Raw genomic sequence first — 56,677 nt, forward strand, 5'->3', positions numbered from 1 at the left:
AGTGATCGTCAAACATCTGATTTCACAGCTGACCGTTATTTAACTCAACCGATGGACCGTTTTTCTGCGGGCTTATTATTTGACGTTGATGTCAGCGACAGTGCCATTGCCTATGGCCGCGCAATGTATTCTAAAGTGACCGTAAATGGTGCGGGTGCCAGTGGTCAAACACCGATTTTTGTAAACGAGCAAGTGACCCTTACGCAAGACAACGCGTATATTCCTGATGAACTACGTGACCAACTCACATTTGATAGCGAAGGTAATGCCCTTGTTAATGTTGAACGTAACCTAGGTTTAGGTGTGCAGCACACCGAAGCGGTGCGTGATTCAATGCAATTTCAATTGGGTTTAAAAGGTGATTTAACTGACTACTTACGTTATGACGTATATGGCCAGTATGGCAAAACGGACGAAGTAGCCACCATATACAACAACGCATACCGTAATGATAACAGCGGTAATAGTCGCTTTGCTGCCCTTGCAAATTCAGTGGATATTTTTGATCCAAACCTTGATTTCAGCGACTTTAGCGATCCGCTGCTTTATACCACTCGCGACCGTACTCAAAGTGTGATCTCAGCAACACTATCGGGCGATTCTGGGTTCTTATTTGAATTACCAGCCGGTGCTATCGATTTTGCAATCGGTTATGAATATCGTAAAGAAACCGGTAAACAAACTCCAGGCGATGCATTTAGAAACGGCACCAGCTTTGCGTCTATCAGCGCATTTGATATGGATGCAAGCTTTAGCTCTGAAGAGTTCTACGCCGAAATTTTAGTGCCTATCTTAGTTGATCAACCTTTTGCTGAAGAGCTTAGCTTTGAAGGTGCCTACCGTATTTCTGATTACTCAAATACCGAAGCAGAAGACACTTACAAACTAGGTATCAACTGGGCAATAAACAGCGACATTCGTATTCGCGCCAACCGCTTAACCGCATTTAGAGCACCTAACTTAGGTGAATTTGCCAGCCCAATCACAGCGCTATCGTTATCGTTATTTGACCAAAATAGTGACCAGTTTGTGCCACGACTAGCAGGGCGTTATAACGGCGATCCATGTTTACTTGGTACCGGTGATGCGACCCAATGTGCTGCATTTGGTGCGCCGCCAGTTGGTACTGAATTTGATTCAAGTACCGCAGAGTACACCTATGGTGGTAACCCGAATATTAAACCTGAGCAAGCTGAATCAGATACACTAGGCATTGTTTATACACCTAGCTATTTAGAAGGCTTTGATTTATCACTTGATTACTACAGTATTCGTGTAACAGATGCGGTAAGCCAAATTCAACCTGGTGCTGCACTGCAAAGCTGTTATGTTGATGACCCGAATCCAAATAATCCATTGTGTGGTGCGGTACTTCGCGATCCAAACACTGGTTTTATTAGCACAGCCATCGTTAATGACTTTAACTTAGCTGCAATTGAGCAAGAAGGTATCGACGTTGCAGCAAATTATGTGATTGATGCACCTGAGCAAATGGGTGGTCGTTTTAGATTCTCGTACCAAGGTAACTTTGTTACTAAACAAACCCGTCAAAACAACAGCACTGTACCTGAAGTAGACTGTAAGGGAACATACGGCAGCGCCTGTTCGGGTGACTTTGCGAGTATCTTGCAAGCTGATTACAAACACCGCGCAAGCATTGATTGGCAGTTAGATAACATGAACTTCCAACTTGGCTGGCGCAGAATCGGTGAAGTAGAGTATGCTGTCGACCGTTCAGAAACAATCTCAGCACAAAATTACTTAGATTTTGCCGCTGCATGGCAAGTTAATGAGGAACTTGCTGTTAACTTTGGTGTCGATAACTTATTAGACCGTGAACCACCAACACCTGAAGTAGGCGCAAACCACTTTAACACAGTAAGTGATTATAGTGTGATTGGCCGCTCAGTCGGTGTTTCACTGAGATATGCCCCAAGCTTCTAATTAATCCTACTGTTTTAGCTACACAGGATTGATCCCCTCAAGCGCACCCTGCCCGGTGCGCTTTTTTATTTTAAACTGGCAGTAATTATATCAACAATAAAAAAGGGACAGTGAATAGATTATTGTTTAAGATATAGGCAATAGAGGTGCAAGGAAGATGCTATGCTCAAATCAATAAAGTCAAAAATTCCATTTGTTTTTCTAATTAGTATTAGCCTTTTTTGGGGTATTTATTATCAGGGAAAGCATCCTCTAAATGACTTTGGAAATGCTAACTTTGAATGGTTATACCTACTTGATGCACTTATAGTATTACCTGTACTTTGCTTAATATTAATTAAAAATAAGAAAGAAGCGGCTTTTAAAGCATTGATGTTGTGCTCAATCGCTATTTTAGTGGGAAGTTACATCATTCCTGAGCAAAACAAGTTTTTAATGAATTACTTAGAACAAGGTCGTTACGGGCTTTTAGCTTTGATTGTAATTTTAGAACTAAGCGCTCTTATTACTGTGTATTTGGCAATAAAATCTGCTCTAAGCCAGCAGACAGATCCTGATATAGCTATTGAGCGGCCAATAAAAAAGCTTTTTAAACAAAGTGCTATTGCAAACTTTTTATGCTTCGAAACACGGATGTGGGCTTTCTTATTTTACGCTAAACACCTTAAACCTAGTTATTTCACTGGTGAACAACATTTTAGCTATCATAATAAAGATGGCGCACAAGCAAACTTACTTGGCTTTATTTTTATTATCTTATTAGAACTGCCCATGATGCACTTATTTTTACACTTTGTGTGGTCATCATTAGCAGCAAACATTATCACTGGTTTAACTATTTTTAGCCTTTTATTCTTCGTTGCAGAGTACCGAGCGGTCGCAAAGCGTCCTGTTTCAATTAGTAAATCGCAACTCATTATCCGCTACGGGCTATATCCTGCTTACAATATTGCTTTAGTAAATATCAAAACTATTGATTTTAATACCGACTTCATTGCACGCGCACGCACAATCAAACGTTACAACTACTCTGGCTATCCGAATATTAAAATCACGCTCATTGAGCCTATTGGTGATATCAACACTGTTTTTCTAGGAGTAGATAATCCTCATCATTTTATAAACGCAATTAACAAGGAACGAACTTATGCCATTCAACGAGCAAGAGCGCAGCGCGCTTTTAGCACTCAAAGGTGTGGGGCCAACGGTAGTAAAACGGTTTGAAGAAATTGGTATTGAATCGTTTGAGGAGTTAGCCGGGTTTGATGCCAACACCATTGCTGAGCGAGTCGCGTCGATGTTGCATTCAAGTTGCTGGCAAAATAGTCCGCAAGCAAAAGCGGCTATCACCGCCGCGATTGCACGAGCTAAGCAAGGCTAAAGCTCAATCACTTCTATTGCACCGCGCTTTTGCATTGTGACATACACTTTGTTTTGCGTCTCGTTGAAAGCCAAATTCGTTGGATGCTGGCCTTTTAATTGATAGCTATTTAAGAGCTTGCCGTTTGGCGAGACTTCAAGCACTTTCCCTGCGCCGTAACGAGTAATAAACACATGCCCTTGATTATTAACGCGCATGCCATCTAAGCCATGATCAGTAAATTTAATAAAAGCTTTCTTATTACTAATATTTAAGTTCTCATCTAAGTCATATTGCCAAACAACTCGCTGCACACTCTCGTTCACATAGAGCTTGGTGTTGTCGTTATTAACCGCCACTCCATTGGTAGTCCCCATGTTTTTTTCGAGTAAATGAGTGCTGCCATCTGCATTGATACGCCATAGCTGACCCGTTTCGTTCGCCCAGTTAGGGTCACTTGCAAACAGCGCCCCACTTTTGGTGATAGCAATGTCATTGGGCTGATTCATTTTACTATTATGGGCGAACACTTCTGCTTTATTGCTGCCAGCAGGTACTTTTAAAATATTGTGGTTAACATAATCGGCAATAAACAAATTACCTTGTGAGTCAAACTGTAAGCCATTACCAACGCTGTCATTTGGTAGCCTTACAAATAACGATGTTTTGCCCATGTTATCAACGCGGCCAATGGTTCCTTGCTGGGCATAGTTCACCGCGTACAAGGCACCGTTATACATGGTTGGCCCTTCAACGCCTTGCGTAAAAACGTTATCTTTAACAAAGTCTTGGCTATCAACTGCAAAGGTTAACGGTGAGTTTAAAAGTAATGTAATTGCCAGTGGCTTAAGTAGTTTCATAGGTCTTCCTTTTACTCATCTAAACTCGTGTATACCGCTAAAATTGGGTATTCGTTTTCACCAAAAGATAAGGTCAAAGAACGCTTTTCGCCATCATCTAACTTAATACCTTCGTCAAAGCTCTGAGGATGAACACGACGCCCATCGGCAAACAGCGCCATAATATGGTCAGCCTGAAGAATTCGCGATCCCGATGCTTTATTTTCAATCGTCACAACCGCTAAACGGCGACCACTTTCACTGCTCATTAATACACTATGGACAATGCTAAATTGGCTTTGCTTAGGGTAACGCTTGGCATCATTCTCAAATGAAAAAGCACTGCCAGAGAGCATGACCGGATCCACTGATAGTACATCGGTATTTGCTTGACCAGAGGTTGCAAAAACCGCTGCACATAATAGTAAAATGCGCTTCATATCAATCCTTTTCAATTAACTCAGCCTAAAAACAGCATACACCGTTCCTATAACCAGTTCAAAACCGTGAATAACCCTATAATGAGCGTGTTACTCAGCAATTACAATTTTAATATTGATTTTTAATGTTATGCCCGCAAAACGTTAAAGGCGTATCTTAGTTTACTGCTGACAAAAGGAGCTTAGTATGTCTGATATTCAGAATCGTCAATATATTCTTGAGACACGTCCAAAAGGCGTAGCGAATGATAAAAATGTTGTATTAAAAACAAACTCAGTACCTGCGCCAAAAGATGGTGAGGTATTACTTAGAACAATTTATCTATCACTTGATCCCTATATGCGAGGACGAATGAGCGATGCTGAATCATACGCTGATCCTGTAAAGATTGGTGATGTGATGGTAGGCGCAACCGTATGCCAAGTTGAGCAGTCGAACCACCCTGATTATCAAAAGGGCGAATGGGTATTGGCATACACAGGCTGGCAAGAATACGCAATAAGCGACACTGAAGGCTTAATGAAACTGGGGAAAAACCCTGAAAATCCTTCGTATGCACTTGGTATTATGGGTATGCCTGGTTTTACCGCTTACATGGGGCTTTTAGATATTGGTGAGCCAAAACAGGGCGAAACAGTAGTGGTTGCTGCAGCTACAGGGCCTGTCGGTGCAACTGTAGGGCAAATAGCTAAATTAAAAGGCTGTAAGGTCGTTGGCGTAGCTGGCGGTAAAGAAAAATGCCAACATGCCGTTGAAAACCTAGGCTTCGATGCCTGTATTGATCACAAAGCAAATGATTTTGCAGAGCAGTTAAGCGCAGCGTGTAATAATGGTATTGATGTTTATTACGAAAATGTCGGTGGCCATGTATTTGATGCTGTGTTACCCCTGCTGAATACAAAAGCACGTATTCCATTATGTGGTTTAGTATCACAGTACAACGCTACCGAGCTGCCGCCAGGTCCAGATCGCTTATCTATGCTTATGGGTCACATTTTAAAGAAACGCATTAAAGTGCAAGGGTTTATTATTTTTGATGACTACGCCCATCGTTATGAGGAATTCGCAAAAGACATGCAAACATGGTTAAGCGAAGGAAAAATCAAATATAAAGAGCATCTTGAAGCTAATTTCGAAAATACGCTGAACGCCTTTAATGCTATGTTAAATGGTGAGAACTTCGGTAAAACTGTCGTGCAAGTTCAGCAGCCAATTTAAATTTCGAGGCGTAGTCAGCAAGGCTACGCCATTATTAAGGATAACAAATGATTAAATTACACCATTTAAATAAATCACGCTCTAAACGTATTATTTGGTTACTGGAAGAGCTAGACGTAGATTACGACATTGTTGCTTATCAACGCAATAAAGAAACCTTCTTAGCACCTGATGAGTTAAAACAAATTCACCCGCTGGGCAAAGCTCCCGTTATTGAAGATAACGGCAAAGTAATTACTGAGTCTGGGGCAATTACCGACTACTTAATTAGTAAGTACGGCAAAGGTAAGTTTATGCCAAGCCTGCAAAGCGACAACTATGTTGATTATCAGCAATGGCTTCATTTTGCCGAAAGCTCAGCAATGGTCCCTTTTTTATTAAAATTATTTATTACAAAAGATGGCTGTAAAACCAACTTTATTGGTGATTATGCTGATCATGAAATTGGCAAGATACTGAGTTATGTTAATCAACAATTAAAAGGTAAGCAGTACTTAGTGGATGACACATTGACCGGTGCTGATTTTATGATGTCTTTTGTTGTAGAGAAAGCTGATGAGGCAGGCCTGCTAGTACATTTCCCTGAGATTAAACGTTATTTAGAGCAACTGAAAACTCACGAAAGTTATCACACAGCCAATGAGCTAGAAGCAAAATACGGTTAACTCAATAAACAAAGGTACTGCCTGTACCTTTTTTTTCCGCAAAGCGTTGAAGGTGGACTACAGCCATACTTTTACTTCACCAATATTATCAATTAAGGCAGCGCAGCTACCATTTAAGCCGCACACACTCGATTACGGCCTGACTTTTTAGCCTGATACATGGCTTCGTCAGCCCTTTCGATTGCCGCCTCGATATCGTCATCGGCATTTATTAACGAAACACCAAATGAGCCTGTCACATTAATGTGTTTACCTTTGCCAATTTCAATTTTTAAAACTTCAACGCCAGCTCTTAATCGCTCAGAAAGTGATTTGGCACCTTCTAGCTCTGTTTGGGGTAAGCAGACTAAAAACTCTTCGCCGCCATAGCGATACAATTGATCGTACTCTCTTAGATGAGATTTAATGCATTTAACAAGTGCGATTAACACCTTATCGCCCACTGCATGACCAAACTCATCGTTCACTTGCTTAAAGTGATCAAGGTCGATCATTATCAGTGCGCAGCTCAGCGATTTACGTTTGCAAAGCTCATGCTCTTTTTGTAGGTTTTCAACTAAGTTTGTTCGGTTTGATGCACCCGTTAAAGGGTCTCGGGTGTGCAGCAGTTCAGAGAATTCATCAATAAGGGTGTCAAATAACACTCGTAACCTATCTAAATCGGCATGAAACTGGTCCAATAAATTAGCCGGAATAACAGACTTAGACTCTTTTAACGATAACAGGACTTTGGCACCTTGGTGCATCTTTTGATGTGCACAAGCAATGTCTGAAAAGTAAGGGTGAAGACTTATGGTCTGTTCGGGTAGCTTATTAAACCATTGCCCAAAACGACAAAGGTTATGAGCATTATCTGCTAAGTCTTGTTCATCTGCAGGTATGTCTGCAATTAAGCACCTTAATAAGTTTCTATACCATGACTGGTGCCACTCAATGGCCTGCTCGATTTCTGCAATCACGTCTTCAAGCTGGGTACTCGACAGTGAACTAATGCCTTGCCCAGTGTTTTGATGCATAGCCAATGAAAAGACTTCCGCTTTATTATTTTATTTCCTAAAACAGTACCTAAGGTCTGTTACAAACACAACTTAAAGCGTTGTTAAGCGATAGTTTATTCAACTAAGCGGTAACCTACGGCGGGCTCGGTTAAGATATGTTTAGGACTCGCCGCATTTTGTTCAAGCTTTTGTCTTAACTGACCAATATGTACACGCACATATTCGGGGCGATTAATATACTGCACTCCCCACACCTCAGATAAAATAGCGTTATGCGTTAATACCTTGTCTTTTTGCTGAAATAACAACAGCAAAATAGCGTACTCTTTTTTAGTTAGTTTAACTTCTTCAGCGCCTTTACGGACCACATGCTTATGTGGGTCGATGTGAATATCGCCACATTGCAACGTTAGGCTTGGTGTTGTTTGTGTGCGCAGAAGCACCCGAATACGCGCTAATAATTCGTTTGCGCTGAATGGTTTGGTTAGGTAATCGTTGGCGCCGTTATCAAGGGCGGTGACTTTTTCTGTTTCGCCATCGCGTGCAGAAAGTACTAACACAGGGAGCAGACTCCACTGCCTAAACTCCACCAGCCAATCTTGCCCATCCATATCGAGCAAGCCTAAATCAAGCAACACTAAATCAAACTGCTGCTGGCTCAAAAGTGCAAACGCATCAAGCCCTTTAGCGCACACACTGACTTTATGATCACTGGCTTTTAATAGTGCTTTTAAAAAACTTTGCAGAGGCGGTGAATCCTCTAAAACCAAAATATTAGCCACGGCTGTTACTCCAAATTAATTTAGCTGTTGCCTGCTTTGTCTGCTCATTGAGGGTTAATTCAAAACGCCCTTGATGACATTTAGCAACCACATCGCAAATAACACTCCCTAGGCCAACGCCTTCATCTTGACTGGTCTCATGCTTATTAGCAAAAGGATTGGTTAACACAATTTGGTATTCATTGTGTGTATCAATAAATTGCATGTTCGCCGAACCATCTCCGTAACGGGCGGCGTTCTCGAGCATATTGGCAAAGGCAATTTCTAGTAAGGTTTCATCGCCAAAGCAACTGCTTTGTTGCTGAGCCTCAACGTGAAGTTTAAAGTTCTGTAATTGCTGCTGGCGACGAGATTTTGCCTCGCTAATTAAGGTCAAAATGGGTAGTTTTTGCCATTTAATGTTCTCAGCTAACTTATTAACTTTACTGAGCTCCATGACTTTATCAAAGTGCTGGTTAAGTATTTTACTTTGCTCATAAATGTTAGCAGCTTGCTCTTTGATAACCTCAGAGCTTAGTTGGATATCATCATCAGCCAACATGCTTGATGCGCCCATAATGGTCGCTAATGGCGTGCGTAAGTCATGGGATAAACTCCGTAATAAGGTGTTTTTTGACCTCTCTAGCTCCGCCTGTACTTTTATCGCCGCTGATTGCTCTCGCAGTAAGGTTTTTTCTTGAACCTGATACAACAAAGAGCACGCAGTATTCGCCAAAGCCTGTTGCTCTGCATTAAGTGCTTTGGCAAACGCGATGCCGCCAAATTCAGCTTGTTGTTCATTTAAATAAATAAACTGCTTAGAGGCTGTTAGCTGCCAATCACACGCAACCTTTAAATGCGCGGCCATGGTTGTTAAGAACAGCTGCTTTTGCTCCTCAAGGCTATCGAGATCATTAAGCTTTTTTGCTAACTCATACAATAAGCGACTATTACTAGCATGGGCTTGCACATCGCGAACCTTGGTATTGAGCTCCCCAGCAAGGTGGCTTATCACTAAACCTACAATCAACATCACCAAAAAGGTGACCACATATTCAATATTTTCGATGTGAAAAGTAAAATACGGTACCACATAAAACCAGTCCGTGCAGGCAACACTCACTAAGGTGGTAAGCGCTGCAACACGACGATTACTGCGCACCGCAACCCATGTCACCCACAGTAGCTGTAGCATCACAATATCGGTGGTTGTAAACAATTCTCGAAACGGAAATATCGCGAGCACCACCACAAGTGGCATCAACACACTTAAAAATGCGGCTTTTAAATACTGTATTTTGAATACTGACTGCATCATCTTTTCACTTATTGTTTGTCCCTATTAGATTAAAGGGTTTTCAATTTTGTCACTATAAAGTTTTTATAAAGTTTTTTTATCTCGGCATAAAATCTTTATAAAGCTTTCAAGCTCTCTAAAGACTTCTGTTTTTTTGCCATTAGCATTTAGCGCGTACCCACAACAGCGAGAAAGACAATGGCTCAGTTTGCAGTAATCGGATTAGGACGTTTTGGCGTAACCGCCTGTTTAGAACTTTCAAAACAAGGTCATACAGTGTGTGCTGCCGATATTAGCGAAAGCACCGTTAATCACTATGCCGACCAACTCAGTTTTACCGTGGTGGTTGATGCCAGTGATGAAATACAATTAGCACGGCTCGATTTACCTAGTTGCCAAGCCGTATTGGTGGCCATTGGCGAGAATATTGAAGCCAGTATTTTATGTGTATTGCATTTAAAAAACTTAGGCGTAAAGCAAATTTGGGTAAAGGCCTGTACCAAAAGCCATCATCAGATACTAAGTAAACTCGGCGTTGACCGCATCATTCACCCTGAAGAAGAAATGGGCGTGAGGGTTGCACAAGCGCTTAACTACCCAATGGTTAATCAATATTTCCCGCTTAACCAATCCACGTTTATTGTTGAACTAGGCATTGATCTGCAGCTTTCAGGTCGCAAAATTGGCTGGCTCCTCAAAGAGCGTAATAGCGATATTAAACCACTCACTCTGCGACGTGATGATTACTTCAATACAGAACTGACTAACGACACCGAACTGCGTCACGGCGATAGTCTGGTGCTACTGGGCTCTAAAACTTACTTAACTAAATTAGCAAAACGGTTTCGTGCATTATGATTAACTGGCAAGCCAACGTTTACCCAAAACATTTTAGCGGTGTAAAGTGCCGTAAGCGGCAAAAAATAAACCCACCTTTAGTGCTCACTATCGGCTTTATTGTGTTGATTATGCTCGGCACGGGCTTGCTTATGCTACCAATGGCAAGCACCCAACCGATCAGCTGGCTCGATGCATTATTTACGGCAACCTCTGCGGTTACAGTAACAGGGCTAGTGGTCATAGACACGGGTACTGATCTGACTGTATTTGGTCAAAGCGTGGTTATGTTGCTGATTCAAATAGGTGGCATTGGCTTTATGACCGTGGCGGTGATTTCAATTTTAAGTTTAGGAAAAACCCTAGGCTTACAGCAACGCTTACTCGCTAGCCGCGCTTTCGACACTAACGATTTAACCTCGGTGATCAAGGTTGCTAAGTATGTTTTAGTGTATTCATTAGTGATTGAGTCGGTGGCATTTTGCTTACTCTTTATTAGTTGGTTCGATGACTACGGCGCACTAAAAAGCGCCTATCACAGTCTGTTTTATACGATTTCGGCGTTCAATAATGCAGGCTTTGCGTTAAGCGGCGATAGCATATCGGCATTCAAAGGCGATATAACCGTAAACGTGGTGATCACCACTTTGTTTATCATCGGTGGCTTAGGGTTTACGGTGCTGATTGATATCTACAAACAAAAGCGCTGGTCATTACTATCAACCAATACCCGCTTAGTGTTAATTGCTACCTTAGTGCTCAACTGCATCGCATTTATATTGATTTTTTTCTTTGAACACGCCAATCCCGCGACATTAGCGCCGCTATCAACGTCTGAGCAAATATTAACGGCTTGGTTTCAAGCGGTGACACCTCGTACCGCAGGGTTTAATACCCTACCGATTGATGGTTTGAGTCAAGATTCAACGCTTTTGACTATGCTGCTGATGGTGATTGGCGGTGGTTCAGTCAGCACCGCGAGCGGCATAAAGCTCGGCACCTTTGTGATCCTAATTTTAGCGATGCGCAGCTATTTAAAACAGCAAACCACGGTCACCGTGTTTAACCGTCAACTGAGCGACAAGCTGGTGATCAAGGCATTAAGCGTCATGATACTGTACTTATTTATCGCTTTTACCAGCATTATGATCATCACTAAGCTTGAACAAGGGTCGTTACTAGATATCACCTTTGAGGCAATTTCGGCACTCAGTACCGTAGGCCTATCGCGAGGTATAACTGGGGATTTAAGTACACCTAGTCAGCTCATCATCATACTATTGATGCTGATAGGTCGGGTTGGGCCATTAACGTTTGCTTATTGTTTTGCTCGCCAGCACAGCCAACCTTTGACCTACCCTACTACCAGCATTCAAATTGGCTAAGTGTACAGTGTTGACTCTTTTCAGTGTTAAAACTGTACACATAAAGCCTTACTGCAACTGCTGTAGCAAGGCTTTAATGTCACTGTATCGTTGTTGCTCGCAAAGGCCAAAACCTGATAGCTGTCTGACTTTGTTGCGGGTAAATAAAGGCACGCTCATGCCCGCTAAAAAGCGGCACTGAGTATCGATGCTGACATCACTAATCCCTTTAGCGGCTAAGTGCTGTTTAAGCTCAGCAACTTTACTGGCAATCACATTTTGCGCAGGCATTTGATGCACTAATGAGTAACTAAGTTTTACCTGCTGGCCTCTACACACTGAACAATGGCCACATTGCTGGGGTGCATTCTGGTCATCAAAATAGCGAGCTAAGTTATAACTTAAGCAGCTATCTAGCTCAAAAAAGCGTACTAAAGTGGCAATACGTTTAATTTCGGCCTGTTCTTTTTCGATAAAATATTGGTGAAGTTGCTGTGCTAAATCAGCGTGGTTTATTACCGAGTTATTCACCTCATACACTTGCGTAATACGTTTAGTTTCAAGGGCAATATGACCTTTTTCGGCCAAATAATCGAGCGCTGCAACCACGCGCTTTCTATCAACTTGAGTGGCACGGGTTAACGCATCAAAATTAAGTGTGCCCCAAATTTTCTTAAACTCAGTATGTTTGAATACCTGTTGTAAAAATGCTTGTCGGTCAGCATCAAACTGGCTAAGTAGCTCGTTTTGCTCCGTTAAAAACTTATATTTAAAATCGGCGTAATAGGCATATAAAGGTGTAATAACCCCTTGCATTTCTAACTGCACCAGTAAGGTTTTTAACGCTAAAGCACGAATATTACTTTCGCTCGATAAGCTGTACTCTTGCATTTCCCACTGGTTGTTCGTTTGCTCGTTACGAATGTTATTGATAACATAGTCAATCCCACTTTGCTCGGGAGTGTCGGCATAAACGAAGTTCTCAACGGTATTTAAGCCATCAAGGTTTGCTAAGGTAAAACAGTTTGATGGCGCACCATCTCGCCCTGCGCGGCCAATCTCTTGGCTATAGTTTTCAATCGATTTTGGCAAATCATAGTGGATCACAAAACGAATATCAGACTTATCAACACCCATCCCAAAAGCAATAGTTGCTACGACGATATTGATTTTACCCGCCATAAAATCGTCTTGGATTTGCCAGCGTTTATCATCCTCAAGGCCTGCATGATAAGCCACCGCATTAAAGCCCGCTCTTGCCAAGCCTTCGGCCACTTGCTCAGCGGTATGTTGTAAGGTGACATAGACAATCCCAGCTCCTTGTTGGCTGGCTATGATACTGGCTAATTGCTGAGGTTTTTCTTGGCTTGCAACACTGAGCACTGATAAGTCGAGGTTGCTTCGGTAAAAGCCAGTTTGCACCACACATTCTGGGGCAATAGCAAAACGCTCACACATATCGCGCTTTACTTTTTTAGTCGCTGTAGCAGTGAGAAGTAATACCAGTGGAATATTAAGCTCTTCACGATAGCGCGGCAGTTTTAAATAATCAGGCCTAAAGTTGTGACCCCATTCAGATATACAGTGCGCTTCATCAACCACCAGCATCGAAATAGGCACTTGTTTAATAAATTCACGAAAGCGCTCATTCTTAAAACGCTCAACTGAGACCATTAAAATTTTCACCTTTCCTGCTCGCACATCACTCATTACCGTATGACTTTGCTCACTGGTTTGGCTTGAATCAAGGCTTGCCGCGTAAATACCTTTGCTATTTAAAAAGCTGATTTGATCTTTCATCAGTGCCAATAATGGCGAAACTACTAAGGTCAAATTAGGTAGGTGCATTGCAGTTAATTGATAGCACAAAGATTTACCCGAGCCAGTTGGAAAAATTGCCAACGACGATTGCTGATTTAATAACTGCTCAATGGTTTGTTGCTGACCTTGGCGAAACTCATTAAAGCCAAAGTATTGATTCAACGAAGTGTGTAGTGGTGTAGTCATCCTGATCCCTCACTGTCATTTCCCTTTTCAGGTAATGATAGGTCTCTTACTGCGAATTAGCCATGTTAACCTGTTTAACTCAATCTCCCAAGGCCATTGATATAACTAAGCGCACTATATTGTTCTTAACAGGTACTGACAAAATCAGTAAAAAGGCGCACAATGGACGCGTTGCCATGGGGTATTGATGGATGGACTTACAATACCTAAGCGCTTTTTCGCAAGAGTGTTTAGGTATTATACTTTTGAGGGCAACGTAATGATTAACCAACCTCCTAAAATCGTGATAATCGGTGGTGGCGCTGGTGGCTTAGAACTAGCAACACAATTAGGACACAAACTCGGGAAAAAACACCAAGCAGAGATACTTTTAATCGATAAAAACCGCAGCCATATTTGGAAGCCGTTACTTCATGAAGTAGCGACGGGGTCGATTGATGCCGATTTAGACGGCGTTGTATACTCAGCTCATGCAGCAAAACATCATTATAATTTTCAACTCGGCAGCTTTTGCCACTTAGATCAAACCAACAAAACCATCACTTTAAGTGAGTTAAAAGACGAACTTGGCCACCGTATTTTACCTGAGCGCCAAGTCAGTTATGACTACCTCGTACTTGCCATTGGCAGTGTTAGTAACGACTTTAATACCCCAGGTGTTAACAAGCACTGTTTTTACCTTGATTCAAACCAACAAGCTGAGCGCTTTCAGCATGCTCTACTCGATAACTTCACCCGCTTACATCAAGATGACGACCCTCAGCACTCCTTAACCATTGCCATAGTAGGTGGTGGTGCAACCGGGGTTGAGCTGTCGGCAGAGCTTTATCATGTATCAGACATGCTAAAAATGTATGGCCTTAATAAAATGACCGCTAAACGCTTACACATTGATTTAATTGAAGCGGGGCCTCGGATTTTGCCAGCATTACCCGAGCGAATTGCAAACTCAGCTAAGCGTGAACTGGTTAAATTAGGGGTAACGGTGCGCGAAGGCACGCAAGTAAAAGAGGCCACAGAAAACAGCTTTATCACCAAAAACGATGAACATATCAAAGCCGACATTATGGTTTGGGCTGCGGGTGTAAAAGCACCTGATTTCATTAAAGACATTGGTATCTTTGAACTTACCCGCAATAACCAAATTAAGGTGAACCAATATCTGCAAAGTAGCGTTAACGACGATATTTTTGTGATTGGTGATTGCTGTGCATTTACTCAAGAAGATGGCACGCAAGTGCCACCCAGAGCGCAATCGGCTCATCAAATGGCGCAATGTGTTGAAAAAAACCTTATAGCCACACTCAAAAACCAGCCTCTGAGTGCCTTTACCTACAGTGATCATGGCTCTTTAGTTAACTTGTCACGCTACAGCACAGTAGGCAGTTTAATGGGCAACCTAACCAGTAATAGCTTTTTTATAGAGGGTAAAATAGCGCGATTTATGTATATTTCGCTCTATCGTATGCATCAACGTGCCATCCATGGCAGTGCAAAAACCTTTGCACTGTGGATCAGCGAAAAAGTACTACGCGTTGTTAGGCCAAAAATGAAACTGCATTAGACATTATTCCTTTCCTTGATGAGCCGTAAATTAACCTACCTGTTTACGGCTCAGCCGCGTATAATGCCCACTTTTTGTGGGGCGCAAAAATTGAATATTATTACTTTAACCGTTTTATCGCTTGCTATGTCGACTGATGCTTTTGCAGCTTCAATCACCAAAGGCAGTACGCTTAAAAATCCTCGCGTTCTGAGTGCAATCAAGCTTGGTTTATTGTTTGGCTGTATCGAAGCTATCGCACCGATTGTTGGCTGGCTAATTGGCAGTGCCGGTGCAGATTACGTTGAAGCGTTTGATCACTGGATTGCCTTTGTGTTGTTAGTGGGTTTAGGCATCCATATGTTGCTTGAAAGTCGTAAAGAAGATGACGACGATGAAGAAGAAGTTACACCTAACACTAAGCGCTCTTTTATTGCCACATTACTAACCGCTATTGGCACCAGCATAGATGCGATGACAGTCGGTATTAGCCTTGCATTCATGAAAGTGAACATTTACTTAGCAGCCGCTATGATAGGCCTAGCAACCACAATTATGGTTACCATCGGCGCACTACTTGGTAATGTAATGAGTGGCTGGGTTGGCAAAAAGGCCGAAGCAATCGGAGGTGTTGCACTTATCTTTATCGGCTGTGGCATCCTATACAGCCACACCATGGCTTAACCTAACAGCTTATCAAACTCTTCTTTGGGCATGGGCTTATGAAAATAGTACCCTTGCCCAAGCTCGCAGCCTAAATCGATTAAACTATTTAAGTGTTGCTTTTCTTCAATACCTTCAGCCACAATTTGCAAATTCAAGGTATGCGCTAAGCGACTCGGCCATTATCATCAAACTAGTCGGCTCATCATCAACAACAAGCACTTTGCTGTGTGATTTTTCATGATGAGAAAAAAGCATATCCATCGCCTCTGCAAGTAGTACATAAAAAACTCTAGTCTTACCTCAGCAGACGCGCCAACATAAAAAATGATTTTTTAATTCTTTAATTGTAGAAAATCCCAAAATCCGATCTATGATTTATTTAACGCGTGGAGGGAATACTTTGCAACCGGAAGCTAGTCACAAAGATTTGAAGCTCAATAATTCTGTTATTTTGATTGTTGATGATGAACCAATTAATACAACAGTATTAGATAATTTGCTCTCACCCTACTATAAGACCCACACAACAGATTGCGGTGAGAACGTGCTGCACCTGTGCGAAACTCTAAATCCTGATTTAATACTGCTTGATGTGATGCTTGGCTCTATGAGCGGCCTAGATGTTTGCAAGCTATTAAAAAACCACTCCCTTTATAAAGACATTCCGGTGATATTTATTTCCGCCATTATGGATCAAGATGACCAAAATCGCTGCTGGCAAGCAGGTGCTGTCGATTTTGTAACAAAACCTGTTAACGGCGTTACCTTACTTAATCGCGTAAAAGCACATTTGACCCTAAAAATGCAAGCAGATTTACTCAAAAGTCTTTGTGAACACGACAGCCTAACAGGTTTAAACAACCGACGATTCTTACAAAACACCCTTGATCAAAACATTCGTTTAGCAGTTAGAAACGATAAAGCTCTTTCGGTTTTAATGCTCGATATTGATTATTTTAAACAATACAACGACTCTTTTGGTCATCAACAAGGTGACGAATGTTTAAAACGTGTTGCTGATGAAATCAAAAAAAGTGTTAATCGCCCAACTGATATCACTATCCGCTATGGTGGTGAAGAATTTTTATGTGTATTGCCAGACACCGATATTCAAGGGGCGCAATTTATTGCCCATAAGCTTTTGGCAAACATTCGTGAACTAAATATTGAACACCCACATGCAACCTCAGGAGTACTCTCTATTAGTATTGGTAGCGCAACTTTTTCTGGGCATGAAGCCATCGACACTGACGAACTAATTCGCTGTGCAGATAAAGCGCTCTATCAAGCCAAGCATCAAGGGAGAAACCGCTGTGTTTGTATACTTGCTGAACCCAGTTTTAGTTTTTAAGCTAAATCAAACCTTACTACCGACTCACGTTTTCGGTATGGAGGGCTAAACCATGGATTACGAAGTATTACACCAGAAAAAAGCGACAACCTCTGAAGGACGCTTTTTAGTGCCATTAGCGGTTGCTTTTATAGCCGCAATTATGTGCTCAGCAATTTTCTTTTTCGAACTACAACTTCATAAAAATATTAAAAACAGCGTTGCAGAAAGACTGAGAGAATCAAGCGCTACCGTAGATGTGCAAGTCCATGAAAAAATAAATAAATATAAAAACGATTTACAGTTTTTATATTCCACTCCACCTATAGCAGGACTTGCCAGAGCTGCAGCAAATGGTGGTAACGACCCCCTTGATAACACGACCTCAGAGCAATGGAAAAAACGTTTAGAAACGATATTCGTTGCATTTTTACAATCAAATTCTGAATTCGAGCAATTACGCATCATCAGCACCCAACAAGCAGGACAAGAACTGATCAGGGTAGACAAAGCTGCCGGTGGTATTGTTGTAAAAGCAGATAATCAGTTACAGGATAAAAGTGGCCGTGATTACTATCAGCAAAGTTCGCAATTGTCACAAGGTGATATGTATTTATCAGCAATAACACTTAACCGGGAATATGGAAAGCTCGATTATCCTTATAAGCCTATGCTACGAATAGCCTTACCCATCTTTGATGAGAATATGCAGCGCTATGGGCTGATTATTGCAAACATTAATACATCTCAGTTATTTGCATCTCTTAATGCGATGGTACAAGCACCAAACTCATTGATCCTAACAGACAGCGAAGGCTACTTTTTAGTTCACCCTAATGAAGACTTTCGCTTTAGCCGTGACTTAGCGCCGAATAAACGCTGGGACTCAGTATATAAACCTGAACCAGCCTATTTAGAAAATATACTTAGTATTAGCTCTAACTTTGCAGGTAAACAACAATACCAAGCTTTAACTAAGCGCATTCCATTTACTGGAGATTTAGAAACCGGGTTTATAGATGCCCACATTATGCTACCTCACTCTGAAATTAATGCGATGGAACGCGAGCAAAGGATCAGCACTTATGCATTTTTGTTGGGCGTATCTGCTTTTTTGGTGTTTGTACTTGGGTTTTTACATCGAAATTTAAAACGTAATCGCGAGCTTGCCGAAGCAAGAGCGGTGTCTTCAGCCATTATCAGCGGCTCAAAAGATGCCATTATTGCAATAAGTGATATAGGCCAAGTGTCTAGTTGGAATAAAGCAGCTACTGAGCTTTTTGGTTTTCAGAGGGAGCAAGTATTAGGGGTTGATATAAACAAGTTGAATCTATTTTCAAATATTAATATCCAAGAAATCTGCAGCTCCCTTAAAACCAATAGAAAACAACATGAAATTGAAGTCGACTATCAGCAAGCCAATCAACACACGACTCATTTAGCACTCGCTTTTTCAGCTATTTTTGATGAACACCACCAACACAACGGCACAGCCATACTCATTCGCGACATGACCGTAGAAAAAATTGCTAATGACAAAATTAAGCAAATAAATAACGAACTCGAAATTAAAGTTGCAAAAAGAACTGCCCAGCTAGAAAAAGCCAGCCAAGTTAAGAGCGCTTTTATATCCAATATCAGCCATGAAATGCGTACTCCTTTAAACGGCATTATCGGCACACTCAATTTAATTAAACGAGAGTCATTAACTAATCAACAGCAACATTATTTAGAAATGACCGAGGTAAGCGTTAATAGCTTAAATGTGCTCATTAACGACATTCTTGATTTATCAAAAATTGAGGCTGGCAAACTCGACTTGGATAAAAAAGCGTTCAACCCTATTAAGTTTTTTGAAAGTTTAAGTGGCAGTATGGCTGTTAAAGCCCAAGAGAAAAACCTTGAATTTATTTTAGATATTGCCGATGTTGAGTACAGTTCGATAGTTACTGATCCTCATCGTTACTCACAAGTGATTACCAATTTAATTAATAACGCAATTAAATTTACTAAAACGGGCTTTATAAAATTTACCGCCACAAGCAAACGACTTAGCGATGATAACGTTGAGCTATGCTGCACAATTCAAGATACCGGCATTGGTATTGCGCCTGAAAATCAAAATAAATTGTTTAGTGCTTTCACCCAAGCCGATAACAGTGTGGCTTCGCAATATGGAGGCACAGGGCTTGGTTTATCGATATGTAAGCAACTAGCTAGTTTACTGAATGGACAAATTTCCTTTGAATCAACCGAGGGGAAAGGGAGTACTTTCACATTTACCATTCAGTTAGACAGCCAAAATGTAAAAAAACGCCAACCAAGCAGCCGCTTAAAAGACAGCGTTTTTGCTGTGTCGGTCAAACAACCTGAGCTTGAACGAAGCCTAACAAAACTAATCTCTCATTGCGGTGGACAGCTCACGAATGTTGACCTAGAAAACTTTGAAATTAACGATAATATGACCTTTGATACGCTAATTTTAGAGCCTGGCAATCCGTTACTCGCAAAACTTGATAGCTATAGTGAAAATACCTATGACCATAGCCTGCCCTTTAAATTAGTGGTGCTTATAAACCCAACCGAACCACCACCGCAAGCTAAATTCTGCACCTTTATGCGCTTATCTAAACCTGTGCTTATGTCTGAGTTTTTACTTAAACTAGCTGATGAACGACTCATAAAAGAGCAGCCTGCTCAAGACACAATACCACTTCGTCGCGAGACTGATACGCAAATTCACATAGATGTTGATATTGCTGGAGCAAAAATCCTGATCGTTGATGATAACGATATAAATGCTGCAGTTGCCAAAGGCACATTAATGAGCTTAGCACTGCGCTTTGAAATGGCGTCGAATGGTCAGCAAGCCATTGAAATATTGGCCAGTGCACCTGAAGACGACCCATTTAACTGCGTATTAATGGACTGCCAAATGCCCGTGTTAAATGGCTATGATGCAGCAGCACAAATACGCAAAGGTGCTGGTGGAGAGTACCATAGCGAGATCCCAATTATTGCCATGACAGCCAATGCCATGCTCGGTGAGCGTAAAAAGTGCTTAAATGCAGGTATGAGCGATTACATCACAAAACCAATCAGTGCCGATAAGCTCATCACCACCACAGCAAAATGGGTTGCATCAACGTACCCTAAACATTATACAGCGCCAAAAACGATTGCTGTGCCTGAGGTAAATCAGTCGCCCGCTATACTGCAAGAAGAATTAATCGATGAAGAAAAACAGCATTGGAATCGCGAAGCTGCCCTCGGTCGTTTGATGAATAACGAGGTGCTATTAAACAAAGTGAGTAAGATGTTTTTAGAAAGCTCACATAAAAAAATAACGCTGCTAACACAAGCAATCAAAGACAAAGACTACTATGCGATTGCAACCACCAGCCATGCCCTAAAAGGGACCTGTGGCGATGTGGGTGCAGCCAAATTGCACCAGCACTTTACTGAGCTAGAGGTACTGGCCGCAAGTAAGGGCAATACGCTAAAAGATATTCAACTTAAGCTACTCGAAATCGAAAAAGACTACGAGATTTTGTTAGAAATTTTACAAAAGCATACCGTAGCTAGAGTCGGCTAATTTTATTAAGTGCAAATAAATGGGCTTTGAAAATCAAAGCCCATTTTTCATTAAAGCGCTGCATATTTGTCTTCTAATTTTCATAAAGTGGGAGTATGTTTATACAAACCACTAAAGGAATGACGCTATGACCGCTAAAACGCTGATTTTCAACTTTGATGGCACAGGCAGCGAGCCTCGTGATGCTGAACAATTCAGCGCTGCACACTTCAAAGAAGACGCCAGTATTTCTAATATTCTTAAACTTCATTTGCTTTTTGGTGGCGCACTCAATAGTGAACCCGAAACACCATTTCCAACTCAACTTAGCTTTTATTATCAGGGTATAGGCACCCAAGGTAGCCGCTTTCGACGTTTATTTAATCAAGCCCTTGCACCAAGAGGCGATGATGTTGCCAGCATTTTAAATCGTGCAATGAGCGACTTTAAAAGCTACTACACTGTAGGTGATAAAATACTTCTGACTGGCTTTAGCCGCGGTGCTGCTCTTGCTAGGCGCTTTGCCAAATGTTTAGAGCCACTTATTAGTGATGATGTTTACTTATGTGTATTTGATACCGTTGCATCTATTGGTTTTTCAAAAGTAACAAAAGCAACCCGCGGTGCTGAGCACGTTATTTTTGAAAACTACACACTAGCGAGCAATATAAAAGCAGCCCTTCATTGCGTAGCACTTGATGAAAAGCGCCGTGCATTTGAACCCACACTTATTAATAGTGCACCGCATGTACAAGAGATCTGGTTTGCGGGCGCTCATTCAGATGTGGGTGGTGGCTATTATCGTGATGGTTTAGCCGACATTTGCCTGCGCTATGCGATTGAGTGGCTGATAGAACAAACCGTTGCATTAAACTTACTTACCAGTGCGGATATCAATTACAACACCCTGCTCCCAGCAGAGCATCGTAATCTCATTGCTCAAGATGATGTCACCGTTACACCAGATCCATTGGCACTAAGCCATCAGCAAAACTATTTTTGGTTTAACCCTTTGTTTAAACTGGTAGATCGCGAATGCTGTGTATTGGTTGATAACGAACAAAGCGCGCTCACGCCAACTATTCATTACACTGTCGCAGAGCGTATTAATCGTTTAACAAGCTATCGCCCTGAATCGTTAAAGAGCCTTCACTACGACGTACTTTATAATGACGAAACTCGCTTAAGCTTTAAGGGTTTAAGCCCGCATATTGCGCTTGATAAACAAAATATGACGGTGCTGAGCATAGACGAAAGTAAAGATGTGTTTGTGTATGGCGCAGAAAAGTACAACCACACCGGCTTAATGTTAGAGCAAGGTGGTACTTACCGATTTACGCCTTATCCAGAGCAAACTTGGTATGACGACGGCATTAGTTGCGGCCCTGCGGGCTGGCACCGTGACAATATCCAACTTGGGGTGAAAGAAATCCCGATGGCCGTGCTTGAACCGTTTAGACGATTACCGCACGCACAATGGTTTGCGTTGATTGGCGCTATCGATAACAACGACGAGCATTTGTTTGAAATTGCTGAGGGTGCCGATATTCGGATTGCTAAATCAGGCGAGTTTTGCCCTTTTGCTAACGACCTAAACCGCTTTTATGGGGCGAATGCGGGGCGCATTAAATTGCGCGTAACTCGTTTGGGATAGTTTAGTGCTTAACATAGCGAGCGATGATCTCAGTTATCGCTTGCTGGTTGTTTAAAATTGCTGAGTTAATAGCCGCTCTGTCTTCTGCTAACAGGGTTGTTTCACTCAGCATAAAATAAACGCTGTCATTATTGACAATATACGGATGCAGCTCGATACCCTGCTGATTATTTTTTTGAATTAAATATAAACCAGCTAGTTCATCATCAACAAAAAAATCGACCCGCCTAGCAACTGCATAGCGAGGCGCTGACGTAAAGATGACACAGTAACGAGTTGTTCTTTATATTTTGCGTCTTCTTTCAAATGAGTGAAGTCAGGGCCAAAGTAACTACCACTGTTAGTTAAAATAACTTGCTGATGTTCGAGCAGCCCTTGTAAATCAAGAGATTCTAACCGGCCATGCGGGTACCAAAACAAGCGCATCACTTCATTACGGTAAGGCTCGGAAAAGAAACTAAAAGAGTCACGTTCTGTGCTATAGCTTGCTGCCGGTAGTAAATCGACTTTACCGTGCTTAAGCTCTGCAAAGCCCCGTTTAGATGAAGGCATAACAACGTATTTAGCGCAAAATCCTGCCTCTTTTAGCACTAAATTAACCACATCAATATCAATGCCGGTGAGCTTACCATTTTGTGTAAAAGCATAAGGTGCCCACTGCTGACTAATCCCCACTTTTAAGGTTTTATCGCAGCTAAAAGCCGAGTTACTTAATACAGCAACAAGTAAAAACAGCGCTTTTAACCCCATTAAGCCACCTTAATTTAAATACTTACAGATCATATTATTCAAGTATGGTTGATAATGTATGAAAGACCAATGTGTGAAGTGGGAAACCATAAGTTAGCGAGTTTCAAGGGGAAAGAGTAAAGTTACGAGATACGAGATACGAGTCTGTAGCAGAGATTTTACATCACGTCCTAGAACCCAGAACCTAGCGCCTTATGTTTTCATTCGCAGGCATGAAACTTGTTTCGCGCGTCTGACCGCTGAAGGCTGAAAGCTGAAAGCTTTGTTTCCCTTTTCCCCTTTCTAACTTCCCTCACAAAAAAGCAGCCATGCGGCTGCTTTGAAGGGAAATCACATTTTAATGATGGGCATTAAATGTGGTTATTACACTTAAAGTGCTTTCCATACATCTGCGACACCTGGCTCGTCTCCTTGAGTCCACCATTTCGCTTCGTATTTATTACCTTGGTGAGTGACTTGGTCGCCACCGTTATAGATACCCGCAGCTTGCCAGACAACATCACCATTTCCGCCGGTTGGTTGTGAACTTGCTTCCCATGGGCCGCCTAAATCAGGGCGCTCACCTTGTGTCCACCACTTAGCAGTGTATTCTACGCCATTATAAATCACCGTATCACCACCAACATAAGTCGCCGCTGCATCCCATGTGGTTTCACCATCTGGCGGAGTTGTTGTGCCAGAATCTGTCACGGTAACATTAAAGCTCACTGCTGTTGCTGTTTGACCATCGCTTACCGAAACCGATACAACATAACTAGTATCTGCATCAACGCTGCCCGCTTGTAAACTCACATCAGCACCTGAACCCACTAATGTTAAGCCTGCTGGCACTGTCCAGCTGTATGAAAGCGCATCGCCATCAGCATCAGATGCCGAAACAGCCACGTCCACACTCGCCTCTTCAGCCACTGTTTTATCTGCAATTGCCGCAACTACAGGGGCTTGGTTCTCGCCTGTCGTTGGTGCTACTACATTCACTGTAACGTTACGGCTTACACTTGCCTCGCCATCGCTCACACTGACAGTAACCGTGTATTGCGTATCCGCACTCACTGATGGCGCTGTGATTACAAGGGTATTTGAATTTTCACCGCTTACTGTTAATGCGCTGTCAGCTGTCCAGCTAAAGCTTAGTGGATCGTTATCAGCGTCAGTTGCCGATGCACTAACAGATACACTTTCGCCAGAGTTTACAGATACTGTGCTTGATACAGAAAGCACGGGCGCTCTATTGCTAGGCTCAGTGACTGTACCACCTAACCCCTCATGCATTGCATTAAGAATATCACCATTATCAGCATCAATTTCCCATGCAAATAGGCCACCTAGGTTATATTGATTCACATAAGCACCTTTTGCCAAAACTGAACGACGGTTATCGTATGTAATTAATTTACCGTTGCTACGATTCCATACATAAGCGGCTTCGGCTTGTTCGTCATAACCTGTTTCAAAGCCATTGATGCCATTTTCAGCAGCGCCCAACATGTAAGTTTTGATGCCTTTATAATCAATAACACCGTCTTCCCATACACCTTGCGCTGTAGTGCCTTTAAGTTTGCCATTACCAGGGGCTGTCATTGGGTTATCAGCGATAGTCGCGTTTTCTGGATAAACACCTTCCCAGCCACGGCCATACATAGCAGCACCTACCACGATTTTCTTCGATGGTACGTTTTGCGCAAGTAGATTTTGCACTGCATTATCAGTTGTATAAGCAGGACCTTTATATGGAACACCTTCTTCATCAACACCCGTGCCATCACACTGACCAACACGGAAATGCGATGAACAATAAAGCGCAGCCTGATGGCCCGTTACATTGCTCCATGCACCATAATAGTCGTAGCTCATTAAGAAAATGTAATCCATATATTGTTGAGCTTGTGAGTAGTCGACATCTTCAATTTTGTCGTAACCTGCACCAATCGCTGATGTTAACTCATACTCACGACCTGTCTCGGCTTCAAGCTTATCAAGCATCGCACGCAGCTCTTGCATTAACGCAACATATGCTGGGCCGTCAGCAACTGGGTCGCCTAAGTTTGGATTAGCACCCTGACCACCTGGGTATTCCCAGTCAATATCAACACCGTCGTAGAACTTCCACGTTCTTAAAAATTCTTCCATTGATGCCACAAACGTGTCGCGATTGGCTTTATCGGTAAAGTAAGCAAATGGGTCTGATAAAGTCCAACCACCTACTGATGGTAAAATTTTCAGATCAGGGTAACGCTGCTTTAACGCCATTAATTGCGAATACGTACCACGAATTGGGTCATTACTATCAACACCTGGTAGTGCTTTTTGAATCGCAGCCCATGGGTCGTGGATCACCACTTCAAAATCTTGCGAGCCTGCACACGCCGTATTTAGCGCGTTTTTAGGACCGCCAGTTAATGAGTCATTAGGTCCACAAATTGGAATAAACCCATACAAGATATGACTGAGGTTTTGCGCTGGAATATTAGTTACATCATAATCACGGCCATAAATACCCCATTCTACAAAGTAGGCACCGGTTACAAGACCGTCTTTGGTACCAATATCTTGGTTGTTTGGATCATAATCCATCGGCAATGGCGCTAAGTGACCGCCATCTGTATCGGCAATAACAATTGGCTTACCTTCACTGCGAGCACAGGTGGTACCGCCTTCACATAGTTCTACATATAATGTGTGACGACCTGCTTTATCATACGGGAAGCTAATAACACCACTTTTAGTGCCTGCTGCGAGCGAGCCTTCATTAACCAACATATCATCGAAGTACACTTTATAGCTGTCGCCGCCATCCCCACTCCATGCGTTCCATTCAATGCTGATAGTGACTTCATCAACGCGGTTCACCAAGCTCTTATATGAACCTGTACCTTCAAGATCAACCTCAACAAATGAGTACTCTTGTGGCTCCCAAATAATGGTTGGTGTTGAAGGAGCTGCATTCGCTGCACTTGCAAAGAGTGCAACACCAATGGCTGCGCTTAATTGTTTTATATTCATGATTCTCTCTTATCTGTTTTTATATAGCGTTACGCTGTTATTGATAAAGTTTGAACTACAAAACTTTAGATTTCTGTCCATACTTGGCTGGCACCCGGTACATCTCCTTGGGTCCACCACTGCGCTCGATAGCGCTGTCCTTGATAGGTTACTTCGTCGCCGCCTTGATAGGCTTTGCCGCTGTTCCACTCGATTGATGCACTGCCAGATTCAAGCTGCCATGCATCACTACTGTCTGGTTGTGCGCCTTGGTTCCACCATTTCGCACTGTAAACTCCGCCGTTAAAACTCACTTTATCGCCCGTGTTGTATTGGCTTGTGCTATTCCAAGCAGGCACGCTCGGATCAACAGGATCAGGGTCGACCACAGTGCTATTAAGCACAGTCACGGTAAAACTTACTTGACTTGTGAGCTCGCCATCTGACACAGATACACTTACGGTGTAGCTTGCATCAGCATCTACAGCGGGGGCGTTTAGCGTGATGTTGGCATCGCTACCCGTAAAGCTCAGTGGTGCAGGTACATCCCAGCTATAAGTTAAGGTGCTTTGCTGATCATCAAAGGCGTGCAGGTGTATCGCGGTGCTGCTCTCTTCTTCGACTTGAAGGTCACCTGGTTGATGAATAATTGGCGCGGTATTGTCAGGAGACGCTTGTACGCTTAGTGCAAAGCTGTAGTTTGCATTCGTTGTAAAGACTTGATTAGTCATTAAATCAGACGCATCAAAGGCAATATCTCCAGTGCTATTTTGCACGCCAATATTAACTAAGTGCGCGTAATTAAGGTTTAACAGCGCTGCAAATTCAGCCTGCCAATTAGCTTGATTATCAGCTGTGATCTGCATTTGTTGAGTAAGTAACTCTTGGCCATTTTCATCAAATAACCGAGCTGACACACTACCACCAACCTCAGCATCTTGTCCTTGACGAACAAAGTAGCTGATTACTGTCCAATCGCTTGGCTCTGCCGGGGTCGCATCGCTAACGATATTGATATCGCTACAGTTGTAGAAGCCTTCGCCACCGGCATCATCTCGTTGCCAACGCGTATATAATATGGCATCGCCACTGCGCCCTTGTGAAATCGACACGCTCATTTCATAGTAACGGTCGTTGTTAGCGTCAATGCTAAAATCAAGATTACCGTACTCTTCAACAAGCTCTAGGTCATCCCAAGTAAGCACTTGAGTCGCACTATCAAAGCCCGGTTTTGTTAAATAAAACTGCCAAAAACTCGGGTTATGCGGCGTACTTGCTAAAAAGCGCACTAAAATATCGCCATTTGCATTAGGAATAACCTCACTGCGTTGCCAATGCGCTGAAGGTAAATCCATACCGCGTTTTTCAGGGTCGCCTGCGGCACATAATCGGCCATCAGGTACACTTTGTTTTACTGCATCAAGGTCAGTGTAATTAACCGTATTTGCCGAGTATTCAATATCTTGCACAAACTGCACATGTCCTGCTTCAACAAACGCTGCGCGACAAGCAAGATTAGGAATACCCGAGCCATCCGCAGGCCACCAGTAACCGCCATCGGCATTACAAAATGCTTGGCGTGCCTTCGGGCTTTCTAAGAATCCGTGGGCATTCACATGGCTTGATGCACAGGCAATCAGCATGCTGGTTGCCACTGCCGATAAAGACAATGCCTTTGATTTCATTACTTTCATTGTTGTTCTCGCTGTAGAAATGCGGAGCAAAGTCCTTGCTCCGCTTAGTTGGTTAAAGCGTGCAACTCACTGTCCAGTCAGCAGATGTGCCTGGCTCTGTGCTCGTCCACCACTTTGCTTCGTAAATCACATTGTTGTGATTCATTAGGTCGCCGCCAACAGCATGGCTTGGGTTACCAGCCCAGTCAGTTTGCGGCCAATTTGGATACACAGGGATGCTTGCTACATCAACACCGTTACAGTTTTCCTCGCCCCCCATATCACCACCGGTGTCACCGCCAGTATTACCACTGCCAGCTGTGCCATCTGGTAGCATTGGGTATTCGTATTTGAAGGCGTAGGTTTTGCCATTTTTCTCAATTGTGAAGTTAGATGGGCCCGTAATTGGCATGTAGTACATAACTTGCGCCTCAACGGTTTCACCAGTGTTAAACGACTTTTCGATACCGCCCCACTCATTCACTAAGGTGATTGAAAAACGATGGAACTCATTTTCAAAGCCGCCGATATTATCGCCAGCTGCATTCGAGCCATTCGCTTCTACAGCCATACCGAGCTTTTCTTGTGCATTCCAATTTGATTTGAAAATTGCCGAGGTAGAAACGGGCACATCAAAGCTGATTTTCGCGCCGCTTAAGTCGATATCTGAGTTATTCGTGAATGCGAATGTTGGTGAAATCGGATAGTTATCATCACCAATTGGGAAATCTTTCACTGTAAAGCTTACGTCAACAGCTTCGCTTGGCAGGGTAAAATCGACATTACCTTGATGAGTGTTGTAAGCCACACCACTTTGGTTAAATTTATCGTAAGCAAGTGTGGTTAAGCTTGAGCCCATGAAGTACTCACCTTTCGCTGAGTCATAATCATAGTCACCGGCAAGCTCCCAGAACATGATGCCGCCAAGGCCATTGTTGATAACATAATCAACTTTGGTTGCCATTGATTGCTCATCTTCAATTGATAAGAAAACCTTTTTCTCTGCATTCCAAAGCCATGGAGCAACTGCTACATCATCGTAGTAACGTGTGTAAGTACCTGTTAACACATCATCTGCATCGGTTTCTGGCGTTAGACCATAGATTTCAAGGTAAGAAGGGTTAATGCCGTTTTCGAGATTTTTCGCATGCCATAGTGGGTTCGAACCTGCTGGCATTTCTTCACCCACATCGTTCTTATCGTGCCATAGGTTATCTATGCCAAGTGCACCATTACCGCATTGGTTTTTCTCACCAACGCCAGTCCCTTTCGCACATTTTGATTGATCTGGCAGCGCTGCTTGGCCCCATAAACCATTAGTACCACCCGACACATCTTTAAAGCCACGAGTGTAATATGGAATACCAATATTGATTCGACCCGCAGAAACCGCGCCGCGGAAATAACGCACAGCCCAATCCGTATTTAAGTAACCAATTCCTTCAAACTCAGCGGTGGTATAAACGCCCCATTGCGCTAATTCAGAATCAAGACCGGTATCAAACAAGGCTGCGTTATGGCCTACATGTGAATTCCATGCACCATGTAAGTCATAAGACATAATGTTAACGTAATCGAGATACTTCACGCTTTGGAATGTTTCCATGCCACGTAATAAGTAACCTGAAGATGGCGAAGCAATCGTTAACAAGTAATGCTTACCCGCCTTTTCACCTGCAATATCAAGTTCTTCACGTAGTTTTTGCATCAATACTCGATACGAGGCATTAAGGCCTGCGCGACGCGCATTAGAGATAGGAAAATCATCAGGGTGGCCTGAGTCATTCATTGACGATGGGTATTCGTAATCAATATCGACACCATCAAAACCGTAGGTTTCAATAAACTCAACGGCACTTTTCGCAAAGGCATCAATCCCCGCTTGGTTCACTGAGCCATCGGCATTGGTTGTCATCGTGTAGAAACCACCGCTGTTTACGCGAGTACCGTCTTCACCAAAATAACCACCTGTTTCAGCCCAGCCACCTACAGAGATTAAGGTTTTTACATCTGGGTGTTGTTTTTTGAATTTATTGAGTAAGTTAAAGTGACCTGTGTAACTAAAACTTGGATCCATTTCAGCGCCTGTAACGCCCGGCCAAGTCATGTTTGTCGCTGGGTTGCCAGCTGCATTTGGATCACCAATCGAGACCTTGTTATTGCCATCAACATGCGCAAAGGCATAGTTAATATGGGTGATCTTGTCCCAAGGGATATCATTCACTAAGTAGCTTGGCTGACCATTGGCGCCATTTCGCCAACTCGTAAAATAACCAATAACTCGGCGTGGATGATCGGCGCCCATTTTCTCGCGGCCATTTTCATCATACACGCTACAGTATGGGGTATTGACACCCGGTGTTTGGTATAAGCCTTGTGGTTTACAATCTGTACCTGGTTCTGTTGCTTCAACAACATTAACAACTTTGCTTTGTGTATCCGTCGCGCCTTCGTTATCGGTTACCGTTAAGGTAAATGAAAATTGCCCAAGTGCTGGAGCCTGCCACGTATAACTTGAAGAAGCGGCACTTGCTTGATGAACTTCAGTGTTGTTTTCAGTTAACGATAACGCAGTCACTTGGCCATCGCTATCAGTGCCAGAAAGCGCAAACACCACACTGTCACCCACAGTTACTTGTGATGGCAGTGAGCTAAATTCAATGCTTGCCACTGGCGCTTGGTTAACCGGCTCAACGTCATCAGACACACTCACTGAATGTGCAACCGCTGTAGAGGTTAGCCCTAAATCATCCGTTGCGACCGCGCTAATCACATGGCTGCCTTGCGTTGCTTGCCAGCTCGCTGAATAAGGTGCGCTTGTCACAACACCCAGCGATGTACCATCAACAAAAAACTCAACACTTGCCACGCTGCCATCAGGGTCAGCGGCGACAGCGCTTATGACAACGCTGTCACTAGTGGTAAATAAAGAACCCTCTGCGGGTGTTAAGCTGCTAATTTGAGGTGCTTGATTCTCATTGACAACGCTGTCACAAACACCCAATAAACGCCACTCTTGATCGACACCAGAAGTCTCCACAGGGTTGGTTTGCGTCCACCACTTAGCTTCATAAGCGCTACCTTGTGCCTGAACCCGATCACCACCAACATGAGTTTGCCCTTGTTGCCACACTTCTAAGTTGCTGCAATCAATCGCAGCCTGTGCTGTAAAGCCGTATAAACCTAGTGACAGCGCACTCAGTTTAAAGGCATTTTTTATTAATTTATGCGAGCTCATTCGCTCCCTCCGCCCAAAGTTTTAATAACATTTATTTTACAAATCCAACCTTAAAGTAACACAAAGCGCTATTACGTCAAGCTTGCATTTACCTATAAAGGGTAAAAAAAACACACTTTTTGATGTATGATTTAGTTAAAAACACTAAAAAAGAATTAATTATTTTTATCGAAAAGCAAAAACGAGAGTGATTCTACCGAGTAAAAATAAACATAAAATTAACAATATTTTAACCACGAAAAGCACGCCACTCCTAGTTTGTATAAAAAACAGGCAGCACTTGTGTGAGGCTAGGCGAAAATAATTATCGTATCGATTATGGGTATATAACGAATAAATTAGTTTTCAGGTAAAAATTTCTATAAAAATTGAGTGAAAATTATTCTTAACACGAAATTTAGTCATAAAAAAAGCAAACACTCAGTGTTTGCTTTTCACAAAAATCCTATTTGATCACAACTTAATTAAGCAGCGATTAAATAGGACTCTCGTCCTGCATGTTTTGCCTTACGTTGATATGCACCTTTACCTTTTTTAGGTTTCTCTACTTTTGCTGTGAACAGCTTAGATGTCACCATTGCGGCGTACACATTATCGTTAATTACACCACGACCAGTATCAACTAGGCCTTGTGTACGTTGTTTCTTTTTGCTCATTTTTTGCTCCTATTTAAAGTGTTGCGAGTATATACCTAGCCTAGCGCTACGCAAGTATTTTTAAGGAAAAAACGATGATTTTTTACCCCTTATTTTGTCTTACTCGTTTTGACTAAACACCATGCCTTGTTGTCATTTTACTGACTAAATTCGTATTTTGATTGCATTCACTACCTAACTGCTGGCAAAACTAGCGAAAACAATCATAGTTAATTAAAAACAAACAGGATTACGATGACTGACTTACTCTTAATCGCCTATATATTCCTCATTGCAGGCATTATCGCCGTGCCTATTGCCAGTAAATTTGGGCTTGGCTCAGTACTTGGCTACTTACTCGCAGGTATTGTTATTGGGCCAACACTGACATTTTTAAATGTTGATGTGATTGCCATCCAGCATTTTGCTGAGTTTGGTGTGGTAATGATGCTGTTTATTGTTGGTTTAGAGCTTGAACCCAAAGCGCTTTGGTCAATGCGAAAACAGCTTATTGGCCTTGGTGGCGGACAAGTGATTTTATCAGCTGCCGCGTTTACTGGGATTGGTTTAGCATTTGGCCATGCTTGGCAAACAGCACTTACAATAGGCTTAATATTATCGCTTTCATCGACCGCTATTGTACTGCAAACGCTTTCAGAGCGCGGGCTATTAAAATCAGATGGCGGCCAAGCCTCATTTAGCGTATTACTCACCCAAGATATAGCCGTTATTCCTATGCTTGCGTTTATTCCCTTGCTTGCTTTACCTGAATTAGCACCCGCCATTGCAGATACAGCCCATGCAAGCGAAGACGGTCATGGTGGCTTGAGTTTGGTAGCAAACCTTGAGAGCTGGCAAGCAGCGCTGGTTACTTTAGGTATGATTGCGCTCGTCGTTTTTGGCGGTAACTACTTAACCGCACCGATTTTTAGATTTGTAGCACTTGCACGGCTTCGCGAGTTATTTACCGCTACAGCCCTATTCTTTGTTATAGGTATCGCTTTAATGATGTCGTTAGTTGGCTTATCACCTGCACTTGGCACCTTTTTAGCAGGTGTTGTGCTTGCAAATTCACCTTATAAACATGAGCTTGAAAGTAATATCGATCCCTTCAAAGGGCTATTACTAGGTCTATTTTTTATTACCGTTGGTGCGAGCATCAATTTTCAATTACTCGCAGATAACCTAGCTACCATCGTGCTATTAACCGGCGCACTGATTGCAACTAAAACAGTTGTGCTATTAATTTTAGGCCGCATTTTTGGCTTAAGAGGCGCCGCACTTTGGTTGTTAGCACTAGGGCTTGCACAAGCTGGTGAGTTTGGTTTTGTACTACTTGCTTACAGTGTGTCTAATAATGTTTTAGCCGCAGCCGTTGCCGACCAACTATTACTGGTTGTGACCTTATCAATGCTGCTTTCGCCGGGGTTATTTATTCTCTATCAACGTGTGATAGCACCACGCTTTATTTGTGAGCAAGCAGGAAAAGAAACAGAAGAGTTCCCTGATGATAGCCATGTGATCATCGCAGGCTCAGGCAGAATGGGTGGACTTGTTGACCGTATTTTACAAGCTGGCGGCTATAAAACCACCGTGATTGATTACAACTACAAACAACTTGAGGCCCTTGAGCGTGTTGGTATTCGTAACTTTTTTGGTGATGCCACTCGACCAGATCTACTCAGTGCTGCAGGCATTGAAGATGCAAAACTGCTGGTTGTTGCACTTGATGATGCCGAACAAATAACTAAATTAGTTCGTTACGCGATGCAAAATTATCCGCATTTACATGTTGTTGCCCGCGCTGTAGACCGCCATCATGTATACGATTTATGGGCTTACGGTTCTCGAGATATTATTCGCGAAACTTACGACAGCACTATGCGTATGGGCCGTTCAGCCTTTGAAGCACTTGGTATTGAGCGAGAAAAAGCCCAAGAAATGGTCGATATTTTCAGTGAGTTTGATAAAGAAATGCTACGAGAAGCTGCCGATGTCTACGAGATCGGCGTGCCATTCGAAGAAAACCATGCCTATATCGAACGTATCACCAAATTATTCGATGAAAAAGAACCCGAAATAAAACAACAAATGCGCGAGATATGCGAGCGAGTGGTTAGTAGTTCGAAATAGCAAAAATATTACAATTATGGAGGAGGTGTTTTCACTTCCTCTTTTTCTTCTCATTAACTTCTCTTTGTGAAAATAATTTGAACCACAGGGAACACAGAGGCGCTTCGCGCTACACAGAGAAACCAAAAACTCTCAAAGAGGCTGCGCATTGAATAAGATAAAACGCGATATAAAATCGCTGCCACAGACTCGCATCTCGCAAACTTTCCCCTTGCAACTTTCCCCTTGCAACTTTATTCTCGTAACTTACCGAAATATATAGGTATTAAATAATGTAATAAGGAGTATTACAGTATGGAAACGCTTAATAAAAAGGAAAAGCTGCTATCTATTTTGTTCGGATTGGCAGCAGCTATTAATTTAACTGTCGGTATTTATTTGCTTATATTACAAGGCCTAGACTGGTTAGAGTTCATTAGTTGTCTAGCAATTTCACTTATAATTTTAGCGGGTAGCTTAAACCCAAAGCTATTCTTTAAACCGGTAAAAAAATTATTTTCACCACACTTCACTTTAGAGCCAATAATTAATTCGACTGTCTACTACACAATTATAGTTGCAGGTTGGATTTTGTTATTTGGAAGCATTCTACTAAATAGATTTTGGAGTGCTTAAATGCATATGAAAACTCAAAAAAGCGAAATAAAACGCGATATAAAATCGCTTATATGGACTCCTCCGATTGCACAAGCCTTTTTTTACATTAAGCTGATGTGATTGCGTACTTATATACGGGCTCTGATGAGGCGCTGCTAAAGACTCGCATCTCGCACCTCGAAACTTTCCCCTTGCAACTCTCTAATTAAAGACAGCTGTCATTAATTAGAGCGACAAATGTCGGATACTACAATTAAGCAAAAAAATAGCGCCGTTAGGCGCTATTTAAGTTTCATATCAACTTAGGAATTAAAAACTAAAACTTAATTTTGCGTAGTAGGTCATACCATCAAAACCATAAGGTAGTGCTCGAACAGGGTATTTGAATGCTTTATTCGTAATAAAATCAAGCGCTTCATCTTCGCCTAGCTCGTCTGGCGTTACATCAAAGATATTATCAATACCCGCCGATAGCATGAGTTCGTCAGTTAGCTGATAGCCTACGTTAACATCCACTAATACCGCTGATTCTACCGTGCTTGTGTCTTTAAACTCACCGGTAGGTGATAACTCATCAGGCAAGCCAATGTGGTCATTACCAAAGTATTTAACGTCTGTTTCACCATAGTAGTTAAAGCGTAGCATGCTGTTGAAATCGCCACGATCGTATTCAAACGTTAGCGTTGCACGCTCACCAGGTTGACCATCTGTTAAGAAACTACGTTGTAAATCATCAAGGGCGATTGATTCAGGAATACCCTCAGGTGCATTTACATCATCAATTTCAGTTTCGTTAATGTTACCCGCAAAGGTTGCTGAGAAATTACCGTCGTACAAATCGGTGCGGTACGAAGCAATAATATCAACCCCTTTGGTGGTTGAATCAACTGAGTTTGAGAAGTAGTTAGCTTGCTGTGCCCCTGTTGCATTAAGCGCGGCCACGGCCTCGGCACTAAACGAAACATCGTCCGCCGACATTAAGCTGCCAAGGGTAATTCTGTCTTTAATAGCAACATGGTAAAAATCAACGGTTAGCGATAAATCGCTGGTTACGTTGTAAACAAAGCCTGCACTTAAGTTTTCTGAGCTTTCAAGGCCAAGGCTATCAACGCCAAGTGCTGACGGAAAATCAGAGCCCGCTGTTGCTGTGAATGATTGCAATAACACGCCACCAGCACCTAAGTTTGTGGTGTAGGCTGTATAGGCACTTTGTTGCAGTGATGGTGCTCTAAAGCCAGAAGAAATCGCACCACGCACGGCAAAGTCATCGGTAATTTCATAGCGCGTTGCGAGCTTACCAATGATGTCATCACCTGCATCAGAGAAGTCTTCATAACGAAGCGCTGTACTTACTTGCCATGCGTCCGTGATCAGCGTTTCGGCATTTACATAAAATGCATAGCTGTGACGGCTCTCTTTGTTTGACGCTTCAGGGCGCAAACCGTTATAAGCTTGGAAACCACACTCAGCAAATACGCTGCTGTCATTTACCGCAGGGTATGAGCTATCTGAGTTAGCTAAACCACACGCATAAGAGGCTTCTTCGCCCGGCACGATTTCATAGTTTTCTTTACGGTATTCAGCACCCACAGATACATATAATGGCTCGCTGCGACCAATATCAATAATACCATTAAGGTCTGCATTAACGGTTGTTTGATCAAATCTAAAACCACCTGAGTATCCGCCTGAAGGGCCCGCGTTAGCAGCAATATCAGCATCACTTGCATCTGGGTTATTCGCCATATATTCAGCAGCATACGACGCATTTAGAGTATTTTTTGAAGTGAAATCATAGCTATTTTCACCATATACGGCAGATACGTCATAGCTCCAATCTGGATTTAACTCTCCACGCAAACCTAGTGAAAACGAAATATCTTCGGCTTCGTTATCGATACGAGGTAAAAAGCCATCGCCATATACTTGCACAACGTTCTTCGCTGCTTGGTCAAAGTTACGGTAAAAACCATTACCTAGCGCAGTACGGTTTGAGTATCCGCCAAATGAGTAAAGCTCGGTCTCACCAAATGGTAATGCCATGTTATAAAACACAGAGGTAAATTCGCTATCAGCATTACCCTGTCCCCAACGAACTTCGTCAGACAGCGTACCTGCAGGTACATCAACTGAGCCACCAGTATCACGTTCTGCGCGGTTGGTGCCATCAGCATCACGGTATTCTAAAGAAAAGTTAATGAAGCCGCCTTCATCACCTAAATCAAAGCCACGGTTTAAACCCATTGAAATAGTGTCACCATCGCCTTCACCTGTGCTACCTGCTTGCACATAGCCCGTTGTAACACCCGTTGAATCGTTTAACGATAAGTTGATAACACCGGCTATCGCATCAGAACCATATTGCGCAGCAGCACCATCACGAAGTACTTCAACGCCTTTTAACGCAGTAAGCGGAATCGCGTTCATATCAGTACCCGCAGCACCGGCACCTACAGTACCATTTAAGCCAAAAATAGATTGGTTATGGCGGCGTTTACCATTGATAAGCACTAACGTTTGGTCTGGCTGTAAACCACGAAGAGTCGCAGGTCTAAATAAGTCAGAGCCATCTGACACTTGCGTACGAGAAAAGTTAAATGAAGGAGCCGTCGCTTGCAGACTTTGGCCCAGTTCAGTGAAACCACCTTTGTTTAAGTCGTCAGCATCAATCAAATCAACCGGCGATGTTGATTCGGTAGCCGTACGATTGGCAACCCGCGAGCCTAATACAGAGATTTGTTCGATGTTTTTATCTGCTTTTACAGCAGATGCTTGCTCTGCTGCCTGCACTGAAGTCGCAGAAACAGCCACACTAACCGCAACGGCCAGCATACTTAAAGAATGTGTTGTCATGTGTATCCTGTTGATATTCCGGCTTTCCTTAAAACAAAAAGACGCCCCTTTTGGAGAAATTAAGAAAAGCACTAAGCACGTGTTGTTGATTTTAGAAATCACGATTTTGAAAGCTAACTCAAGCCTGCGAATTAACTCTTGCAAAACATCCTATCAACAAATCAACAAAATGAAAGAAAAATCAGGTACGACTTAGGTATAAATATTTCTATTTGTAGTATTAATGGAATTTTTAAGGTTGGAATTATTCATTTTTCAGTAGAAACAAGCAAAATAATGCAACTATCAGCTTATCTCTACTGAGGAGGGAAATGTTTACTGATCTTGCTCAAGCATCGCCAGTTTTTCATCTTCAAGCATTAACGCCATAGTGGCAATCTCAGATAAGCTCTCGTCTAGCGCATTAAGGAAGGTGACAAACCCTTCGCCTAGTTTTTCTGGTTCAGGGTGATTTGCCAGCGCCTGATCCCACATTGCAAAAGTAGTAAGTAAATCGAGTGTTGCTTCAAAATTATCAATAAACAACTGGCCATCTTCGCTTTCGTTTTCTTGCTGCGAATCAGCCTTGAGTAAAAATTGTAAATCGCTGTGCCAAATATCTTGGTTCACGATATACGCCGCAATGTACCCGCTACAAAAATCTTGCAATGCTTGGCTTGGTTCATTGCTGTTAACTTCATTTGGGTATAATTCGGCTAAGATTTTCTTTTGTTCAACTTGTGCTTCGGTTACATTGTCGAGCAGTTCAATCATTGCATCGCGCGGCTCTGAATCTGTCATTAAGGTGTTGAATACCGCTTCATCATTATCGGCAATATAATTTGCTAACTCTGACTCACCAAAAAACTCTGAGCAGGCTAACAAACCAGACATATAGCCAATCACTTGATCCAAGCTGACTTGATTAGTTTCGCTTTGACTAGCGAGGTAATTTTTAAATACATCCGAACTTTGTTGGTTAAGCATATTGAGCCTTTACATGTTGTTTTGGTAAGGGTGTATTCCTACCCTAGCGAATTCACAAATTTTTGCAACAACTGAAATGCTGTCAGCTAGTTACAGTCTTCCTGACCTGACTTTGTACCGGGAACACGCAGCTAATACGTGTGCCCATTCCTTCTGTACTTTGAATATCAATGCACCCTTGATGTTCATGCACTATGGCATAGACCATAGTCATGCCCATGCCGGTGCCTTCACCAACAGGTTTAGTGGTGTAAAAGGGATCGTATATTTTCGCAATAGTTTCTTCTGACATACCGGCGCCATTGTCTTCAACATCGATATAAATATGCTGCTCAAGTTCATACACAGCAACGGATATTTCAGCTTTTGCGCTTAAATTATCACAAGCTTGTTTGGCATTAATTAAGATATTAACAATCACTTGGCTTATGGCGGGTAAGTTACACCAACTTTGTGATATCGGGCTGTATTGGGTATGCAAATGGCAATTACGAAGTTGATTAGCAAGTAGTTTAACGGCACTTTTTACCGCCTCCGTCATATCGGCAAATTGCTTGTCGTGACCTTTTGGCCGAGAAAAATCCAGTAAATTGGCAACAATTTTACTGATCCTTTGCAAGCCTTGTGAGGTGTCGCTGATTAGTTCAGGAAAGTCATCAGCCATAAAGCGAAACGAGTGCACTTTATTAAGCTCTGTTAACTGCTTACAAAACGTGGCTTTATCAGTATCGTTGCAGGCAAATTCATCACATACAGCAAGTAACTCGCTAAAGTAATTACAGTAATTTTTTAAACAATCGACATTACTAATGCTATAGGCAAGAGGGTTATTTATTTCATGGGCAACCCCAGCACAAAGAGTGCCTAAAGTGGCCATTTTTTCGGCTTGAATGAACATAGCTTGATGATGCTCTAAGTCAGCAATTTTTTGCTCAAGCTCACTGTTTAATGCCACTAGAATACGGCTTTTGTCTGCGAGCAATTGTTCAGCTTCTTCTCTGGCCGCTTTTTCTAACAAATAGGCTTGCTTAAAGTCATCCATATTCGTCTCAAACTCTGTTTGTCTCTCTTAAAACCTAGCACAAGGCTTGATTTAAGGCTATGTTATTGATTAACGATGACTCATAGTAAAACGGTATGGCAGAACAAGTTAGCAAGCAACATATTCAGGTTTTATGCATTGATGACGACGAAATCGTCTTGAGGACTCTTTTGCGCCTGTTATCAGCGAATAACATCACTGCAAAAGCCTGCTCAGATCCACTTGAAGGGCTAAAGGTTTTGGCTACTTATAGCTTTGATGTGATCATTTGCGACATGCGAATGCCAAACATGGATGGCGCCGACTTCTTTGCGCAAGCACTTAATATTGACCCAGAACCACACCGAATTTTGCTAACCGGTTACTCAGATATCGACAACACCATTGCTGCGGTCAATAAAGGTAAAATTCATGCTTATATTCAAAAACCTTGGCAGAACGAGTTGCTGCTGCGCAACATTAGTGATGGCATAGAAAAAACCTCATTAAAGCGCCAAAACAAGCAGTTAGAGCAAAAAATAAAAGCGCAAAACAGCCAGTTAAAAGAGCTCAACAACAACCTTGAGCAAATGGTAGAAAAGCGCACTCTACAAATTCGAAAAGTGCTCAAACAACTCGAAGAAGTCAACGAACGTGAAAAACACGAACACCGTGCCACGTTCGAAATTTTATATAACTTTATTAATGCCAACCCTTACCTGGATGGTATGCAAGCGCAAAACATCGCCGCTACCAGCAAGCAAATTGCAGAACAACTTGGCTTAGACAAACAACATATCGATATGGCTGAAATGGCAGGTTACCTTGCACAAATTGGCTTGCTCGCCATGGAGCCTGAGCTGTATAAAAAACCAACCAGGGAACTCACAGAAAATCAAAAAAAGATTTTTTACACCCACCCAAGTACCGCCCAGCTGATGCTCATGCCAGCGACCCATTTACATGATGTCTCTGAAGCTATTTATTACCAATTTGAACATTACAATGGCTCGGGCACGCCGAAGGGCTTAAAGGGCAAAGAAATACCAATTACGGCGATGATTTTAGCGGTAGCCCGCGATTTCTGGCAGGCAATTGCGCACATCACAGTGCAAGATAACAGCCGTTACGAAAGCGCACTTGATCAGCTACGGCTATACAGCGGCACTCACTATCACCCAAAAATTTTAGACGTATTAGATAGCATAAAAATAACCTGTGCGAGCGATCAAAAAGTCGGCACCATGAAAATTATCTCGGCTCAAGATCTTAAAAACGGCATGGTACTTGGGCACGCACTAAGAAGCTACGACGGTATTTTGTTATTACCTAAAGGGCATGTGTTTGGCGCAAAATCAATTGCAAAACTGCAGCAGCTTGAAGCAAGAAAACCGAATCCTTTCAGGATCATGATCAAAAATTAGCGAATAAAGTGATCACATAATCAGCTTACTTCGTTACAATGTGATTTATATTACGATTACTTCATATAGGAGCACTCAGTGTCGCGATTTTCCGCCATTACCGATAAGCCTCATGACGGCCGATTCAACAAAAAAACGGGCATTTTACTGACCAACTTAGGGAGCCCAGACGCCCCTACTACCGCGGCACTTAGAACTTATTTACGCGAGTTTTTATCGGACCCTCGCATTGTCGAGATCCCACGTTTTATTTGGATGATCATCCTTTATTGCTTTGTCCTTACGTTACGCCCAAAACGCTCAGCAGCACTTTATAAAAGCATCTGGACTGAAAACGGCTCACCGCTCACGCATATTACCCGAGAGCAAAGCAAAAAATTGGCAGCCCTTTTAAAAGACAAAGGACACCACGACACTGAAGTGGTCATGGCCATGCGCTACGGGAACCCTTCAATTGAAGCGGGCCTTGAAGAGCTGCGCGAAAAAGGCATCACTCGCGTGATTGTACTGCCAATGTACCCGCAATATTCAAGCACTACTATTGGCTCAACGTTTGATGCTGTATCGAATGTTCTTCGTAAGTGGCGCTGGGTGCCTGAGCTACACTTTATTAATGGCTATCACGACAACCCGACATACATTGATGCCCTAGCCGCTAGCATTAGCGAAGATCTAAATGCCCATGGCACGCCGCAAAAATTGGTGTTTTCGTACCACGGTACACCTAAACTGTTTTTAGAAAACGGCGACCCTTACTATTGCTTTTGTATGCAAACCACCCGTTTAGTAGCAGAGAAACTTGGCTTTGAGAAAGACTTTGCTGTAACAACTTTCCAAAGCCGTTTTGGTAAAGCTGAATGGTTGAAGCCATACACAGACGCAACCCTTGAAAGTTACCCTGCTGAAGGTATTAAAGACGTTGCAATTCTAAGCCCTGCATTTAGTGCCGACTGTTTAGAAACGTTAGAAGAACTCGAAGGCGAAAACCGCGAAAACTTTGAACACGCAGGCGGTGAAAAGTACCGCTACATTCCTGCATTGAATACCCGCGATGACCATATCAATGCGATGTTTGAAGTAATAAAACCATTACTTAAATAACGAAAGGCCCTAGCTATTATATACAGTAACTAGGGCCTTTTTTAATATTGAAGCGTGTCATTAATCTTTACGTGTCATAACCAAGGTCACCGTACCTGCAACAATACCCCAAAATGCAGAACCAACCGAGAACAAAGTTAGGTTAGACGCTGTAACTAAAAAGGTCACGATAGCAGCTTCGGTATAATAAGCCTCTGTTAAGGCTTGCTGTAAGCTGCTCGCAATGGTGGCAAATAGCGCAATACCTGCCAACGCCAAAATTAATGCCTGTGGCAAACTTGCTACCAAACCGACCAAGGTTGCCGCAAGGAGCGCCATAATAATGTAAAAAACACCACCAGCAATGCTTGCCCAATAACGTTTGCTTGGGTCTTTATCGGCCTCAGGGCTCATACAAATGGCAGCCGTTATAGCCGCCAGGTTAATGGCATAACCACCAAATGGTGCAATAAATACATTTAATAGTCCGGTTACATTTAGCGCTGCCGATACAGGGGCTTTGTATTGGTGCGCTTTTAAAACAGCAATACCCGGTAAGTTTTGCGACGTCATGGTCACAATAAATAGCGGCAACCCAACACTTATCATAGCGTTCAAGTCAAACTCAGGCGCAATATAAGCAAACTCGCTCATTTTCCACTGCCAGCTAGAGGTATCAATTTGCCCTGTTACACCTGCCATTAAAAATCCCGCCACAACCACAGCAAGCATAGCAAAGCGTGGGAAATAGCGCTTACCACATAAATAAACAGCCACCATTAAACCAATGACTAAAGGTAGCTCATTCATAAAGTTGAACACATCAATACCAAAATTCACCAGCACGCCTGCAAGCATGGCACAGGCCAGTTGGCTTGGAATTTTGTTCATCATTTTTTCGAACACGCCGGTAATACCAGACAAAAACACCAGCGCAGCAGAGAACATAAACGCGCCAACAGCTTGGTTTAAGCTATAACCTTGGGCACTTGAAATAAGGAGTGCCGCTCCGGTTGTTGACCACGCGATAAGAATGGGCACTTTGTAGTAATAAGACAACGCAATCGAGCTGACGCCCATCGCAAGACCCAGCATTAACACCCAGCTGGCAACTAAATCAGGTGTTCCACCTAACACCATAACAACCTGATAAATAAGCGCGATTGAACTTGTAAAGCCAATAATAACGGCCACTAACCCCGCGGTTGCTCGACTGATGAGCTGACTCATGTACACACACTCCTTGGCAATTAAAAATCTACCATATCCTATGATTTGCCAGATGGCACTGTACACTTTTGTAGTATTTTAAGATTTATTTACTATACAGATGACACAAAAAAGGCGTGTTATAAACACGCCTTTTGAAAGTTTAAACGGCCTCTAAACAAGGCTCTTCGACAACTTTTGGCTTATCAAAAATGCCTAAACGAATGCGAATGAAGTGTAAAATTTCTTTAGCGACATCAATACCCAACGCACCTTCTAAGCCTTCAAAGCCAGGGCTTGAGTTTGCTTCACAAATTTTAAAGTGCTGCTCATCAAACAATAAATCAATGCCAGCTACATCAAGGTTGAGTACGTTTGCAGTTTGGGTTGCAAGCCATTCTATTTCTGGCGTAATAGGAAATGACTTACCTGTACCACCAGCACTGACATTAGCTTTAAAGTTTTTACCCTGTGAGTTACGTTCCATACACGCAACAGCACGGCCGCCGATAGTAAGTACTCGCAAATCACGACCATGACTCGACTTAACAAACTGCTGTAAAATGATGTTTGCTTGTGGGTTTGCCGCTTCAATCAGCTGCATTAAGTCATCAAACTCTTCTTTTGATTTTGATAAGAACACGCCACTGCCCTGCGAGCCCGATAACGTTTTAATAACCACAGGAAAGCCAATTTGCTTTTCAACCAAATCAATATTCACCGGAAACTTAACCAACATGGTATTCGGCGTAGGTAAATTACATTCAGCAAGAATTTGCTGTGCAAACAGTTTGTCTTTCACTGTTTCGATTGATTGCGAGCTATTGACACAATAAACGCCTAAACGCTCAAGGTGGCGAATAATCGCCAGCGCAAAATAGGTTGTACTTGCACCCATGCGAGGAATAACAAAGTCTGGCAGCTCAACTGATTGACCATCAATCAAGATACTTTTACCGTCTTCACGGGTAATAGTTAGATCAAATTGATCAGGCGAGTAAACTTGTAAATCTATGCCCTCTTCTTTGGCAGCAGCAAGTAAACGTTCTACTTCATAGGTTTCTTGCTTTAACAAGCCTTGGCTATCTTTATAAATGATCCACCCGCGCATGGTCGGTACCTCTAGTCTTGGAGTTTCGGTGACAAAAAAACGCGGATTATGCTCAGCATTCAGAGCCGAGTAAAACAAATTAATTTTATCGACACGATAATAAAAAGCACTCCTTAGTGATTAACTATTGACCGAGTTGTTAACTTGAGGTAAAAACCAACAATAAGTTAACATAAAAACCCGTAAGAGAAACATGTGAACAGGACGCTTGCATTAATCTTCATTCTGCCACTTACAGCATTTGCACTGAATGAGTGGCATATTCAAAGTGATGGTTTTAAAACAAAACCAAGCACACAGCAGTTTGTTGCCTCTTACAAAGCTGAAGCCGACCAAATAGCCCCACAGACCATTGTGAACTTAACTGCGCCGCTTAATCAGCTATCTAATCATGCGCACGATTACCTATACAAACAAGGCCGTTTGCCTGACCAATTAGCAAACACCGCATTCAGCGAATTTGATTTAGACACCCTAAAAACCCTACAACCTGGCGATCACTTTATTTTAGTGATCGACGAATACCTTAGTTACACCGTAGAAATTAGTAATATCATCGAAGCCAGCAATGGCGATAGAAGTGTATTTGGCAAGGTCAATGATAAAACTAAAACAGGTCATCAAGCCGTGATGACCCTCACAGAAAACACCCTACAAGGCCAATTTGATGCCGGTAATCAAAGCTACAAATTTCAAAGCCATGGTGAGTACGGGTGGGTAACGAAGTTGTAGGTAACGAGGTACGAGTTGCTAGTTTCAAGGGGAAAGGGGAAAGGGGAAAGTTAGCGAGTTTCGAGATACGAGGAACGAGATGCGAGGGTAAAGTTACGAGTTTCGAGTCTGTAGCAGATTTTATATAGCGTTTGATTGATTGGTTTATCTTTCAAAATAAAAAGGTTTACATGGATTATGTTGGGTATCGCTCCGCTCGACCCAACCCTAAAAATGTGCAGTTCAAATGCAGAGAAAAGCACACGACCTAACCAACCCCACAGTTCGGCTGATATCTAATATCTGACCTCTAACGACTAAAAGCCAGCGATTTTACATCGCGTCCTAACGCCTAGAGCCCAAAACCTAGAGCCTAGCGCCTAACTCCTAGCGCCTTTCCCCTCACCAACTCACACCTACTCCTCAATCGCGGGCCATAAACTTGCGCCGTCGCTGTCGATTGAGCTTAAAACCTCAAGGCCTAGAATTTTGGCGATCAGTGGGTACACATCTAAATTACTTACTTCGTCTAAACGAAGGCCTTGTTTAAAGGCGGGGCCGGTGGCGATAAAGGTTGCAGCCATATCTTCGCTATAAGCGTAACCATGGGTGCCTAAATAGCCAGCCATTTTACTGTCGGTAAACACTCGAGGAGCGTCGGTTTGTAAAATAATATCGCCAACTCGCGGGCCTTTATCATAGTGATAACCACGCTTTTGCTGCTCGCTTAGCACGATATAGCGACCATCAGCGGCTTGAGCGAGCTTTTTACTGAATCCGCTGATGTCTGCTTTGCCATCTGGTTTTGCATAATATAAAACCCGAGGGCCGGTGTTTTGCACTATGAAGTTTTCGTCTTGCGGCAAGCTATCAATTTTAATGCTAAGGCTTGGATCTACAGAGGCCATACCGTGATCAGACACAATCACTAAGTTAATGTTTTCATCAAGCGCTCTTAAACGGTTCGATAAATCAGCCATTAAACTATCTAGCTTTTGCACTGCGTCATAAGTTTCTTTAGCGTCAGGGCCAAACTCGTGCCCCATGCTATCGACCAACGAAAAATAACTTATCACTAAACGTGGGCGCTGTGCTTTTGGCAAGCTCAACCACTGAATAATTTGATCAACACGCTTTTGATAATCACTGTGTTTTGAATAATGATAAAAGTAATCAGGCAGCATGCCGTTAAAGCGCGCATCTGATTCAGGCCAAAAATAGGTGGCGGCTTTTAAGCCTTGCATTTGTGCAAGGTTCCAAAGCGGAATGCCATTTACCCAAGTGCTGTCGTCTTTCCCTTTACCCATTTTGTAGCAGTCGTTACGCTCAGTATCACAAAAGCGGTTCTCGACAATACCATGATTAACAGGCAATAAGCCGGTAATAATCGACAAATGATTCGGGAAGGTTTTGGTCGGATAAACAGGGCGCATTTTGTTTGCTCTCACGCCCTGTTCACTGATTGCTTTTAAGTGCTTTGCATGGTGTTTTTCAATGTAATCCCAGCGAAATCCATCTATCGAAATAAGTACCACAGATTGCTCTTGCTCTGCTTTTACTAGTGAGCTGAACGCTAATAAACCCGCTAAAACTAATTGCCAAATACGCATGCGAAACCCTTTTTAGTTCAATTTGTTAATTTGCTCAGAAACTTTACCAAACTGTTTTGAAAATTTTGTGATCATGCTTTCAAGCTTTTTCACACTACGCTTTAAACGTGAGCCGTTTATTTGGCTATAAATAAAGCCCCAAACGCCTGTAACCACACTTAACACAATAAACACAGCAACAGGTAGGCCATCTAAGTGTTCAACCACTTGCGGGTAATTATTGAGTAAATCAATGCCGGCATCTGGTACAAGTGTATTAACTAATGGGTAAAAATCTTGGGCATCAAAGTACCACGCTAGCCCTACTGACGTAAGACCAAGCAATACCATACGGTTAAATCCATGCACCATACCAAAGTTTCTGACTGAAGAATTGTTGTACTTAATGTCTTTACTCACATTAACCGCATACTCACGGTAATACTCAGAGTAACGCTTGGTATCAACACTGCTGTAGGCGTAATACACCCAATCACCAATATCAACAGAACCCAGTAAATCTTCACCCGCTTTAAAAATAAACGGCTCACCCGATGCGGTTTCCAGCATGATTTCACCTTTTAAAGTGGTGCTACGATTACGATAAACCTCAACGCGCTCTTTTACATCGCTGCCAACATACATGCCACCGCGATAGGTGGTTGTGGTTTCTGTCGTGGTCACTGTTTGGCGGCTTTCATTTGCATGTGCGCTTTGCTCTTTTTCCAATACTTTGCCAAGCACTGCACAATGACTAATGGTGCCTTTTTCGTTACGTGCCCAAACATTTTTATGCTCATAAGCGTTTTCATATGCAAGGCTATACTCATCCATAATGGCATGCTCAAGCTGGGCAATACTGGTTGGTTTTGTTTTGTTTGGCTCTAACGCTTTTTGAATGCTAATGGCTTGCTCATCATCTTTTGCAAGTGATTGTTCTTTTTCAGCAATCGCTTCAACGTGTTGCTTAGCGCCACAGCAATAACAATGCGCAGCATCTTGGCTAATACGCTGCTGACACGAAATACAAATAACATCTGACTTACTTGGCGTTCTTGCCAGCATGTTATAACCCAGTTGATTTAGGGTAGTCGATAGCATCACATCTGTTGCTGCTAAAATCGCATCATACTTTGCTTCTTGTTTGGCTTTAGCTTTTTTATGGTAGTTGTGCTCTGCCATAAATACCCCTATTGCCACAGGCAATGACGCAAGTAGCGCAGGCAAAAACTCAAGCTTTGCAGCAAACAACATGATTAAGAATGTAATAACACTTAGCACCAGCCACAATATCGTTCCGCCAGTGTAGTTTCGGCTAATGGTTTTGTCCCAGCTGCGATATTGTTGATCGGCAAAATGCACAATCACAACAGGCATAAAGCGGTCATTTTTGACTACCCGCCTAGCATTGCCATCAGCAATGCGATAATTAAGCGTTAACGGTGTTTCCTGAAAAGCAGTGATCACATTACCCTTTTGTAGGTTAGCAATCACATCTTTTTCAGCATCAACACTAAACTCATGAATAATGCCGTCTTTGTCTTCAACTTCTAGCCACCAATAACCGTACAGCATATTGTCGTTATTGGTTTTATAGCGGCGCTTATAGTAATACGTCGACTTCACAACACCTGTGATCGTACTCGCTTGTGGCGCATAATTTTTCACATCAACCAGCAAGTCAGGGCTGAGTTCTTCAACCGTGTGCATTTGTCTTTTTTGCTCAAGAGCTTCTCCACAATCACAACAGTGAAGATCGGTGGCATACACCGTATTTTGGCAATGTTGCATTTTCATTCCTTGCTTAATTAATTGCTTAAATCAATGGTTAATATTTGTTCGCCAGCATCTACTTGGTGCCAACGTCGATACGTTTTATATCCAGGCGCCGACACTTGAATATCATAAGCGCCAGTTTTTAATGTCATGCCGGGGCGGTATTTAGGGCCTATATTCATAATGCGAATAGTGGCGTTCGCTGGGTTTGTAGTAATGGTAAGTTTGGTTTTTTGCTCAACCAGATATTGTCTACGCTGTTGCTGCTCAGCACTTAAGTTGGCATCGCCGTGACGCAAAATATCTACCTTGGCTAAAGCATGGCTCAGCGGGCTAAAGCTCTCGTAAATATGCAGTTTTTCTTCAAACTTTAAACCAAGCGGATGCAGCAGAGGCTGCGCATGCAAAGTCCACCGAATCGCATAGCTAAACACCGGATTGCTCGACTCATCGACCTTGTCTAAAAAGTAGTTAACAGGGCTTTGGTCATCCTTGGTAAAGGTGTTATGCACAAACATTACTGGCACTATCAAAATCAGCGCAGGCATAATCAGCTTTTGCAAAACAGATACAGCAGTGGTTGGTTGCTTTTCTTGTTTAGGTTTAATCAATTGCCACAGTTTTAACGGCAGCTTGCTAAAGGTTAAGCAAATCAAAAACAGTGACAACGACATCGAGATAGGCGGAATAATCACTGAACGCAATGCTTGTTTACCGTACTCGGCATACTCGCCACCATCAGCAAATTTACCTTCGGAGCTATTGAGCATGGCAAGGTATTTGTCAGTGCGTTTTGCAATGTTTGGATCAAGCACCTTGTCTTTAAAGTTCTTTTTATTCCAATCGGCGCGAATGTTTTTTACGTATAAGTCACCCATTCTATCTGCAATTTTTGCTTGAATTTGTGGGTGTAGCTGAAACGCAACCCAGCTTAAGTTTGGCTTTAAACTCATGCCGCGTTTACGCATTTCGCTTTGCCATTGTGCATTAGCTTCACTTGTAACCTTATTGGCTACAGCATTAGCAAATGCTTGGCGTTGATTCACATTCCAGTTGCTTTCAAGCTGTAACCCTTTGCTGGCAAAATGCCCTCTAAGCTTCTTTTGTGTTGTTTCGTGAGCACGAAACGCCATTAAGTTTTCAATCGTAAATGGGTAGCCCGTTTCACTCACAAACATCTTATGAAAGTTCGGGTGCTGTAAAAAACGCAGCTGGTAATGATCTGGGTCATCGGTGTATTTGTAGCGCTTATCTTTAAAGCCGCCATCACCACCGGTTGCTAAACTAGCAGCTTGTAGTGCGGTATAAACACCACCAGTAAGCACACCCATTAAAATAGTGCCTGCGGCATTTTCAGCAACCGAAACATCTTCTTCAATAAGCCAGTAGTCAGGCTCAATGTAGCCAATACCCGCTTTTAAAATATTGCTTCGGTAGTCTGCCGCTTCACGTTCATAACAGCGATTTCGACGGTCTTTTTCACTGCTTTTGTCATAACGTTCACGGCATTTTGCAATGCTGTGGTGGTAATCATAAATCTTCGGGCCATACTTTTGTGCACGTGCTGACGCTTTTGCGATATGGGCTTTTTGCGCTTGTTGGTATTTGCTCCAGCCACTATTGATCTCTTGTTCAACTTGCTGCCAATAACCCTGCTCGCGCTCGCCTATACTTGCCAAAGTGCTGTTGTACTTTTTACTACCATCAGCATAGGCTTTGTATTTAACCACCAGCTCATCATATAACTGGCTGTAGTTTTTATAATGTTTATCAAAATCTTGATACGCTTTTTTCTGTACAAACGCAGCAATAATCTTACGCTTATCTTGCTCTAGGTTGTCTGAAAGCGCGGCATCGCTATACAGTAAGCCACCAAACAGCGCCAAAAAGGTCAGGTTTTCTGAGCTATGTAATTGCTCAGGGTTGTAATCAAGGTCATTCACTTTAATCGAGTTAATCGCCAGTGCATCTCTAAGTGCTGCACTGTAGGTAGCAAACTGGCGCTGCTCTGCGGTTGAAGGCTCAATTAAGGTTTTTTCAATGGCATATTTTTGGCCAAAAAACACCACCGGCCAAACTAAACACAATAAAGCGATAAACGAGATAATCCCACGGCCTACTTTGGCAACCATGGCTTTAGGTAAAAAGTCAGCTAACAGCAGTGCCACACCTACTCCAGACACTGCTCGGCCATAAATTTCAAGGTGTTCAAGGTCTTCTGCCGAAGGGGTACCTAACCCTACTAATGACACTAACTGGGCATTAAAAATTGCCTCGGGTAATAAATATAAAGTAGCTAAAACAAGTAGCAAACAGCGCCACCAAAACGGCTTTATTAAATCAGTCATAATTTTATTCTTATTGTTTTTTACGCAGTTCTAGTTCAACAGCAGGATCTGTTTCTAGGCTAAAATCTTCATCGGCTTGGCGAGTCCCAATTTCTAAATTAGGTGCTGAAGGAGTCGATGTTACTTTTGGAATATAAGTTTGTGCTTGAGTTGATTTAAGCGTGCCGCCCACCGCTGGGTAAAGCTGATTCCCTTTATAAGCATACAGCTCATCAAGGCGCTCTAAATCAAGGTCAGCAGGCATGCTGGCAATCAACTTAGCGTCTGCTTCATCGCTAAAATACGGCTGCATTTTTGGTAATTCAAACACAGAACAAAAGCCATAAACGGTATCGTCCATAATTACAGAATCAGGGCGAAGAGAACGTGACTGCGCTAATAGGCTGCGCTCATGATAGTCGTGGCCGTTAATAGAATAAGTGGCAATCATAATACCGCGCGCTTTAGCAACTGGCTTTAAGCGTGCTGCACTTTGCTTGTAATGACGAATATCAAGTACATAACCAAAGTTACGTTTTAGCTGTTTTGCTAATTTATCGAGCTTAACTGGGCTGTCGTAACGTTTTTCACGATGATAGCGATTACCAAGAGCTTGTAAGCTCTCAAGCTCTTCTTTATTGCGCTCGTAAATTGGGTCGCTACCAGCGCCGCGTTTTAGGTCACTTGCTAACTTATTCATTGAGGCTTTTGCAGGCGACTGAATTAATGCCAAGTAAATATCTGGGTTAATATCGCGCATACGGGTCAGGTTGCGCATTTCTAAACTGCTGAAAAAGTAGTTACCACCACCAACAAATTCATATGCTAAATAATCCAGCATTTTTAAATCGTTAACTGAGGCCTTTGATTTTATCTCAATATTCAATTTTTGATGGGGTTTGCGATAGCGCGCAAATGTGGCAGCAAGCTCTCTAAATGAAGGTGGCATATCATCGGTAAGTAACCCGGTATCTTGGTTACGATGACGTAAATAGCCCCACTCTTTTTTATAGCTCATCGACTCAATTTTGCGGCGCTTATTGTCAACTGTGCCTGTTTCGCGACCTGTACGGGCATCATGATGCACAACCCACACATCGTCACGGGTAATTCGCACATCAATCTCAACAACGTCAAAATTGTTGTCGATGGCATCAATTACCGCGTTAAGCGAGTTTTCTGCATAACGAATTGAGCCACGGTGGCTCTGCAAATTAAAGTTACTGCATTGCCTAGCAGAGGCGTAGTTGATATTACCAAGTTGGCTTTCATAAAAACCTCGTGCATACAGTGCACCCTGCTTGGCCTTAATGGCATTTTTTTCGGCCACCGTTAAGGTGCTTTCAGCGCTTGGCTCTGGGGTGCTCTTACAAGCCGTTAAACCAATACAACACAGGAAAATACTGGCTAGGAGCCATGGTTTTTGAGACAGAGTTTGCATCATTGCTTTATAGCCAAAAGGCTTTCCTTTCTAATACAAGATAATGAAGAAGTGCGTAAAACTGAATAATATATGAATAAAGGCCACGATTTAAAGTAATAACTTTAATAAAAATGAATATTTTAATTTAAGATACAAGCTGTTAGATTTAATTTAATAAATGGCAAAATGTTGCTAACAAAACGCAAAAGCCCGATTTTACCGCTTTGTGGGAATATAAAATGATCGATTTTGGTAAAAAAATAACGCCTGCGCGCGAAATGCGCTCTACCAATAATTTACACACTGCGCTTGAAAGTGATCGGGGCCGCATTATTAACAGTGCAGCAATTCGCCGTTTGCAGCAAAAAACCCAAGTTTTTCCACTCGAACGTAATGCTGCAGTGCGCTCAAGGCTTACCCATTCGCTTGAAGTACAACAAGTGGGCCGGTTTATTGTGCAAACCATTTTTAATAAGCTCAGTGATGCAAAACAAAAAGAATATGGCTTAGCTGGGCTTGAGCGCCCGCTAGAAAGCCTAGTAGAAATGGCGTGCCTAATGCACGACATCGGCAACCCGCCGTTTGGTCACTTTGGCGAAGCAGCCATCAACCAATGGTTTGATAAACACTTAGACGCACTGACTCCTGAGCGCTGTAAAGGCATTGGTATTAGTGTGATCTTTAAACACCTAGCCCAAGATATAAAAAGTTTTGAAGGGAATGCCCAAGGTATTCGCATAATTCATTCATTGTTATCACTAAACTTAACCTACAGCCAAAGTGCCGGAATTTTAAAATATACCCGCCCGGCCAGCATGGCGAAAATAGACAGCCCGCAAGATAAAAACTACTTGATGAAAAAAGTGGGTTACTACTTCAGCGAAAAGCCGTTTATTGAAGCGCTGCAAACAGAACTCGAAATTGAGCAATACTGCCGCCATCCGGCCAGCTACATTATGGAGGCCGCCGACGATATATCGTATTGTTTGGCCGATATAGAAGATGCGGTAGAAAAAGGCATTATTAGTGTTGAGTCGCTTTGCGAAAAGCTAAAAGAGCAATACACCCGCACACTCACAAACCTAACTATAGACGATACCAAACACAGCGACTTTGCCGAAAAAGCCATTGATTATGCGTTAAGTAAAGCACAAGAGCAGCCGTACAATTTTAACAGCGAATTTTTTATCTACCTGCGTGTGACCTTGCTACACCCATTAGTAAGCTACGCAGCAGAGCGGTTTATTAATAATATTGAAGCCATTTACCACGGTGATTTTAATCAGGCTTTACTAGAAGATCGCAGTCACCTGCACGCAGTTACGCTCACCTTAAAACAAGTGGCATTAAAGCATGTATTTTGCCACAAAGAAGTAGAGCGATTAGAGCTACAGGGTTACCGTATAATTAGCGGTTTACTTGACTGCTATAAACCTTTACTTGTCCTTGATGCTGATGCGTTTAAGCGCGTGTTAAAAGGCGACCAAAACTACTTAATTGAAACTCGTCTGGTTAAAAAACTATCTAATAAACATTTAAATAGCTACCAAAAAGCCATTGATGCCCTAAAAGCAGAACCGGATCATTTTGCCGCCTACGAATTTTATTATCGCTGCCGCTTAATTCAAGATTACATAAGCGGAATGACCGACCAATTTGCTTACGACGAATACCGTGCGCTCATGGTAATTGATTAACCACTACGAATACGCTTAATTTGTTAACCAAATGTGGATAAATTACTCGTCTCAGCTTAGAATTAATTAACTGTTAGGTCATCGACTAAACCTTACTGGTCCGGAACTTATGCCAATTATAAAAACAACTTTTCTCTTATTACTCCTAAGCTTAAGCTTTACGAGTAAAGCGCAGTACAACGAAGCCATGTGTATTTTGTTAAAACAGCAAATGCATGAGTACCGCTTTAACACCAGCAATAAAAACTATCGCTCAGCTGCCAGAAACTATGAGAAAAACTGCAAAAATCCAACGCCAGTAAACAATGCAGCTGCTTTCGAAAAACTAGAACAACAAACCAAAGAAACAGCCCCAGTTAATTCAACTGCAGCGGCTAACCCTAGGGTGCACTCAGGCGCTATTCAAGCTGAACCTGAAGAAACTACTGCACCTATTGCAGAGCAGACCGTTGAACCTATCGAACAGCAAATGCCAGCAATTGAGCCAGAAGTTCAAGAACCAGAGCCTGTCGAACAAACAAATGCCTCTGCAGAACAAACCGAAATACCAGCAAAAGTTGACCGTATTACGATTTCTGATGCTCCTGAAGAACCTGTAGTAGAATCAACTACTAGACCTGCTATTCAAGAGCAAGCCGCTGAAGTTAAAACCCAAAGTGCTGAGACTGCAACTGCTAAAAAACCAGCTGAACCTGAAGTAAAAGCAGAACCGGCACCAAAACCTGCGCCAACACCTGCACCTATGCCAGAACCTATTCCTGCAAACAGCGATAGCTCTTCAAGCTCATTACTCATGCCAAGCTTAATTGTGTTGTTGGTATTACTTGTTGCAGGTTTAGTGATTGTGCGTATTCGTCAAAGCAAAAAAGCTGACGCCGATTCAGAACTTGAACAAAGCCTAATGCAAGCTAAAGCCCTTAAAGCAGCTGCAGAAGCACAAGCAGCAGTTGAAAAAGAAGCTGAGGAACTCAAAGAAGCAACAGCCGCAGTGCTGGCCGAAGAACAAGAGCACCCTCATGAAGACAGCTACCCGCTTGCCAACGATACATTTACAGCAACCGAAACTGACAATAATGACGAGCTTTCTGAGCTTATGCACTTTAGTGCTCAGCGTGATAAAGAAGAACAAGAGTCTGAAACTTCACTTCAGCAACCACCAGCAGAAGACTTTGCTGATGCCCATCAATTCGAAGATCTTGAACTTGGTTACGACGAGAAAAACGAAAATGACGCTGATGACGACTTTTTGGATGAACAGCGCGGCCTAGAGCAAGAGTTAAAATTAGCAAGCCTAGAAGATTCATCATATAGCCTCAACGAGGAAGCTGAGCCGCAAGCTGATGACGTTCAGCAAGACGAGCCTGAAACACAGCCTGAATTAGAAGAACCGAGTTATACCGCTTCGTCATCATTTGGCTTTGACGAGTACACAACCAAAGAGCCTATTGAAGATGAGCCTCTTACACCTGAGCCATTTGCAGATACTGATAACAATGAACCAGAGAAGCCAGAATTAGAAGAGCCAAACTTTACGAGTTCGTCATCGTTTGGCTTTGATGAATACTCAACTAAAGAGCCTATTGCCGACGATGAACCCGTGTTAGCCGAGATAGAAGAACTCGAAAAGCCCGAAATCGATGAGCTTGAAAAACCAGAAATTGAAGAACCAAGCTTTACGAGTTCGTCATCGTTTGGTTTTGATGAATACGCAACTAAAGAACCGATTGCCGACGATGAGCCAGTATTAGCTGAGATTGAAGAACTCGAAAAGCCGGAAATCGATGAACTTGATAAACCAGAAATTGAAGAGCCAAGCTTTACGAGTTCGTCATCGTTTGGCTTTGATGAATACTCAACTAAAGAGCCTATCGCTGACGATGAACCAGTATTAGCGGATATAGAAGAGAGCCAAAAGCCGGAAATCGATGAGCTTGAAAAACCAGAAATTGAAGAGCCAAGCTTTACGAGTTCATCATCATTTGGTTTTGATGAATACTCAACTAAAGAACCGATTGCCGACGATGAACCGTCTAAAGATGAAGTGCCTGAATATGACTTATCCTCACTGATGGGGGATGATTTATCGTTTGCCGATCATTTTAATGAAGATGAGCACACCGTCACTGCGCCAAACCCAGCAGAAGAACACGACGACATTAACGATGATGATTTAGCTAAAGCCTTACAAGCACTTGAACAAGAACTACAAGATGAACCAGCTTCCGTTAACGTAGAAGAGCCATCACAGCCAGCGCTAGAAACTGTTGATTTGTCTGACGAACTGAGAAACGACGATAAGCTTGAAGAGATTGATAGCGACTCTGATAAAGAGTCTGAGCAACAAGATGATAAGCCGTATAACCCATTTGCGAACTTATCGCTTGATCCAACCTGGGACCCAAATTCAGACGAAAGGCCTGTGATAGAAAGCAAAAACAAACAGCCAAAATCACAAGCCTTGATTGACGCAGAAGAGCGCGCCAAACAGTTTAAAACGGATGAGTGATTAAGTTACAAGAAACGAGTTTCGAGGGGAAAGGTACGAGGTGCGAGATTCGAGGTGCGAGGTGCGATTTTACATCGCGTCCTAACGCCTAGCGCCCAAAACCTAGAGCCTAGCCCCTAATGTCTTCACCGTAGGCGTGAAACTTGTTTCGCGCGTCTGAATGAAAAGGTTTACATGGATTATGCTGGGTATCGCTCCGCTCAACCCAACCTACCCTAAAAATGAGCAGTTCAAGTGCAGAGAAGAACGCACGACCTAACCAACCCCACAGTTCGACTGATATCTAACATCTGACCTCTAACGACTAAAGCAGCGATTTTACATCGCGACCTAGCGCCTAGCGCCTAGTTCCTAGTACTTCATCACACAAGTTCTGACTAGTTGAGGGCACCATAGGCCCTCTGAAGTTTTTCACGAGCTAATTCAACATTAAACATCCAGTTTATACTTGTTCTTTCTTTATTCCTGCTCCATTCCC

Annotated in this window: 41 protein-coding genes (1 of these 41 running past the window's edge); 19 read left to right on the forward strand and 22 right to left on the reverse strand. The window is 42.6% G+C overall.

Annotated features, from left to right (window positions below; translation table 11 throughout):
* The 3 genes from ABMY41_RS06430 to ABMY41_RS06440 form a co-directional block, all read left to right on the forward strand.
* On the forward strand, positions 1–1,944 hold the 3' portion of the coding sequence (locus ABMY41_RS06430; protein ID WP_251602047.1) for a TonB-dependent receptor. Its footprint begins 792 nt before the window's first position; 1,944 of the gene's 2,736 nt are visible here — the last part of the coding sequence; the start codon falls outside the window, past its left edge; its stop codon occupies positions 1,942–1,944.
* Positions 1,945–2,106: 162 nt separating this feature from the next.
* Positions 2,107–3,168, forward strand: a complete 1,062-nt coding sequence (locus ABMY41_RS06435) for a hypothetical protein (protein ID WP_289097325.1) — start codon at positions 2,107–2,109, stop codon at positions 3,166–3,168.
* The gene (locus tag ABMY41_RS06440) at positions 3,092–3,325 is read left to right on the forward strand and encodes a helix-hairpin-helix domain-containing protein (protein ID WP_251602051.1); all 234 of its coding nucleotides are present in this window, start codon (positions 3,092–3,094) and stop codon (positions 3,323–3,325) included. Before ABMY41_RS06435 ends, ABMY41_RS06440 begins: the two co-directional genes overlap by 77 nt.
* On the opposite strand, the gene ABMY41_RS06445 is transcribed toward ABMY41_RS06440, so the two are convergent.
* Positions 3,322–4,164: an SMP-30/gluconolactonase/LRE family protein gene (locus ABMY41_RS06445; RefSeq protein ID WP_251602053.1), complete on the reverse strand. Its 843-nt coding sequence runs from the start codon at positions 4,162–4,164 to the stop codon at positions 3,322–3,324. The two genes, ABMY41_RS06440 and ABMY41_RS06445, sit on opposite strands and share 4 nt — an antisense overlap.
* 11 nt (positions 4,165–4,175) lie before the next feature.
* Positions 4,176–4,583: a hypothetical protein gene (locus ABMY41_RS06450; protein ID WP_062564723.1), complete on the reverse strand. Its 408-nt coding sequence runs from the start codon at positions 4,581–4,583 to the stop codon at positions 4,176–4,178.
* Between the two features lie 187 nt (positions 4,584–4,770).
* On the opposite strand from ABMY41_RS06450, the gene ABMY41_RS06455 reads away from it, so the two are divergent.
* Both ABMY41_RS06455 and ABMY41_RS06460 read left to right on the forward strand, forming a co-directional pair.
* Positions 4,771–5,802 carry an NADP-dependent oxidoreductase gene (locus ABMY41_RS06455; RefSeq protein WP_287245049.1) on the forward strand — a complete coding sequence of 344 codons (1,032 nt, stop codon included), beginning with the start codon at positions 4,771–4,773 and terminating at the stop codon, positions 5,800–5,802.
* 47 nt (positions 5,803–5,849) lie between these two features.
* A complete protein-coding gene (locus ABMY41_RS06460) occupies positions 5,850–6,467 on the forward strand; it encodes a glutathione S-transferase (protein WP_175083080.1) in 618 nt (205 codons plus the stop codon).
* 113 nt (positions 6,468–6,580) lie between these two features.
* Here the strand turns inward: ABMY41_RS06460 and ABMY41_RS06465 are convergent, their stop codons facing one another.
* From ABMY41_RS06465 to ABMY41_RS06475, 3 genes are all read right to left on the reverse strand, one after another.
* Positions 6,581–7,483 carry a diguanylate cyclase gene (locus tag ABMY41_RS06465; RefSeq protein WP_287245054.1) on the reverse strand — a complete coding sequence of 301 codons (903 nt, stop codon included), beginning with the start codon at positions 7,481–7,483 and terminating at the stop codon, positions 6,581–6,583.
* Between the two features lie 95 nt (positions 7,484–7,578).
* Positions 7,579–8,247, reverse strand: a complete 669-nt coding sequence (locus ABMY41_RS06470; RefSeq protein WP_289097328.1) for a response regulator transcription factor — start codon at positions 8,245–8,247, stop codon at positions 7,579–7,581.
* On the reverse strand, positions 8,240–9,544 hold the full coding sequence (locus ABMY41_RS06475) for a DUF4118 domain-containing protein (protein ID WP_289097329.1): 1,305 nt from the start codon (positions 9,542–9,544) through the stop codon (positions 8,240–8,242). The genes ABMY41_RS06470 and ABMY41_RS06475 overlap by 8 nt, the downstream gene beginning before the upstream one ends.
* 177 nt (positions 9,545–9,721) lie before the next feature.
* Between ABMY41_RS06475 and ABMY41_RS06480 the strand changes: the two genes are divergently transcribed.
* Positions 9,722–10,381 carry a TrkA family potassium uptake protein gene (locus tag ABMY41_RS06480; RefSeq protein ID WP_349274358.1) on the forward strand — a complete coding sequence of 220 codons (660 nt, stop codon included), beginning with the start codon at positions 9,722–9,724 and terminating at the stop codon, positions 10,379–10,381.
* Positions 10,378–11,745: a TrkH family potassium uptake protein gene (locus ABMY41_RS06485; RefSeq protein WP_349274359.1), complete on the forward strand. Its 1,368-nt coding sequence runs from the start codon at positions 10,378–10,380 to the stop codon at positions 11,743–11,745. Before ABMY41_RS06480 ends, ABMY41_RS06485 begins: the two co-directional genes overlap by 4 nt.
* A gap of 48 nt (positions 11,746–11,793) precedes the next feature.
* Here the strand turns inward: ABMY41_RS06485 and ABMY41_RS06490 are convergent, their stop codons facing one another.
* The gene (locus ABMY41_RS06490; protein ID WP_349274360.1) at positions 11,794–13,731 is read right to left on the reverse strand and encodes a RecQ family ATP-dependent DNA helicase; all 1,938 of its coding nucleotides are present in this window, start codon (positions 13,729–13,731) and stop codon (positions 11,794–11,796) included.
* Between the two features lie 259 nt (positions 13,732–13,990).
* Between ABMY41_RS06490 and ABMY41_RS06495 the strand changes: the two genes are divergently transcribed.
* Complete coding sequence (locus tag ABMY41_RS06495; protein WP_349274361.1) at positions 13,991–15,295, forward strand: NAD(P)/FAD-dependent oxidoreductase; 1,305 nt, start codon at positions 13,991–13,993, stop codon at positions 15,293–15,295.
* A 90-nt stretch (positions 15,296–15,385) separates the two neighbouring features.
* Positions 15,386–15,958 (forward strand): manganese efflux pump MntP family protein, encoded by a 573-nt coding sequence (locus ABMY41_RS06500; protein ID WP_289097331.1) that lies wholly within the window; start codon positions 15,386–15,388, stop codon positions 15,956–15,958.
* Here the strand turns inward: ABMY41_RS06500 and ABMY41_RS06505 are convergent.
* Positions 15,955–16,095 carry an EAL domain-containing protein gene (locus ABMY41_RS06505; protein WP_289097333.1) on the reverse strand — a complete coding sequence of 47 codons (141 nt, stop codon included), beginning with the start codon at positions 16,093–16,095 and terminating at the stop codon, positions 15,955–15,957. The two genes, ABMY41_RS06500 and ABMY41_RS06505, sit on opposite strands and share 4 nt — an antisense overlap.
* Entirely contained in the window at positions 16,073–16,195 is a 123-nt protein-coding gene (locus tag ABMY41_RS06510) for a hypothetical protein (protein WP_289097334.1), read from the reverse strand. Before ABMY41_RS06510 ends, ABMY41_RS06505 begins: the two co-directional genes overlap by 23 nt.
* A 145-nt stretch (positions 16,196–16,340) precedes the next feature.
* Here ABMY41_RS06510 and ABMY41_RS06515 point away from each other — a divergent pair, with 145 nt between their 5' ends.
* The 3 genes from ABMY41_RS06515 (at position 16,341) to ABMY41_RS06525 (ending at position 22,498) form a co-directional block, all read left to right on the forward strand.
* Entirely contained in the window at positions 16,341–17,291 is a 951-nt protein-coding gene (locus tag ABMY41_RS06515) for a diguanylate cyclase (RefSeq protein ID WP_349274362.1), read from the forward strand.
* A 52-nt stretch (positions 17,292–17,343) separates the two neighbouring features.
* Entirely contained in the window at positions 17,344–20,865 is a 3,522-nt protein-coding gene (locus ABMY41_RS06520; protein ID WP_349274363.1) for an ATP-binding protein, read from the forward strand.
* A 127-nt stretch (positions 20,866–20,992) separates the two neighbouring features.
* A complete protein-coding gene (locus ABMY41_RS06525) occupies positions 20,993–22,498 on the forward strand; it encodes a DUF2235 domain-containing protein (RefSeq protein ID WP_349274364.1) in 1,506 nt (501 codons plus the stop codon).
* Positions 22,499–22,693: 195 nt separating this feature from the next.
* Here the strand turns inward: ABMY41_RS06525 and ABMY41_RS06530 are convergent, their stop codons facing one another.
* The 5 genes from ABMY41_RS06530 to arfA form a co-directional block, all read right to left on the reverse strand.
* A complete protein-coding gene (locus ABMY41_RS06530; RefSeq protein ID WP_349274365.1) occupies positions 22,694–23,248 on the reverse strand; it encodes a transporter substrate-binding domain-containing protein in 555 nt (184 codons plus the stop codon).
* 369 nt (positions 23,249–23,617) lie between these two features.
* Positions 23,618–26,251 carry a glycosyl hydrolase family 18 protein gene (locus tag ABMY41_RS06535; RefSeq protein WP_349274366.1) on the reverse strand — a complete coding sequence of 878 codons (2,634 nt, stop codon included), beginning with the start codon at positions 26,249–26,251 and terminating at the stop codon, positions 23,618–23,620.
* A 65-nt stretch (positions 26,252–26,316) separates the two neighbouring features.
* The gene (locus ABMY41_RS06540) at positions 26,317–27,924 is read right to left on the reverse strand and encodes a lytic polysaccharide monooxygenase (protein WP_349274367.1); all 1,608 of its coding nucleotides are present in this window, start codon (positions 27,922–27,924) and stop codon (positions 26,317–26,319) included.
* A 52-nt stretch (positions 27,925–27,976) separates the two neighbouring features.
* A complete protein-coding gene (locus ABMY41_RS06545; RefSeq protein ID WP_349274368.1) occupies positions 27,977–31,141 on the reverse strand; it encodes a glycosyl hydrolase family 18 protein in 3,165 nt (1,054 codons plus the stop codon).
* A 464-nt stretch (positions 31,142–31,605) separates the two neighbouring features.
* Entirely contained in the window at positions 31,606–31,797 is a 192-nt protein-coding gene (arfA, locus tag ABMY41_RS06550) for an alternative ribosome rescue factor ArfA (protein WP_175083096.1), read from the reverse strand.
* A 234-nt stretch (positions 31,798–32,031) separates the two neighbouring features.
* Here arfA and ABMY41_RS06555 point away from each other — a divergent pair, with 234 nt between their 5' ends.
* Both ABMY41_RS06555 and ABMY41_RS06560 read left to right on the forward strand, forming a co-directional pair.
* On the forward strand, positions 32,032–33,909 hold the full coding sequence (locus tag ABMY41_RS06555) for a monovalent cation:proton antiporter-2 (CPA2) family protein (RefSeq protein ID WP_349274369.1): 1,878 nt from the start codon (positions 32,032–32,034) through the stop codon (positions 33,907–33,909).
* 294 nt (positions 33,910–34,203) lie between these two features.
* Complete coding sequence (locus ABMY41_RS06560) at positions 34,204–34,524, forward strand: hypothetical protein (protein WP_287244687.1); 321 nt, start codon at positions 34,204–34,206, stop codon at positions 34,522–34,524.
* Between the two features lie 291 nt (positions 34,525–34,815).
* Here ABMY41_RS06560 and ABMY41_RS06565 read toward each other — a convergent pair whose 3' ends face one another.
* The 3 genes from ABMY41_RS06565 to ABMY41_RS06575 all read right to left on the reverse strand — a co-directional run bounded on the left by ABMY41_RS06565 (position 34,816) and on the right by ABMY41_RS06575 (position 39,367).
* Positions 34,816–37,359 (reverse strand): TonB-dependent receptor, encoded by a 2,544-nt coding sequence (locus tag ABMY41_RS06565; RefSeq protein WP_289097347.1) that lies wholly within the window; start codon positions 37,357–37,359, stop codon positions 34,816–34,818.
* A 315-nt stretch (positions 37,360–37,674) separates the two neighbouring features.
* Positions 37,675–38,325 (reverse strand): UPF0149 family protein, encoded by a 651-nt coding sequence (locus tag ABMY41_RS06570; RefSeq protein WP_289097349.1) that lies wholly within the window; start codon positions 38,323–38,325, stop codon positions 37,675–37,677.
* Between the two features lie 82 nt (positions 38,326–38,407).
* Entirely contained in the window at positions 38,408–39,367 is a 960-nt protein-coding gene (locus tag ABMY41_RS06575; RefSeq protein WP_289097350.1) for an ATP-binding protein, read from the reverse strand.
* 95 nt (positions 39,368–39,462) lie between these two features.
* On the opposite strand from ABMY41_RS06575, the gene ABMY41_RS06580 reads away from it, so the two are divergent.
* The gene (locus tag ABMY41_RS06580; RefSeq protein ID WP_349274370.1) at positions 39,463–40,770 is read left to right on the forward strand and encodes an HD domain-containing phosphohydrolase; all 1,308 of its coding nucleotides are present in this window, start codon (positions 39,463–39,465) and stop codon (positions 40,768–40,770) included.
* Positions 40,771–40,848: 78 nt separating this feature from the next.
* A complete protein-coding gene (hemH, locus tag ABMY41_RS06585) occupies positions 40,849–41,871 on the forward strand; it encodes a ferrochelatase (protein WP_054553442.1) in 1,023 nt (340 codons plus the stop codon).
* A 60-nt stretch (positions 41,872–41,931) separates the two neighbouring features.
* On the opposite strand, the gene ABMY41_RS06590 is transcribed toward hemH, so the two are convergent.
* Both ABMY41_RS06590 and ABMY41_RS06595 read right to left on the reverse strand, forming a co-directional pair.
* Complete coding sequence (locus tag ABMY41_RS06590) at positions 41,932–43,080, reverse strand: benzoate/H(+) symporter BenE family transporter (RefSeq protein WP_175083103.1); 1,149 nt, start codon at positions 43,078–43,080, stop codon at positions 41,932–41,934.
* Positions 43,081–43,222: 142 nt separating this feature from the next.
* Positions 43,223–44,170 carry a RimK family alpha-L-glutamate ligase gene (locus tag ABMY41_RS06595; RefSeq protein ID WP_062564751.1) on the reverse strand — a complete coding sequence of 316 codons (948 nt, stop codon included), beginning with the start codon at positions 44,168–44,170 and terminating at the stop codon, positions 43,223–43,225.
* A 195-nt stretch (positions 44,171–44,365) separates the two neighbouring features.
* Here ABMY41_RS06595 and ABMY41_RS06600 point away from each other — a divergent pair, with 195 nt between their 5' ends.
* A complete protein-coding gene (locus tag ABMY41_RS06600) occupies positions 44,366–44,902 on the forward strand; it encodes a hypothetical protein (RefSeq protein WP_274168506.1) in 537 nt (178 codons plus the stop codon).
* A gap of 395 nt (positions 44,903–45,297) precedes the next feature.
* On the opposite strand, the gene ABMY41_RS06605 is transcribed toward ABMY41_RS06600, so the two are convergent.
* The 4 genes from ABMY41_RS06605 to ABMY41_RS06620 are packed head-to-tail and all read right to left on the reverse strand — an operon-like array spanning position 45,298 to position 52,017.
* Positions 45,298–46,491 (reverse strand): ectonucleotide pyrophosphatase/phosphodiesterase, encoded by a 1,194-nt coding sequence (locus ABMY41_RS06605; protein WP_349274371.1) that lies wholly within the window; start codon positions 46,489–46,491, stop codon positions 45,298–45,300.
* Between the two features lie 12 nt (positions 46,492–46,503).
* Positions 46,504–48,261, reverse strand: a complete 1,758-nt coding sequence (locus ABMY41_RS06610; protein WP_349274372.1) for a hypothetical protein — start codon at positions 48,259–48,261, stop codon at positions 46,504–46,506.
* A 17-nt stretch (positions 48,262–48,278) separates the two neighbouring features.
* Complete coding sequence (locus ABMY41_RS06615) at positions 48,279–50,594, reverse strand: PEGA domain-containing protein (RefSeq protein WP_349274373.1); 2,316 nt, start codon at positions 50,592–50,594, stop codon at positions 48,279–48,281.
* Between the two features lie 10 nt (positions 50,595–50,604).
* Entirely contained in the window at positions 50,605–52,017 is a 1,413-nt protein-coding gene (locus ABMY41_RS06620; protein WP_349274374.1) for a glycerophosphodiester phosphodiesterase family protein, read from the reverse strand.
* 218 nt (positions 52,018–52,235) lie between these two features.
* On the opposite strand from ABMY41_RS06620, the gene dgt reads away from it, so the two are divergent.
* Positions 52,236–53,693, forward strand: a complete 1,458-nt coding sequence (gene dgt / locus ABMY41_RS06625) for a dGTPase (RefSeq protein WP_274168512.1) — start codon at positions 52,236–52,238, stop codon at positions 53,691–53,693.
* 109 nt (positions 53,694–53,802) lie between these two features.
* Positions 53,803–56,199 (forward strand): hypothetical protein, encoded by a 2,397-nt coding sequence (locus ABMY41_RS06630; protein WP_349274375.1) that lies wholly within the window; start codon positions 53,803–53,805, stop codon positions 56,197–56,199.
* Positions 56,200–56,677: the final 478 nt, after the last annotated feature.

The organism is Pseudoalteromonas sp. BZA4 (assembly GCF_040104395.1).
GTDB lineage: Bacteria > Pseudomonadota > Gammaproteobacteria > Enterobacterales > Alteromonadaceae > Pseudoalteromonas.

Bases quoted from the DNA above. Each gene is read 5' to 3' on its own strand.
- ABMY41_RS06435 (WP_289097325.1), top strand. From the start codon at position 2,107: ATGCTCAAATCAATAAAGTCAAAAATTCCATTTGTTTTTCTAATTAGT.
- ABMY41_RS06440 (WP_251602051.1), top strand. From the start codon at position 3,092: ATGCCATTCAACGAGCAAGAGCGCAGCGCGCTTTTAGCACTCAAAGGT.
- ABMY41_RS06445 (WP_251602053.1), bottom strand. From the start codon at position 4,164: ATGAAACTACTTAAGCCACTGGCAATTACATTACTTTTAAACTCACCG.
- ABMY41_RS06450 (WP_062564723.1), bottom strand. From the start codon at position 4,583: ATGAAGCGCATTTTACTATTATGTGCAGCGGTTTTTGCAACCTCTGGT.
- ABMY41_RS06455 (WP_287245049.1), top strand. From the start codon at position 4,771: ATGTCTGATATTCAGAATCGTCAATATATTCTTGAGACACGTCCAAAA.
- ABMY41_RS06460 (WP_175083080.1), top strand. From the start codon at position 5,850: ATGATTAAATTACACCATTTAAATAAATCACGCTCTAAACGTATTATT.
- ABMY41_RS06465 (WP_287245054.1), bottom strand. From the start codon at position 7,483: ATGCATCAAAACACTGGGCAAGGCATTAGTTCACTGTCGAGTACCCAG.
- ABMY41_RS06475 (WP_289097329.1), bottom strand. From the start codon at position 9,544: ATGATGCAGTCAGTATTCAAAATACAGTATTTAAAAGCCGCATTTTTA.
- ABMY41_RS06480 (WP_349274358.1), top strand. From the start codon at position 9,722: ATGGCTCAGTTTGCAGTAATCGGATTAGGACGTTTTGGCGTAACCGCC.
- ABMY41_RS06485 (WP_349274359.1), top strand. From the start codon at position 10,378: ATGATTAACTGGCAAGCCAACGTTTACCCAAAACATTTTAGCGGTGTA.
- ABMY41_RS06490 (WP_349274360.1), bottom strand. From the start codon at position 13,731: ATGACTACACCACTACACACTTCGTTGAATCAATACTTTGGCTTTAAT.
- ABMY41_RS06495 (WP_349274361.1), top strand. From the start codon at position 13,991: ATGATTAACCAACCTCCTAAAATCGTGATAATCGGTGGTGGCGCTGGT.
- ABMY41_RS06510 (WP_289097334.1), bottom strand. From the start codon at position 16,195: ATGCTTTTTTCTCATCATGAAAAATCACACAGCAAAGTGCTTGTTGTT.
- ABMY41_RS06520 (WP_349274363.1), top strand. From the start codon at position 17,344: ATGGATTACGAAGTATTACACCAGAAAAAAGCGACAACCTCTGAAGGA.
- ABMY41_RS06525 (WP_349274364.1), top strand. From the start codon at position 20,993: ATGACCGCTAAAACGCTGATTTTCAACTTTGATGGCACAGGCAGCGAG.
- ABMY41_RS06530 (WP_349274365.1), bottom strand. From the start codon at position 23,248: ATGGGGTTAAAAGCGCTGTTTTTACTTGTTGCTGTATTAAGTAACTCG.
- ABMY41_RS06535 (WP_349274366.1), bottom strand. From the start codon at position 26,251: ATGAATATAAAACAATTAAGCGCAGCCATTGGTGTTGCACTCTTTGCA.
- ABMY41_RS06540 (WP_349274367.1), bottom strand. From the start codon at position 27,924: ATGAAAGTAATGAAATCAAAGGCATTGTCTTTATCGGCAGTGGCAACC.
- ABMY41_RS06545 (WP_349274368.1), bottom strand. From the start codon at position 31,141: ATGAGCTCGCATAAATTAATAAAAAATGCCTTTAAACTGAGTGCGCTG.
- arfA (WP_175083096.1), bottom strand. From the start codon at position 31,797: ATGAGCAAAAAGAAACAACGTACACAAGGCCTAGTTGATACTGGTCGT.
- ABMY41_RS06555 (WP_349274369.1), top strand. From the start codon at position 32,032: ATGACTGACTTACTCTTAATCGCCTATATATTCCTCATTGCAGGCATT.
- ABMY41_RS06560 (WP_287244687.1), top strand. From the start codon at position 34,204: ATGGAAACGCTTAATAAAAAGGAAAAGCTGCTATCTATTTTGTTCGGA.
- ABMY41_RS06565 (WP_289097347.1), bottom strand. From the start codon at position 37,359: ATGACAACACATTCTTTAAGTATGCTGGCCGTTGCGGTTAGTGTGGCT.
- ABMY41_RS06570 (WP_289097349.1), bottom strand. From the start codon at position 38,325: ATGCTTAACCAACAAAGTTCGGATGTATTTAAAAATTACCTCGCTAGT.
- ABMY41_RS06575 (WP_289097350.1), bottom strand. From the start codon at position 39,367: ATGGATGACTTTAAGCAAGCCTATTTGTTAGAAAAAGCGGCCAGAGAA.
- ABMY41_RS06580 (WP_349274370.1), top strand. From the start codon at position 39,463: ATGGCAGAACAAGTTAGCAAGCAACATATTCAGGTTTTATGCATTGAT.
- ABMY41_RS06590 (WP_175083103.1), bottom strand. From the start codon at position 43,080: ATGAGTCAGCTCATCAGTCGAGCAACCGCGGGGTTAGTGGCCGTTATT.
- ABMY41_RS06595 (WP_062564751.1), bottom strand. From the start codon at position 44,170: ATGCGCGGGTGGATCATTTATAAAGATAGCCAAGGCTTGTTAAAGCAA.
- ABMY41_RS06605 (WP_349274371.1), bottom strand. From the start codon at position 46,491: ATGCGTATTTGGCAATTAGTTTTAGCGGGTTTATTAGCGTTCAGCTCA.
- ABMY41_RS06610 (WP_349274372.1), bottom strand. From the start codon at position 48,261: ATGCAACATTGCCAAAATACGGTGTATGCCACCGATCTTCACTGTTGT.
- ABMY41_RS06615 (WP_349274373.1), bottom strand. From the start codon at position 50,594: ATGACTGATTTAATAAAGCCGTTTTGGTGGCGCTGTTTGCTACTTGTT.
- ABMY41_RS06620 (WP_349274374.1), bottom strand. From the start codon at position 52,017: ATGATGCAAACTCTGTCTCAAAAACCATGGCTCCTAGCCAGTATTTTC.
- dgt (WP_274168512.1), top strand. From the start codon at position 52,236: ATGATCGATTTTGGTAAAAAAATAACGCCTGCGCGCGAAATGCGCTCT.
- ABMY41_RS06630 (WP_349274375.1), top strand. From the start codon at position 53,803: ATGCCAATTATAAAAACAACTTTTCTCTTATTACTCCTAAGCTTAAGC.